The 53,451-nt window shown below is 65.0% G+C and carries 62 protein-coding genes, 1 pseudogene and 1 riboswitch (2 of these 64 running past the window's edge); of the genes and pseudogenes, 34 read left to right on the forward strand and 29 right to left on the reverse strand.

Annotated features, from left to right (window positions below):
- A protein-coding gene (locus GRI55_RS05090) for a glycoside hydrolase family 3 protein (protein ID WP_202392336.1) crosses the window boundary here: on the forward strand, nt 1-2,047 show its 3' portion. It extends 494 nt beyond the left edge of the window; only the last 2,047 of its 2,541 coding nucleotides appear in the window; its start codon lies off the left edge, out of view; the stop codon is at nt 2,045-2,047.
- A gap of 9 nt (nt 2,048-2,056) precedes the next feature.
- Here the strand turns inward: GRI55_RS05090 and GRI55_RS05095 are convergent, their stop codons facing one another.
- Nucleotides 2,057-3,253, reverse strand: a complete 1,197-nt coding sequence (locus tag GRI55_RS05095; protein WP_160766381.1) for an MFS transporter — start codon at nt 3,251-3,253, stop codon at nt 2,057-2,059.
- 57 nt (nt 3,254-3,310) lie between these two features.
- Nucleotides 3,311-4,585 carry a sugar MFS transporter gene (locus GRI55_RS05100; protein WP_370873284.1) on the reverse strand — a complete coding sequence of 425 codons (1,275 nt, stop codon included), beginning with the start codon at nt 4,583-4,585 and terminating at the stop codon, nt 3,311-3,313.
- Nucleotides 4,586-4,869: 284 nt separating this feature from the next.
- Between GRI55_RS05100 and GRI55_RS05105 the strand changes: the two genes are divergently transcribed.
- A complete protein-coding gene (locus GRI55_RS05105) occupies nt 4,870-6,648 on the forward strand; it encodes a DUF885 domain-containing protein (RefSeq protein WP_160766383.1) in 1,779 nt (592 codons plus the stop codon).
- 10 nt (nt 6,649-6,658) lie between these two features.
- Nucleotides 6,659-8,431, forward strand: a complete 1,773-nt coding sequence (locus GRI55_RS05110; RefSeq protein WP_160766384.1) for a DUF885 domain-containing protein — start codon at nt 6,659-6,661, stop codon at nt 8,429-8,431.
- Between the two features lie 70 nt (nt 8,432-8,501).
- On the opposite strand, the gene GRI55_RS05115 is transcribed toward GRI55_RS05110, so the two are convergent.
- Nucleotides 8,502-10,556 carry a S9 family peptidase gene (locus tag GRI55_RS05115; protein ID WP_160766385.1) on the reverse strand — a complete coding sequence of 685 codons (2,055 nt, stop codon included), beginning with the start codon at nt 10,554-10,556 and terminating at the stop codon, nt 8,502-8,504.
- 125 nt (nt 10,557-10,681) lie between these two features.
- A riboswitch (TPP riboswitch) is annotated at nt 10,682-10,787 on the forward strand.
- A gap of 46 nt (nt 10,788-10,833) precedes the next feature.
- On the opposite strand from GRI55_RS05115, the gene thiC reads away from it, so the two are divergent.
- Both thiC and GRI55_RS05125 read left to right on the forward strand, forming a co-directional pair.
- Nucleotides 10,834-12,741: a phosphomethylpyrimidine synthase ThiC gene (gene thiC, locus GRI55_RS05120; protein ID WP_160766386.1), complete on the forward strand. Its 1,908-nt coding sequence runs from the start codon at nt 10,834-10,836 to the stop codon at nt 12,739-12,741.
- Nucleotides 12,742-12,787: 46 nt separating this feature from the next.
- Nucleotides 12,788-13,123 (forward strand): hypothetical protein, encoded by a 336-nt coding sequence (locus GRI55_RS05125; protein ID WP_160766387.1) that lies wholly within the window; start codon nt 12,788-12,790, stop codon nt 13,121-13,123.
- A 266-nt stretch (nt 13,124-13,389) separates the two neighbouring features.
- Here the strand turns inward: GRI55_RS05125 and GRI55_RS05130 are convergent, their stop codons facing one another.
- On the reverse strand, nt 13,390-13,542 hold the full coding sequence (locus GRI55_RS05130; RefSeq protein ID WP_160766388.1) for a hypothetical protein: 153 nt from the start codon (nt 13,540-13,542) through the stop codon (nt 13,390-13,392).
- A gap of 84 nt (nt 13,543-13,626) precedes the next feature.
- Here GRI55_RS05130 and GRI55_RS05135 point away from each other — a divergent pair, with 84 nt between their 5' ends.
- Both GRI55_RS05135 and GRI55_RS14855 read left to right on the forward strand, forming a co-directional pair.
- Nucleotides 13,627-15,177 carry an anti-phage dCTP deaminase gene (locus GRI55_RS05135; protein WP_160766389.1) on the forward strand — a complete coding sequence of 517 codons (1,551 nt, stop codon included), beginning with the start codon at nt 13,627-13,629 and terminating at the stop codon, nt 15,175-15,177.
- Between the two features lie 264 nt (nt 15,178-15,441).
- Entirely contained in the window at nt 15,442-15,594 is a 153-nt protein-coding gene (locus GRI55_RS14855) for a hypothetical protein (protein WP_197458160.1), read from the forward strand.
- A 73-nt stretch (nt 15,595-15,667) separates the two neighbouring features.
- On the opposite strand, the gene GRI55_RS15150 is transcribed toward GRI55_RS14855, so the two are convergent.
- The 3 genes from GRI55_RS15150 to GRI55_RS05145 form a co-directional block, all read right to left on the reverse strand.
- The gene (locus GRI55_RS15150) at nt 15,668-15,796 is read right to left on the reverse strand and encodes a hypothetical protein (protein WP_265597033.1); all 129 of its coding nucleotides are present in this window, start codon (nt 15,794-15,796) and stop codon (nt 15,668-15,670) included.
- Between the two features lie 93 nt (nt 15,797-15,889).
- On the reverse strand, nt 15,890-16,366 hold the full coding sequence (locus GRI55_RS05140) for a YaiI/YqxD family protein (protein WP_160766390.1): 477 nt from the start codon (nt 16,364-16,366) through the stop codon (nt 15,890-15,892).
- A gap of 56 nt (nt 16,367-16,422) precedes the next feature.
- On the reverse strand, nt 16,423-16,989 hold the full coding sequence (locus GRI55_RS05145; RefSeq protein WP_160766391.1) for a PepSY domain-containing protein: 567 nt from the start codon (nt 16,987-16,989) through the stop codon (nt 16,423-16,425).
- 128 nt (nt 16,990-17,117) lie between these two features.
- Between GRI55_RS05145 and GRI55_RS05150 the strand changes: the two genes are divergently transcribed.
- Nucleotides 17,118-17,453, forward strand: a complete 336-nt coding sequence (locus tag GRI55_RS05150; RefSeq protein WP_160766392.1) for a LysR family transcriptional regulator — start codon at nt 17,118-17,120, stop codon at nt 17,451-17,453.
- A 299-nt stretch (nt 17,454-17,752) separates the two neighbouring features.
- Entirely contained in the window at nt 17,753-18,097 is a 345-nt protein-coding gene (locus tag GRI55_RS05155) for an HPF/RaiA family ribosome-associated protein (protein WP_160766393.1), read from the forward strand.
- Between the two features lie 20 nt (nt 18,098-18,117).
- Here GRI55_RS05155 and GRI55_RS05160 read toward each other — a convergent pair whose 3' ends face one another.
- Nucleotides 18,118-18,360, reverse strand: a complete 243-nt coding sequence (locus GRI55_RS05160; protein WP_050599610.1) for a DUF2061 domain-containing protein — start codon at nt 18,358-18,360, stop codon at nt 18,118-18,120.
- A gap of 246 nt (nt 18,361-18,606) precedes the next feature.
- On the opposite strand from GRI55_RS05160, the gene GRI55_RS05165 reads away from it, so the two are divergent.
- The 4 genes from GRI55_RS05165 to GRI55_RS05180 all read left to right on the forward strand — a co-directional run bounded on the left by GRI55_RS05165 (nt 18,607) and on the right by GRI55_RS05180 (nt 21,257).
- Nucleotides 18,607-19,185 carry a fasciclin domain-containing protein gene (locus GRI55_RS05165; protein ID WP_050599611.1) on the forward strand — a complete coding sequence of 193 codons (579 nt, stop codon included), beginning with the start codon at nt 18,607-18,609 and terminating at the stop codon, nt 19,183-19,185.
- A gap of 268 nt (nt 19,186-19,453) precedes the next feature.
- Nucleotides 19,454-20,371: an alpha/beta hydrolase fold domain-containing protein gene (locus tag GRI55_RS05170; RefSeq protein WP_160766394.1), complete on the forward strand. Its 918-nt coding sequence runs from the start codon at nt 19,454-19,456 to the stop codon at nt 20,369-20,371.
- Nucleotides 20,368-20,802, forward strand: coding sequence for a COG3650 family protein (locus GRI55_RS05175; RefSeq protein ID WP_160766395.1), 435 nt, complete (start codon nt 20,368-20,370; stop codon nt 20,800-20,802). The genes GRI55_RS05170 and GRI55_RS05175 overlap by 4 nt, the downstream gene beginning before the upstream one ends.
- A gap of 2 nt (nt 20,803-20,804) precedes the next feature.
- Complete coding sequence (locus GRI55_RS05180) at nt 20,805-21,257, forward strand: DUF3429 domain-containing protein (RefSeq protein WP_160766396.1); 453 nt, start codon at nt 20,805-20,807, stop codon at nt 21,255-21,257.
- Here the strand turns inward: GRI55_RS05180 and GRI55_RS05185 are convergent.
- Nucleotides 21,254-21,592 carry an Mpo1-like protein gene (locus GRI55_RS05185; protein ID WP_050599615.1) on the reverse strand — a complete coding sequence of 113 codons (339 nt, stop codon included), beginning with the start codon at nt 21,590-21,592 and terminating at the stop codon, nt 21,254-21,256. The two genes, GRI55_RS05180 and GRI55_RS05185, sit on opposite strands and share 4 nt — an antisense overlap.
- A gap of 331 nt (nt 21,593-21,923) precedes the next feature.
- Between GRI55_RS05185 and GRI55_RS05190 the strand changes: the two genes are divergently transcribed.
- Both GRI55_RS05190 and GRI55_RS05195 read left to right on the forward strand, forming a co-directional pair.
- The gene (locus GRI55_RS05190) at nt 21,924-22,508 is read left to right on the forward strand and encodes a YbhB/YbcL family Raf kinase inhibitor-like protein (RefSeq protein WP_050599616.1); all 585 of its coding nucleotides are present in this window, start codon (nt 21,924-21,926) and stop codon (nt 22,506-22,508) included.
- 25 nt (nt 22,509-22,533) lie between these two features.
- The gene (locus tag GRI55_RS05195) at nt 22,534-22,785 is read left to right on the forward strand and encodes an SWIB/MDM2 domain-containing protein (RefSeq protein ID WP_050599617.1); all 252 of its coding nucleotides are present in this window, start codon (nt 22,534-22,536) and stop codon (nt 22,783-22,785) included.
- 4 nt (nt 22,786-22,789) lie between these two features.
- Here GRI55_RS05195 and GRI55_RS05200 read toward each other — a convergent pair whose 3' ends face one another.
- On the reverse strand, nt 22,790-23,188 hold the full coding sequence (locus GRI55_RS05200) for a DoxX family protein (protein WP_160766397.1): 399 nt from the start codon (nt 23,186-23,188) through the stop codon (nt 22,790-22,792).
- A 152-nt stretch (nt 23,189-23,340) separates the two neighbouring features.
- On the opposite strand from GRI55_RS05200, the gene GRI55_RS05205 reads away from it, so the two are divergent.
- Nucleotides 23,341-24,615 carry a dipeptidase gene (locus tag GRI55_RS05205; RefSeq protein WP_160766398.1) on the forward strand — a complete coding sequence of 425 codons (1,275 nt, stop codon included), beginning with the start codon at nt 23,341-23,343 and terminating at the stop codon, nt 24,613-24,615.
- A 13-nt stretch (nt 24,616-24,628) separates the two neighbouring features.
- Here the strand turns inward: GRI55_RS05205 and GRI55_RS05210 are convergent, their stop codons facing one another.
- The 10 genes from GRI55_RS05210 to GRI55_RS05255 all read right to left on the reverse strand — a co-directional run bounded on the left by GRI55_RS05210 (nt 24,629) and on the right by GRI55_RS05255 (nt 32,686).
- Nucleotides 24,629-25,072, reverse strand: coding sequence for a DUF1810 domain-containing protein (locus GRI55_RS05210; RefSeq protein WP_160766399.1), 444 nt, complete (start codon nt 25,070-25,072; stop codon nt 24,629-24,631).
- Nucleotides 25,053-25,244, reverse strand: coding sequence for a DUF3008 family protein (locus GRI55_RS05215; protein ID WP_050599621.1), 192 nt, complete (start codon nt 25,242-25,244; stop codon nt 25,053-25,055). The genes GRI55_RS05210 and GRI55_RS05215 overlap by 20 nt, the downstream gene beginning before the upstream one ends.
- Nucleotides 25,244-25,471 (reverse strand): hypervirulence associated TUDOR domain-containing protein, encoded by a 228-nt coding sequence (locus tag GRI55_RS05220; RefSeq protein ID WP_050599622.1) that lies wholly within the window; start codon nt 25,469-25,471, stop codon nt 25,244-25,246. The genes GRI55_RS05215 and GRI55_RS05220 overlap by 1 nt, the downstream gene beginning before the upstream one ends.
- Before the next feature lie 22 nt (nt 25,472-25,493).
- Nucleotides 25,494-25,805 carry a hypothetical protein gene (locus GRI55_RS05225; protein WP_050599623.1) on the reverse strand — a complete coding sequence of 104 codons (312 nt, stop codon included), beginning with the start codon at nt 25,803-25,805 and terminating at the stop codon, nt 25,494-25,496.
- Between the two features lie 82 nt (nt 25,806-25,887).
- Nucleotides 25,888-26,712, reverse strand: coding sequence for a 2,3,4,5-tetrahydropyridine-2,6-dicarboxylate N-succinyltransferase (gene dapD / locus GRI55_RS05230; protein WP_160766400.1), 825 nt, complete (start codon nt 26,710-26,712; stop codon nt 25,888-25,890).
- Between the two features lie 49 nt (nt 26,713-26,761).
- Nucleotides 26,762-27,841: a phosphotransferase family protein gene (locus GRI55_RS05235; RefSeq protein WP_063506661.1), complete on the reverse strand. Its 1,080-nt coding sequence runs from the start codon at nt 27,839-27,841 to the stop codon at nt 26,762-26,764.
- Nucleotides 27,841-28,926, reverse strand: coding sequence for a Zn-dependent alcohol dehydrogenase (locus tag GRI55_RS05240; protein WP_050599626.1), 1,086 nt, complete (start codon nt 28,924-28,926; stop codon nt 27,841-27,843). The genes GRI55_RS05235 and GRI55_RS05240 overlap by 1 nt, the downstream gene beginning before the upstream one ends.
- Complete coding sequence (locus tag GRI55_RS05245) at nt 28,926-30,260, reverse strand: acyl-CoA dehydrogenase family protein (RefSeq protein WP_050599627.1); 1,335 nt, start codon at nt 30,258-30,260, stop codon at nt 28,926-28,928. Before GRI55_RS05245 ends, GRI55_RS05240 begins: the two co-directional genes overlap by 1 nt.
- Nucleotides 30,261-30,344: 84 nt before the next feature.
- On the reverse strand, nt 30,345-31,826 hold the full coding sequence (locus GRI55_RS05250; RefSeq protein ID WP_160766401.1) for an MFS transporter: 1,482 nt from the start codon (nt 31,824-31,826) through the stop codon (nt 30,345-30,347).
- The gene (locus tag GRI55_RS05255) at nt 31,826-32,686 is read right to left on the reverse strand and encodes an SDR family NAD(P)-dependent oxidoreductase (protein ID WP_160766402.1); all 861 of its coding nucleotides are present in this window, start codon (nt 32,684-32,686) and stop codon (nt 31,826-31,828) included. The genes GRI55_RS05250 and GRI55_RS05255 overlap by 1 nt, the downstream gene beginning before the upstream one ends.
- A gap of 178 nt (nt 32,687-32,864) precedes the next feature.
- Here GRI55_RS05255 and GRI55_RS05260 point away from each other — a divergent pair, with 178 nt between their 5' ends.
- The 3 genes from GRI55_RS05260 (at nt 32,865) to GRI55_RS05270 (ending at nt 36,109) form a co-directional block, all read left to right on the forward strand.
- A complete protein-coding gene (locus GRI55_RS05260) occupies nt 32,865-34,049 on the forward strand; it encodes an acyl-CoA dehydrogenase family protein (RefSeq protein WP_050599630.1) in 1,185 nt (394 codons plus the stop codon).
- 3 nt (nt 34,050-34,052) lie between these two features.
- Nucleotides 34,053-35,192 carry an acyl-CoA dehydrogenase family protein gene (locus GRI55_RS05265; RefSeq protein ID WP_160766403.1) on the forward strand — a complete coding sequence of 380 codons (1,140 nt, stop codon included), beginning with the start codon at nt 34,053-34,055 and terminating at the stop codon, nt 35,190-35,192.
- Nucleotides 35,193-35,311: 119 nt separating this feature from the next.
- Entirely contained in the window at nt 35,312-36,109 is a 798-nt protein-coding gene (locus tag GRI55_RS05270) for an SDR family NAD(P)-dependent oxidoreductase (RefSeq protein ID WP_050599632.1), read from the forward strand.
- Between the two features lie 40 nt (nt 36,110-36,149).
- On the opposite strand, the gene GRI55_RS05275 is transcribed toward GRI55_RS05270, so the two are convergent.
- The 4 genes from GRI55_RS05275 to GRI55_RS05290 are packed head-to-tail and all read right to left on the reverse strand — an operon-like array spanning nt 36,150 to nt 38,785.
- Nucleotides 36,150-37,133 (reverse strand): GGDEF domain-containing protein, encoded by a 984-nt coding sequence (locus tag GRI55_RS05275; protein WP_160766404.1) that lies wholly within the window; start codon nt 37,131-37,133, stop codon nt 36,150-36,152.
- 13 nt (nt 37,134-37,146) lie between these two features.
- Nucleotides 37,147-37,794, reverse strand: coding sequence for a guanylate kinase (gene gmk / locus GRI55_RS05280; RefSeq protein WP_050599634.1), 648 nt, complete (start codon nt 37,792-37,794; stop codon nt 37,147-37,149).
- A gap of 37 nt (nt 37,795-37,831) precedes the next feature.
- Entirely contained in the window at nt 37,832-38,245 is a 414-nt protein-coding gene (locus tag GRI55_RS05285; protein WP_050599635.1) for a hypothetical protein, read from the reverse strand.
- Between the two features lie 36 nt (nt 38,246-38,281).
- Nucleotides 38,282-38,785: an SspB family protein gene (locus GRI55_RS05290; RefSeq protein ID WP_050599636.1), complete on the reverse strand. Its 504-nt coding sequence runs from the start codon at nt 38,783-38,785 to the stop codon at nt 38,282-38,284.
- A 114-nt stretch (nt 38,786-38,899) separates the two neighbouring features.
- Between GRI55_RS05290 and hisB the strand changes: the two genes are divergently transcribed.
- The 8 genes from hisB (at nt 38,900) to GRI55_RS05330 (ending at nt 43,384) form a co-directional block, all read left to right on the forward strand.
- A complete protein-coding gene (hisB, locus tag GRI55_RS05295) occupies nt 38,900-39,493 on the forward strand; it encodes an imidazoleglycerol-phosphate dehydratase HisB (RefSeq protein ID WP_160766405.1) in 594 nt (197 codons plus the stop codon).
- On the forward strand, nt 39,486-40,112 hold the full coding sequence (gene hisH / locus GRI55_RS05300; protein ID WP_050599638.1) for an imidazole glycerol phosphate synthase subunit HisH: 627 nt from the start codon (nt 39,486-39,488) through the stop codon (nt 40,110-40,112). The genes hisB and hisH overlap by 8 nt, the downstream gene beginning before the upstream one ends.
- A gap of 40 nt (nt 40,113-40,152) precedes the next feature.
- Nucleotides 40,153-40,881 (forward strand): 1-(5-phosphoribosyl)-5-[(5-phosphoribosylamino)methylideneamino]imidazole-4-carboxamide isomerase, encoded by a 729-nt coding sequence (hisA, locus tag GRI55_RS05305; RefSeq protein ID WP_063506718.1) that lies wholly within the window; start codon nt 40,153-40,155, stop codon nt 40,879-40,881.
- Nucleotides 40,878-41,648 (forward strand): imidazole glycerol phosphate synthase subunit HisF, encoded by a 771-nt coding sequence (gene hisF / locus GRI55_RS05310; protein ID WP_050599640.1) that lies wholly within the window; start codon nt 40,878-40,880, stop codon nt 41,646-41,648. Before hisA ends, hisF begins: the two co-directional genes overlap by 4 nt.
- Nucleotides 41,649-41,733: 85 nt before the next feature.
- A complete protein-coding gene (locus GRI55_RS05315; RefSeq protein ID WP_050599641.1) occupies nt 41,734-42,048 on the forward strand; it encodes a phosphoribosyl-ATP diphosphatase in 315 nt (104 codons plus the stop codon).
- The gene (locus GRI55_RS05320) at nt 42,048-42,428 is read left to right on the forward strand and encodes a histidine triad nucleotide-binding protein (RefSeq protein ID WP_063511617.1); all 381 of its coding nucleotides are present in this window, start codon (nt 42,048-42,050) and stop codon (nt 42,426-42,428) included. Before GRI55_RS05315 ends, GRI55_RS05320 begins: the two co-directional genes overlap by 1 nt.
- A gap of 134 nt (nt 42,429-42,562) precedes the next feature.
- Nucleotides 42,563-42,688 carry a type B 50S ribosomal protein L36 gene (gene ykgO, locus GRI55_RS05325; RefSeq protein ID WP_050599643.1) on the forward strand — a complete coding sequence of 42 codons (126 nt, stop codon included), beginning with the start codon at nt 42,563-42,565 and terminating at the stop codon, nt 42,686-42,688.
- An 84-nt stretch (nt 42,689-42,772) separates the two neighbouring features.
- Nucleotides 42,773-43,384 (forward strand): HAD family hydrolase, encoded by a 612-nt coding sequence (locus GRI55_RS05330; RefSeq protein ID WP_160766406.1) that lies wholly within the window; start codon nt 42,773-42,775, stop codon nt 43,382-43,384.
- A 72-nt stretch (nt 43,385-43,456) separates the two neighbouring features.
- On the opposite strand, the gene GRI55_RS05335 is transcribed toward GRI55_RS05330, so the two are convergent.
- On the reverse strand, nt 43,457-43,786 hold the full coding sequence (locus tag GRI55_RS05335; protein WP_050599645.1) for a CC_3452 family protein: 330 nt from the start codon (nt 43,784-43,786) through the stop codon (nt 43,457-43,459).
- Nucleotides 43,787-43,972: 186 nt separating this feature from the next.
- Between GRI55_RS05335 and GRI55_RS05340 the strand changes: the two genes are divergently transcribed.
- Both GRI55_RS05340 and GRI55_RS05345 read left to right on the forward strand, forming a co-directional pair.
- Nucleotides 43,973-44,527, forward strand: coding sequence for a winged helix-turn-helix transcriptional regulator (locus tag GRI55_RS05340; protein WP_050599646.1), 555 nt, complete (start codon nt 43,973-43,975; stop codon nt 44,525-44,527).
- A gap of 41 nt (nt 44,528-44,568) precedes the next feature.
- Nucleotides 44,569-44,844 carry a hypothetical protein gene (locus tag GRI55_RS05345; protein WP_233996622.1) on the forward strand — a complete coding sequence of 92 codons (276 nt, stop codon included), beginning with the start codon at nt 44,569-44,571 and terminating at the stop codon, nt 44,842-44,844.
- Here the strand turns inward: GRI55_RS05345 and GRI55_RS05350 are convergent.
- Nucleotides 44,841-45,650 carry a hypothetical protein gene (locus GRI55_RS05350; RefSeq protein ID WP_160766407.1) on the reverse strand — a complete coding sequence of 270 codons (810 nt, stop codon included), beginning with the start codon at nt 45,648-45,650 and terminating at the stop codon, nt 44,841-44,843. The two genes, GRI55_RS05345 and GRI55_RS05350, sit on opposite strands and share 4 nt — an antisense overlap.
- A gap of 218 nt (nt 45,651-45,868) precedes the next feature.
- On the opposite strand from GRI55_RS05350, the gene GRI55_RS14860 reads away from it, so the two are divergent.
- Nucleotides 45,869-46,219: a hypothetical protein gene (locus GRI55_RS14860; RefSeq protein ID WP_197458276.1), complete on the forward strand. Its 351-nt coding sequence runs from the start codon at nt 45,869-45,871 to the stop codon at nt 46,217-46,219.
- 8 nt (nt 46,220-46,227) lie between these two features.
- Here GRI55_RS14860 and GRI55_RS05360 read toward each other — a convergent pair.
- The 3 genes and pseudogenes from GRI55_RS05360 to GRI55_RS05370 all read right to left on the reverse strand — a co-directional run.
- Nucleotides 46,228-46,827, reverse strand: a pseudogene (locus GRI55_RS05360) (ATP-binding protein); the annotation flags it as partial.
- A gap of 209 nt (nt 46,828-47,036) precedes the next feature.
- On the reverse strand, nt 47,037-47,891 hold the full coding sequence (locus tag GRI55_RS05365) for a hypothetical protein (protein WP_160766408.1): 855 nt from the start codon (nt 47,889-47,891) through the stop codon (nt 47,037-47,039).
- A 52-nt stretch (nt 47,892-47,943) separates the two neighbouring features.
- Nucleotides 47,944-49,191, reverse strand: a complete 1,248-nt coding sequence (locus tag GRI55_RS05370; protein WP_160766409.1) for an IS1595 family transposase — start codon at nt 49,189-49,191, stop codon at nt 47,944-47,946.
- A gap of 169 nt (nt 49,192-49,360) precedes the next feature.
- On the opposite strand from GRI55_RS05370, the gene GRI55_RS14865 reads away from it, so the two are divergent.
- The 4 genes in view from GRI55_RS14865 to GRI55_RS05390 are tightly spaced (at most 52 nt apart) and all read left to right on the forward strand, a layout consistent with a single transcriptional unit that may run on beyond the window.
- Nucleotides 49,361-49,660 carry a DUF6471 domain-containing protein gene (locus GRI55_RS14865; protein WP_202392338.1) on the forward strand — a complete coding sequence of 100 codons (300 nt, stop codon included), beginning with the start codon at nt 49,361-49,363 and terminating at the stop codon, nt 49,658-49,660.
- A gap of 52 nt (nt 49,661-49,712) precedes the next feature.
- On the forward strand, nt 49,713-52,781 hold the full coding sequence (locus tag GRI55_RS05380) for an ATP-binding protein (protein WP_160766410.1): 3,069 nt from the start codon (nt 49,713-49,715) through the stop codon (nt 52,779-52,781).
- Nucleotides 52,782-52,785: 4 nt separating this feature from the next.
- Nucleotides 52,786-53,265, forward strand: coding sequence for a DUF7680 family protein (locus tag GRI55_RS05385; protein ID WP_202392339.1), 480 nt, complete (start codon nt 52,786-52,788; stop codon nt 53,263-53,265).
- Nucleotides 53,266-53,284: 19 nt separating this feature from the next.
- A protein-coding gene (locus tag GRI55_RS05390) for a DUF1156 domain-containing protein (RefSeq protein ID WP_160766411.1) crosses the window boundary here: on the forward strand, nt 53,285-53,451 show its start. It continues 2,740 nt past the right edge of the window; 167 of the gene's 2,907 nt are visible here — the first part of the coding sequence; its start codon is at nt 53,285-53,287; its stop codon lies beyond the right edge, outside the window.

Genomic DNA, 53,451 nt, shown 5'->3' on the forward strand with positions numbered 1-53,451 from the left:
CGCCGCGCGCGATCCCGAACTTATCGAGCGAATCGGGAAGGTCACTGCAGTCGAGATCCGGGTGACCGGGCAGGAATGGACCTTCGCCCCCACCGTCGCCGTGCCGCAGGACTATCGCTGGGGCCGCGCCTATGAAGGCTATTCCTCCGATCCGGCGCTTGTCGCCGCCTATGTCGGCAGCATGATCCGCGGTCTGCAGGGGCCGCCCTCGACCACGCCGATCCTCGCCGGGCCGCATGTCGCGGCGAGCACCAAGCATTACCTCGCCGACGGTGCGACCACCGATGGCAAGGACCAGGGCGATGCGGCGATCTCCGAACTCGAGCTGCGGCTGGTTCACGGCGCGCCCTATATCCCCGCGATCGAGAGCGGCGTCGCCACGATCATGACCAGCTTTTCGAGCTGGAACGGCGTCAAGCTGTCGGCGCATCGCGGGCTGGTGACCGATGTGCTCAAGGGCCGGATGAATTACGGTGGTCTGGTGATCACCGACTGGAACGCGCATGGCCAGGTCGCCGGGTGCAGCAACGCCAGCTGCCCGCGGGCGGTCGATGCGGGGATCGACATGTTCATGGCGCCCGACAGCTGGCGCATGCTCTATGACAGCACGCTGGCGCAGGTGCGCGACGGCACGATCGCAATGGAACGGCTCGACGATGCGGTGGCACGCGTGCTGCGGCTGAAGGAACGGCTTGGCCTGTTCGACATGGGCAAGCCCTCGCAGCGCGCGCTGTCGGGCGAATACGAATTGCTCGGCGCGCCCGATCACCGCGCGGTCGCGCGCGAGGCGGTGCGCAAATCGATGGTGCTGCTCAAGAACGCCGGCGTGTTGCCGCTGCAGCCGGGCGGGCGGATCCTCGTCGCGGGCGATGCGGCGCACGACATCGCGCGCCAGTCGGGCGGGTGGACGCTGAGCTGGCAGGGCACCGGGCTCGACAACAGCCTGTTCCCCGGCGCGACATCGCTATGGGAAGGGATCGAGCAGGCGGCCACCGCCAGCGGTGGCAGCGCCGAACTCTCGCCCGAGGGCAGCTTCACCGAGCGCCCCGATGCCGCGATCGTCGTGTTCGGCGAAACCCCCTATGCCGAATTCCAGGGCGATATCGCCTCGCTGCAATTGCGCCCCGAACTGCGCCGGCCGATCGCCACCATGCAGCGCCTGAAGCAGCAGGGCATCCCGGTGGTGGCAGTGATGATCACCGGCCGCCCGCTCTATGTCAACGAAGCGCTCAATGCGGCGGATGCCTTCGTCGCCGCGTGGCTGCCGGGGTCCGAGGGCGGCGGCGTGGCCGACATGCTGTTTGCCGCAGCGGATGGCGCGCCGGCGCATGAATTCCAGGGCCTGCTGCCGACCGCTTGGCCTGCCACTGCGCAGCATGGCGGCGAGACGCTGTACCCCTTCGGCTACGGGCTGCGATATTCCCACGGTCCGCGCGCGTGGACCGCGCTGCCCGAAGACAGCGGCGTGAGCGATGATGGCAGCGACGGCGGCGTGTTCTTCGACCGCGGCGTACCCGCCTCGTCATGGTCGCTGACCGTGTCGCGCGCCGATGGCACCGATGCGCTGCGCGTGACCACCGTCCCGGCCGAGGCGCTCGGCGGCCGCGTGCGGATCGCGGCCACCGATCACGGCGTGCAGGAAGGCGCGCGCAGCTTGGCCATCGCTGCGCATGCGCAAGGCGCGGTGATCGAGCTGTCGACCTTCGACCCGATCGACCTGAGCCGCGAAACCAATGGCGACATGCTGCTGCTAGCCACGGTGCGGCGCGATGCGCCCATCGCGCGCCCGCTGTACATGTCCGTCCGCTGCGATGGGGAGCCGTGCGGCGCGGCGGTGCCGATCGCCGAATTCGGCGAACTGGCCGAAGGCGAGTGGCAGATCCTCGGCGTTCCGCTCAAATGTTTCCGCGCCGCGGGTGCCGACATGATGCGGATTTCGTCCCCGTTCCGCCTGATGGCCGATGGCGACGCGGGGCTGAGCATCGCGCGGGTTGCGCTGGGCAGCCTGTCCGACGCCGATGCAATCGCCGATTGCCCGACCGGGTAGGCCGGCTGCTCAGCCTGCGGGAACCGGGCTTTCGCGGACGGCGAGGATCGCCAGCCCGCCCGCAGCGGTGAGCGCGGCGAAGGCGACCAGCACGGCGGTGAAATCACCGGGAGTAGCGAGCTGCCAGACGAGCAGCGTGCCGATCATCGCGGGCAGAGTGTTGGCAAGGTTGACCAGGCCGAGGTCGCGCCCGCGCCGGTCGGGTCGGGGCAGCAATTGCATCGCGAAGGTCGTGTTGAGGCTGAGGAACACCGCGGTCCCTGCCGAGAACAGGCAGAAGGCCGCCGCGCCCTGCCACGCGTTCGCGGCCCCCGCCATCCCGGCAAGTCCGGCCGCGCCCACCAGCGCTGCGACGCACTGGAACGGACGGCGCCTGCCCAGCCGGTCGGACCAGCGCCCTGCCAGCAGCGCTGCGGGCAGCGGGATCAGATAGGACAGCATCAGCACGCTGCCGACCCAGGCGGCAGTGCCGCGTCCGCCGGGCCGCAGGGTCTGGAAATAATACAGCAGGTACAGCCCCAGCGTCGCGCAGGCGAGCTGGACCAGCAGCCGCGCGAGCGAGGCGATCACGATATCGCGCTTATCCCGGCGCTGCGCGGCGGGCGGTGCGGGATCGCCGGTGCGGGCGCGCATCGCCAGCAGCGGCAGTGCCAGCGCGGCCGCGGCCAGCGGCACCAGCACGAAGCGCGCGCTCTCCGGCAGGCCCGACGCGGCCAGCAGCAGGACCGAGAACCCCGCGGCGACCGGATTGCCCAGCGCCAGCAAGCCGCCGGCCAGCCCCTTGCGCGCGGCGGGGACTTCCTCGGCGATGATCGCGAACAGCGGCGCGAGCACCGCGTTGATCGCCGCTTGCGCCAGCGCCACCGCGGCCACCAGCTCGACCGGATTGCGCGCCAGTACCAGCGCGGGATAGGATGCCGCGAGCGCAATTAGGCCCGCCACCACCCACGGGCGGCGCCCGCCGCCGCGGGCCACCGACAGATCGCTCAGCCAGCCGAACAGGATATTGCTCACGCTCGCCGTCACGCCGCCGACCAGCACCGCTGCGGTGAGCAGGTCGATCTTGGCGAGATGCGCCAGCGCCTCGACCCGCATCGGCAGCAGCAGCGTGACCAGCGGTAGATAGGCGACCACGCCGCCTGCATGCGCAAGGCCGACCGCCAGCAGCAGCGGCGTCGAGTGCGGGCGGGGCGCGGCGCGGTCCATCGGATAGCAGCCTTGCCCCGCGCCGGAGCGCAAGGCAATCGGCCGGGCGCGGACGGTTCAGTCGCTCGCGGGGCGCCGCGCGTAGATGCCGAACACCGCGATCACCGCGTAGCAGGCGGCGGGCAGCGCCAGCGACAGCGCGAGGCTGCCGCTGAGATCGGCCAGCGCGCCGGTGGCCAGCGGGATCACCGCGCCGCCGAAGATCGCCACATTGATGATCCCCGATCCATCCGCCGCGCGGCTGCCCAGCCGTTCGCAGGCGAGCGAAAAGATCGTCGGGAACATGATCGAGTTCATCAGCCCGATCGCCAGCAGGCTGTATGCAGCCAGCGTGCCGCTGCTGTTGGTCGACAGCGCGATCAGCGCGATCGCGCCGACCGCCACTGCGGCGAGGATCTTGCCCGGGCTCACCAGCCGCAGCAGCGCCGAACCGATGAAGCGCCCGATCATCGCGCCGCCCCAGTAGAGGCTGACCATCCAGCCGATCACGCTTTCGGGGCGGCCGAGCACGTCGTCGAGCGTGAGGTAGTTGATGACGATCGAACCGATCGCGACCTCGGCGCCGACATAGAGGAAAATGCACAGCGCGCCGAAGCCGAAGCGGGGCCGGGCCAGCAGGTCGAAACCCACGAGCCCGCTCGCGGCCTCGTGCTTTTCGCCCTGCAACCGGTTGCGGAACAGCCAGACCGCGCCCGCGACTACGGTGATCGCTGCCGCGAGGCCGAGATAGGTCTTCACGATCATCGCCGATTCCGCAGTGCGATAGGCGGCCAGCGCGGCGCCTTCGAAATCCTCCGCCGAGACATCCGCCAGCGTGCCCAGGATCAGCCCGGCGCCGACCAGCGGGAAGACGAAGGTGCCGAAGGAATTGAACGCCTGCGCGAAAGTCAGCCGGCTGTGCGCGGTCTCCTGCGGGCCCAGCAGGCTGATCAGCGGATTGGCCACCACCTGCACGATCACCACCCCGCTGGCGAGGATGAACAAGGCCAGCAGGAACAGCGGATAGGTCGCCGTGGTGCTGGCGGGGATGAACAGCAGGCAGCCGGCGGTCATCGTCATCAGCCCGGCCACCGCGCCGCGCATGTAGCCGATCCGCTTGACCAGTTTTGCCCCCGGGATGCCGATGACGAGATAGGCGGCGAAAAAGCAGAACTGCACCAGCATCGCCTGCGTGTAATTGAGCGTGAACAGTTCCTTCAGCTTGGGGATCAGCACGTCGTTGAGACTGGTGATCCCGCCGAAGATGAAGAACAGCGCGAAGACGAAGGGGGGCAGGCTGGGGGCGTGGACATGGCCTTCGCCTTCGGCCGGTGCCGGATCGCTCGACGAGATTTCCGTCGCCGCGTCTGCCGCGGGGGTCGTTGCCGTTACCACTTGTCGTTCTCCCCAATCGGCCCGGCCATCATTGCATGCGGCGGGCTTCCCCGGTGCGGAGTAGGTCGAACGCTGCATTCTGTCAACGTTGTCAGGAGCTCTCGCGCGGCTCTTTCGCCGCGCTGCCTCGCGTATCCGCCCTGCCATTCGCGGGGGTGGGAGAACGCTTGGTCGATGGGGCTTTGCGGCGGGTCGCCGCACGGCTAGCGTCGCCGCACGATCTCTGGGGAGAATTCCACGTCATGACCACCACTTTCACGCGCGTCGCATCGGCGATCGCCATTGCCTGCGCCACGCTTTCCGCACCCGCCGCGCTGGCGCAGGAACCCGCGGCCGAAGCAAGCGATGCGGCAGCCGCTGCCGCGCTGCACGCGCTGTTCGAACGCAGCGAAGCCGCCATGCTCGACCGCAATCCGGTGACCGCCTTCTTCCGCGGTGATTTCTCCGATGCCGACAGGATGGGCGATTATTCACCCGCCAGCTATGCCGCGGACCGCGCGGCGGCGCAGGCCAATCTGGCCGAACTGGCGACGATCGACCGCGCCGCGCTGGGGGAAACCGACCGCATCGCCTACGACGTGTTCGAATACACGCAGCAGCGCACGCTGGCGCAGACCGCGCCCGACGTGCTGCCCACCGTGCTCGCGCTGCCGATCGACCATTTCCGCGGGCTGCATGTCTTCTACCCGCGCTTTTCCGCGCCCGGCGCGCTGATGCCCTATGATACGGTGCAGGATTACGAGAACAATTTCAGCCGCCACCGCGCGATGGCGGAGATCATCGACCAGGCGATCGCGCGCTTCCGTACCGGCGCGGCGCAGGGCATCACGCTGCCGCGCATGTCGGTCGAATTGATGATCGAACAGCTCGACCTGCAAACCGGCGCGCCGATCGAGCAGAGCCCCTATTGGGCGCCGGTCGCCAATTTCCCCGACAGCATCGACGAAGCCGAGCGCGCGCGGCTGACGCAGCAGCACCGCGAAGTGCTGACCGGCACGCTGATGCCCGCGCTGCAGAAGCTGCGCGATTACCTGGCGAGCGAATATCTGGCACAGTCGCGCACCAGCATCGCCGCAACCGACAATCCCGGCGGCGAGGCCTATTACGCCTACCGCATCGAGGACAACACCACGCTGCCGTTGACCGCGCAGCAGATCCACGACACCGGACTGGCCGAGGTTGCGCGGATCAACGCCGCGATCGACGCCGCCGAAGCGGAAGCCGGTGGCCGCACCGGCGCCACCTACACCAGCAAGGCCGACCTGCAGGCCGCGTGGTACGAAGTGGCCGAGCAGGTCGATCCGCTGATGGACGAGGTGTTCCTGCGCCAGCCCGAAACCGAACTGCGGATCGAGCCGTACGAACCCTACCGCGAGAAATTCAGCCTCGCCGCCAGCTACATGGCGGGCAAGGCCGACGGGTCGCGTCCGGGCACCTTCTATTTCAGCGGCTACAACGTCGCCGAACGCGAGCTGGGCACCTCGATCTCGCTCTACATGCACGAAGGCAATCCGGGGCATCACTTCCAGTCGATGTTCGCGATCGAGAACGAGGACCTGCCCGAATTCATGCGCTACGGCGGGTTCACCGCCTTCAGCGAAGGCTGGGGTCTGTATGCCGAGAGCCTCGGCTACGAACTCGGTCTCTATGACGATCCGGTCGAACGGCTAAAAGCGCTCGAGGGCGGTGAAATGCTGCGCGCGGTGCGGCTGGTGGTCGACACCGGCATGCATGCGCTGGGCTGGTCCAGAGAGCAGGCGATCGAATATATGGTCGCCAATGGCGCAGCGCGCGATTTCGCGGAAAGCGAGAGCGCGCGGTATATCGTGATGCCCGCGCAGGCGCTGGCCTACAAGACCGGCGAATTGAAGATCAAGCAGCTGCGCGCGCGCGCCGAGGCCGCGCTGGGCGAGGATTTCGACGTCCGCGCCTTCCACGAACAGGTGCTCAACACGGGCGATATCCCGCTGCCGGTGCTCGAAGCCAAGATCGACGCCTGGGTCGCGGGCGGGGGGCAGTAAGGGCATGGCCATGAAACACAGGGTCCTGCAGGTCGCCTCGGCGCTGGCGATGGCCGGCACCGCGCTGGCGGCCCCCGCGGCGCAAGCCTGCGACCGGGTCGCGGCCGCGCAGAGCGACAGCCAGCGTCTGCGCGCGCTGATGGCCGAAAGCGACGCCGCCTTCCTCGACCGCAACCCGCGCGCGGCGTTCTATCGCGGCGACTTTTCCGATGCGGGCAGCCTCGGCGACTTCTCGCCCGCGGCCTATGAGACCGAACGCGCGGCGGCGATGTGCGACATCGCCGCGCTCGCGACGATCGACCGCGCGGCGCTCACCGCGAGCGAGCGGATCGCCTACGATACCTTCCGCTATTCGCAGGAACGCACGCTGGCCGCGACCGAGCCCGAGGTGCTCAAGACCATCCTCGCGCTGCCGATCGACCACTTCCAGGGTATCCAGGGCTCCTATCCGGGCCTGTCGGCACCCGATGGCGTGATGCCGTTCGCGGCGGTTGAAGACTATGCCGACAATGTCGCACGGCATGCCGCCTATGCGCAGATGGTCGACGATGTCATCGCGCGCTTCGACATGGGGCTGGAGCAGGGCATCACCCTGCCGCGGCTGACGGTGGAGCTGATGATCGACCAGCTCGACACGCAGCTGGGCGCGCCGGAGGGCAGCAATCCCTATTACGCACCGCTGCGCCAGCTGCCCGAAAGCTTCACCGAAGCGGAGAAGGGGCAGGCGCGCGCCGCGCTGATATCGGCGGTCGAAGGCACGCTCTATCCGGCAATGCGCAAGCTGCGCGCCTATCTGGCCGACAGCTACCTGCCGCAGGCACGCACCAGCATCGGCGCCACCGCAACACCCGGCGGCGATGCCTATTACGCCTACCGGATCGCCGAGATGACCACGCTGCCGCTGACCGCGGAAGAGGTTCACCGGCTGGGCCTGTCCGAGGTGGCGCGGATCAACGAGGCGCGCCAGCAGGCGATCGCCGAGCGCGGCGACCGCCGCCCGCCGGTCTACAAGACCAAGGAATCGTTGCAGGAAGCATGGTACGAAGTCGGCCGGAAGGTCGATTCCGCGATCGGCCCGCTGTTCCTGCGCCAGCCCGAAACCGAGCTGCGGATCGAGCCGTACGAGCCCTATCGTGAGCAGTTCTTCCTCGCCGCGTCCTACCAGCCGGGCAAGGCCGACGGCTCGCGCCCCGGCACCTTCTATTTCAGCGGCTGGAACGCGGCCGAGCGCGAACTGAGCCCGTCCATCCGGCTCTACATGCACGAAGGCAATCCCGGCCATCACTTCCAGGTGATGTTCGCGGTCGAGGACGAAAGCCTGCCCGACCTGCTGCGGCACGGCTGGTTCACTGCCTATGGCGAGGGCTGGGCGCTTTATGCCGAAAGCCTCGGCTACGAGCTCGGCTTGTATGACGACCCGGTCGACCGGTTGCAGGCGCTTGAGGATGGCGAATTGAAGCGCGCAGTGCGGCTGGTGGTCGATACCGGCATCCACGCGCTCGGCTGGACCCGCGAGCAGGCGGTCGAATACATGGTCGAGAATGGCAATCCGCGCGACTATTCGGAAAACGAGGTCGCGCGCTATATCGCCATGCCCGGGCAGGCGCTGGGCTACAAGATCGGCGAATTGAAGATCAAGGAACTGCGCGCGCGCGCCGAAACCGCGCTGGGCGAGGATTTCGACATCCGCCATTTCCACGAACAGGTGCTCGACAGCGGCAATATCCCGCTCACCGTGCTCGAAGCCAAGATCGACGACTGGATCGCCGCCGGCGGCAAATAGTCCGGTGCAAAAAGCAGGGGCCGCGCGGTGGTATGCCGCGCGGCCCCTTTTTCATGCCCGTTCGGGGCGCTCAGTCGTCGCTGGAGACCCCGGTGGTGCCTGCCGGAAGCACGGGGCGCTCGGCCGGCAGCGGCGCATCGCGGTCACCCGTCTTCAGATAGGTGTCGAACCATCGCATCATGCGCAAATTGTAATCGTAGCGCGCGGCGGCCTTCTGGTTGCCGTGACCTTCGCCGGGATAGAACACCAGCCGCACGGGCACGTCGGGCTTGCGGATCTTCATCGCGCGGTACAGCTCGAGGCTCTGGCCCGGGTCGACGCGCGTGTCTTCCTCGCCATGCATGATCAGCAGCGGAGTGCTGGCCTTGTCGACATGGAAGATCGGCGAGACTTCGAGCATCGCCATCCAGTCGTCCCACGGCCACTTGCCGCTGTGCACATTGTACATCTCGTAAGGGATGTCGCCCGTGCCGAATTTGCTGATCTGGTTGGAAATGCCGACGAACATTACGCCCGCGGCGAATTCCTCGCTCCAGCGGGTGGAGGACCATGCCGTGGCATAGCCGCCATAGGAGCCGCCGGTCACGCCGGTACGGTCGGCATCGGCGATCCCTTCGGCGACCAGCGCGCGCTTGGCGTCGACCAGGTCGGTAAACTCGGGATCGGTGTAATTGCCCGTGTGCTGCTTGGAAAACGCGGTGCCATAGCCGGTCGAGCCGCGATAGTTGGGCAGGAACACCGCATAGCCCTGGCCCGCGGCGACATGGCCGGGCTTGGAATAGGCGGTCTGCCAGCCATTGCTGTCATGCGCTTCGGGCCCGCCATGGACGTTGAGGATCAGCGGGGCACCGCCGGCCGGTACGCCGCCGACCGGTTCGATCAGCACGCCTTCGACTTCCTGCCCGTCGCGCGCGGTATAGCGGAAGGTGCGCTGCTCGCCGAAGTCGATTTCCGACAGCCAGGGATTGTGCTGCGTCCAGCGGGTGAAGCTGTCGCCATCGAGGCGGAACAGTTCGGTCGGGTGCTGCGGCGCGCTGGCCTCGACCGCGATCACCGAACCGGCGGTTTCGACATTGCTGATGATCAGCGCGCCGGGATCGATTTCGCGCTCAAGCGAACCGTCGGCATTGTGGATGCGCAGCACGCTCTGCGCGCCGACATGAACCGCGGCGACCAGGCGCCCGTCGTCCATGTATTCGACATCGACCACGGCCTCGGGCGCGCCGGCATTGTGCGGGGTGACCACGCCGCTGGCCACGTCGACGAAGTGGATCGTGGTCGCAGCCGGATCGTTCATGTCGACCGCGGCGATCAGCGCCAGCCGGCTTGCATCGGGCGATATCTCGACATCGTCGATCTTGCCCGGGGTCTCGATCACCATGCGGACGGTGCCGCTTTCCATGTCGAGGATGTTGACCTTCTTGTTGACGTATTCGTCGTCGATCAGCGTCGTCGGCGCGGTTTCGATCACGCCGGTGCGCGCGTCATCCGCGATCTGGAACGAGGTGACATAGCCGGGCAGCGAGACTTCCTGCGGCTCGGCGTCGGGCTCCATCCCGATCCGCGCGCGGAACAGGCGGTTGAACTGCGGCTCTTCCTCGTAGACCACCGAAGTGAAACCGGCCTTGCTTTGCGCCGTGCGATCCTTGTCTTCCTCGGCGGCGACCAGCAGGTGCATGTGGCTGCCATCGGGCGACCAGGCATAGGAGCGCACCGCCGCGCCTTCGACATGCGCCAGCTTGCGCTGCGCGCCGCCATCGACGGGGATGCCCCAGACGGCCTTCTTGTCGTCGCCGTCGGCCCACATGAAGCTGACCATGCGGCCATCGGGCGAAAACTGGATGCCCGAGACATTCATGTCGGCGGGCAGGAATTCGCGGGCATTGCCCGGGCCATAGGCTATCGACAGCTGCTGCGTGGTGGTGCCGTTATCCTCGCCCGCGGTCACGTCGGGCAGCCGCGCGGTCGTATAGGCGACGCGCGCACCGTCGGGCGATACGGCGATGGTGCCGACGCTTTCGATCTTGGCGACGTCTTCAGGGGTCATCGGCCGGGCCTGCGCCTGCGCGGTAAGCGAAGCGGTGGCCAGCAGGGCGGCGGCAGTAAGCGGCGCGCGAAGGGTCATGTAATCGTGTCCTCTCAACGGAATGATGCGCCCGCTATAGCGCTGCGGGCGCATCGGGCAAAGTGCGGGTGCGCCCCAATTTGCCGCCGCCGGGCTGGACCCCGCCGCGCGGAACGGGTAGACGCGGTGCATCCCCGGGGAGCCATGAGGCTGAGAGGGCGGTTGAAGTCCGCCGACCCGTCGAACCTGAACCGACTAGCATCGGCGGAGGGAGTGGACCGGGCTGCATTATGGCTGGGCCCGAAGTCCGCGCTCCGCTTTCGAGGAGAGACTTCGCATGGCCGACATCAACAGCAAATTCGACATCGGGGTGACAACCGGCCCGATCCGCGGCAGCCGCAAGGTCCAGATCGGCGCGAAAAGCGGCAGCGGCGTGCGTGTCGCCATGCGCGAGATCGACCTCGAGGGCGGCGAGCCCAGCGTCCGCGTCTACGACACCTCCGGCCCCTATACCGACCCCGATGCCACGATCGACATCCGCGCCGGCCTCGAACAGAAACGCCGCGAATGGATCATGGCGCGCGGCGATGTCGAGGAATACACCGCGCGCGAGGTGAAGCCCGAGGATAACGGCCAGCTCGGCCCCGACCGGTCTGGCGGCGTCCCCGCCTTCCCCAATGTCGCGAAAAAGGTGCTGCGCGCCAAGCCCGGCATGAACGTCAGCCAGATGCACTACGCGAGGCAGGGCATCATCACGCCCGAGATGGAATATGTCGCCGAGCGCGAGAACCTGGGCCGCGAACAGGTGCGCCGCGAGCTCGACGGCAATTCATGGGGCGCCGAGATCCCCGAATATGTCACCCCCGAATTCGTGCGTGACGAGATCGCCCGCGGCCGCGCGATCATCCCCAACAACATCAACCACCCCGAAACCGAACCGATGGCGATCGGGCGCAACTTCCTCGTCAAGATCAATGCCAATATCGGCAACTCCGCCGTGGCATCGGATGTGGCCAGCGAGGTCGACAAGATGGTCTGGTCGATCCGCTGGGGCGCCGACACGGTCATGGACCTCTCCACGGGCCGCAACATCCACGACACGCGCGAATGGATCATCCGCAATTCGCCCGTCCCCATCGGCACCGTGCCGATCTACCAGGCGCTGGAAAAAGTCGGCGGCATTGCCGAGGACCTCACCTGGGAAATCTTCCGCGACACGCTGATCGAACAGGCCGAACAGGGCGTCGACTATTTCACCATCCACGCGGGCGTGCGGCTGCCCTATGTGCCGATGACCGCCAAGCGCGTCACCGGCATCGTCAGCCGCGGCGGCTCGATCATGGCGAAATGGTGCCTCGCGCATCACAAGGAGAGCTTCCTCTACGAGCGCTTCGACGAGATCACCGAGATCATGAAGGCCTATGACATCGCCTACAGCCTCGGCGACGGTCTGCGCCCCGGCAGCATCGCCGACGCCAATGACGAGGCGCAATTCGCCGAGCTCTACACGCTGGGCGAACTGACCAAGCGCGCCTGGGAACAGGACGTCCAGGTGATGATCGAGGGCCCCGGCCACGTGCCGATGCACAAGATCAAGGAGAACATGGACAAGCAGCTCGAGGCCTGCGGCGAAGCGCCCTTCTACACGCTCGGGCCGCTCGTTACCGATATCGCGCCCGGCTACGACCACATCACCAGCGGCATCGGCGCGGCGCAGATCGGCTGGTACGGCACCGCCATGCTCTGCTACGTCACGCCCAAGGAACACCTCGGCCTGCCCGACCGCGACGATGTGAAGGTGGGCGTGGTGACCTACAAGCTCGCCGCGCACGCCGCCGACCTTGCCAAGGGCCACCCCGCCGCCAAGGTCCGCGACGACGCGCTCTCCAAGGCGCGCTTCGACTTCCGCTGGCGCGACCAGTTCAACCTCAGCCTCGATCCCGACACCGCCGAGCAATACCACGACCAGACGCTCCCCGCGGAAGGCGCCAAGACCGCGCACTTCTGCTCGATGTGCGGCCCCAAGTTCTGCAGCATGAAGATCACGCAGGAAGTGCGGGAGTTTGCCGCGAAGCAGAACTCGGACAGCTACCTCGCGAGCGAGAACATCAAGCGCGAGACCTCAGCGGAAGAGGCCGAGGAAGCGCGCGCGGGGATGGAGAAGATGAGCGAGGTCTATCGCGAGAAGGGCGAGCAGCTCTACCTTCCCGAAGACGAAGTGGACGGGGTGGGCCCGGCGCAATAGGCTGCCGCACGAGCCGCCCCGCGGGGGCCACACAGAGGGGAGCGCCATGGCCGAAGTCGATACCGATGCGATATTGGACGACCGGCGCGAACGCCGCCGCCTGCCGCTGGTCGGGCTGCTCCTCTCGGCGCTCTATGTCGGCGGCGTGGCGCTCTACCTGTTCGTGCAGGGCCAGAACCCCGCCGAGCTCCGGCTCAACGAGCTGGGCGATTTCCTCGGCGGCGTGTCGAGCCCGCTCGCCTTCCTGTGGCTGGTGCTCGGCTTCTTCCAGCAAAGCCGCGAGATCCGCCTGAGCGGCAAGGCGCTCCAGCTGCAAGCCAGCGAAATGCGCCGCAGCGTCGACGAACACCGACGGCTTGCGGGCGGGGAACGCGCGGAGTGACGGTGGCGCGGGAAGTGTGCGAACGCGGGGCGAGGCCGAGTTCGGGTACCTACCTCGCGAGCGAGAACATCAAGCGCGAGACGAGCACCGCAAAGGTCGATGAAGCGCACCCCGACATGATAAAAATGAGCGACGCTTACATGGAAAGGGGCGAGCTGTTGTATTTGCGGGAGGGGTGAGATCGACTTTTGCCCGTACGAGCGCTTCCACTAGGGCGAACAAAAAAGGGCGGGTATCAACCCGCCCTTTTCCACAATCGCAAAAATTTAAGCTCGTTTTCGCTCGTGCTCATCAGTTGTACGAGCTGAAGTCCAACGCTGCTTAGGGTGAAATTCAACACCAAGAATCTGCGCCATGCGGGTGGTGGATTCGCTAACCTTTTTGTTGGCTTGTGTCGAAACAGTGGCGGTTTTTTCCACGGCGGTCTCCCCTGGGTTTACTTGCATTCCGATTAAAGCTTACGTGAGTCCAAAGCGCAATGACGCATCGCTAGTGGGGTTATCATGACGGGTGAGTTGAGGCTTTTGAGTCACCCTGAACTGGTTATCGGTTTAGCTGGTCCGATTGGTATCGATATTGAAGCGATGGCTGCCGAAGTGGACCGTGCGTTAGGTCAGGTCAATTACGTTTCACGAACCGTGAGGATCACGGAACTCATGCTTCGGTACAATGCACCCGGAGTTGAAGCGGCGGGTAGCGACTACTTCTCGAACATGAATTTCAAAATGGACCACGCTAATAAGCTTTGTGAGCTTGCTGGTACGCCTGACGCCCTAATGTGGCTTGCAATCGAAGGGATACGAGAAAGGCGACGAGAGCTTGTCGCCGAATTTGGAGTGGATTCAGAAATTCCTTCTGACGCAGGTTATATAATCCGGCAGCTGAAGCGGCCTGAAGAGGTTCAGTTTCTAAGGCGAATTTATGGCAAGAACTTTGTTCTGATTTCAGGGTACGGAAGCCAAGAGCATCGGTTGCAACGGGTTTCCGAAAAGGGGCGAGCTAGCCTGCCAATCGCGACTGAAGACCCGACCATTGCTGAGCGTTCACTAGCACTTCTCCTTCGTGACCAGAACGAAGGACGAGAAAAATACGTTCAGCATCTAAGGGATACCTTTCATTTGGCCGATGTCTTTGTAGATGGGATCAATCGCGATCAAATGAGACAAGGATTAGAGCGGTTTTTCCAAGCATTCTTCGGACGGGTCGATATTGGGCCAACTAAGGCAGAATACGGGATGTACGCAGCGAAAGCCGCCTCTCTTCGCTCCACTGATTTATCGCGTCAGGTTGGGTCGGCCATCTTTAGCGACGATGGAGAAATCATTTCTCAGGGTTGTAATGAGGTTCCAAGAGCGTTTGGTGGCACCTATTGGCATGGCGAGGAACCTGATTTTCGGGATGTACGTATCGGATATGATGCCAACGACATTCTAAAGAAAGATGTGATCAGGGACCTGTTGGAGAAATTAGACGGGGCAGAGCTATTAGTTAAACGGACGTCTGGAGACAATTTTTCAGACGAATTCGTTGACCAGCTCTTGGGCCGATCTGGAAAAGAGGAGCCTCATTTTGCCTGCTTGAAAGACTCGCAAATTAGTTCGCTAACCGAATACGGACGTGTTGTTCACGCAGAAATGGTTTCAATTTGCGACGCGGCTCGGTTGGGAAAGGCGGTCAAAGGGACCACCTTATATGTGACGACGTTTCCGTGTCATAACTGCACAAAACACGTTATCGGATCGGGCATCAAAAGAGTAATCTTCCTTGAGCCCTATCCAAAGAGCCGGGCCAAGCAGTTGCACTCAAATGAAATCGAAATCGAAAAAAGCAGTTCGGCGAAGGTCTCTTTCCTACCGTTCTTAGGCATTTCACCTTTTCGATATAGAGATATATTTGAAAAAGGCTCTCGTAAGCTATCTGGGCAAGCAAAGACGTGGTATGCCTTTGATGACCGACCCCGCCCCCTCGTGCCAGAATCCTTGCCGAACTATATCGGTCTCGAGGACATCGAACTTGATAAATCGTCTGGCGAATTTGAGGCCGCTCAATCGTAGCTACCGTCACCGTCCGAACCGTCGTCTCCGAGACTCACTAAGTCCGCCACGTAGATCAGCGGTGAAACCTCTACCTCTTCTAACCTCTACATCGCGCGGGTAGCTATGAGACTGCCGATGTCGCGGCGTCGAAGCGCTGGTGCCGCTAGGAAGGACTGCTTCCACACCGGCTTTTGATTTTCCTATTCCGCCGAATCTGCCAGCGACAGTGCGTACCCCGATCACCGCTGGCATATCGCCCCCAGACCGCCCATATGCGCGGGCATGGCCGATCTCTATCTCAAGAACCTCGAATCCGAACGCCGCCAGCTGTGGGCGACCTGCCGTCTCAAGGGGCTGGCCAAGGGCACGCCCGAGCGGCAGCGGATCGTCGCGATCGACGAGGCGATTGCCGCGCACAAGGCGAAGAAGGCCTAGCGCGCGCCGCTTTGCGGCAGCGCCGCGGCGGACCGGCGGGGGACAGGCTGCGCCCGCCGCCCGCCCGCATCCGCTAGCTGTTCTTCATGTTCTCCAGGCCCTTGATCGCGCCGGGCTTTTGCGACGGCTGCGAGGCGTTGGTCTTGACCTTTTCCTTCTTGGGCTTGCGGGCTTCGCGGTTCGATTTCTGTCCCTTGGACATGCGTGGTTCCAATCGGGGCGGAATGCCCCGGCCATGCTCCTACGCCTGCGCGCCGGACAAAGCGCGTTTATTCGCGCGGGCGGCCGCCGCGCGCTAGCGGCGCAGTTCGACCATCACCCGGTCGAGCGCCTGGAGGAAGTTGGAACGGTCGGCCTTGCTGAAGGGCGGGGGGCCGCCGTGGGCCCCGTCCATCCCGGCGCGCAGGTCTTCCATGATCGCGCGGGTGGCCACCGCGCTGCCGATGCTGGCGGCGTCGAAGGCGCGCCCGTCGTGCTTGAGCACGCGCGCGCCCGCCTTCAGGCAGCGCTCGGCGAGCAGGATGTCGGCGGTGATCACCACGCTGCGGGCGTCCGCATGTTCGGCGATCCAGTCGTCGGCGGCGTCGAACCCGTCGGACACGACCACGCGCTTGACCCGCGCGCTCACCGGTACGCGGAAGGGGCTGTTGCTGACCACGCGCACCTGCGCGCCGAAACGTTCGGCGACGCGGTAGATCTCCTCCTTCACCGGACAGGCGTCGGCATCGACGAGGATCGTGACGGGGGCGGCTGTGGGGCTGGGGCTGGGCATCGCGCCTGCCTAGCCATCGGTGCGCGCGTGAACCAGCCCCGCGATCGGCGGGTGGGTCAATAGGCCCAGCGCTCGGTGAGCATCTCCGCCTTGCCATCGGCCAGCTTGACCTCGGCGGCGGGTTCGCCCGGCTGGCCTTCGCGAAACAGCTCGTAGATCACCGCGCCGTCTTCCTGCACGCTCTCGATCACGCGCACGGGAGTGAACATGTCGGGCGCGGCTTCGGCCGCTGCGCGCGCGGGCGCGGGGACATCGGCCCAGGCGAGATCGCGCTGGATCTCGACCACGCGGAACACGCCGTCCTCGACCAGCATGTCGAGTTCGACCTCGCTGCCATCGGCGCGCGTGCCTTCGACGTCGTAGAATACCATGCCGTCGCGCTCCTTGCGCTCGGCCCCGGCAAAACGCATGCCCGGCACCGCCTCGAGCGCGGCGGCGCGGGCGCCCTCGGGGATATCGCCCGCGGCCAGTTCGGTAATCACCGCTTCAGGCCCATCGGCGAGGATCGCGCTGTCGCTGCCCGCGGCCTCCTCCGCTCCATCGGCGGGCGCGGGCGAGCAGGCGGCAAGGCTCGCGGCGAAGGCCAGCGCGGCGGTAGTCGGATACCAAAGAGCGATACGCATGATCCTGTCCCCAAACAGCGCCCCAAGCGGGCTATGACACCGGTTTACCTTTCGCGCGGCCGATTGGCAATTGCCCGCGCCCACGCGCCGCTTTCCTACAGCGGCGCGGCTATGGCCTAATGCGCGGCATGCAGCAGCCTCCACCACCGCAATCGCCCCACAGCGCTTCCGCGCGCCCCGACAACAGCCGCTGGACTGGCGACAAGGCGGCCGAGTTCATCAAGGTGCTGGCGAGCTGCGGGATGGTCGCCCGCGCGGCGCGCAGCGTCGGGATGAGCCGGCAGGCGGCCTACCGGCTGCGCGCGCGGGCGCCGCAATTCGCCTTCCTGTGGGACGAGGCGCTCAAGGTCGGGGCTGCGCGCAAGGCCGCCGCGCGGCGCGGGCGCGGGCCAGTGCATCCGCTGCTCTCGCGTGCGCCCTATCCGCCCGAAGACATGCGCGACGGACCGGGGCGCGACGGGTGAGGCGCGCGGTGCGGCAGGGTGACGCTGCTGGCGCTGCCAGGGTGACACCGGCGCGGAGGGCAGTGACACTTGCAACGGGCAGGGTGACGGTCCGCGCCGCAGGGTCACGCTGCGGCGCGCCATGGTTACGGATCGGGCGTTTTTGCGCTGGAGCGTGGTCCACCCGGTCCATGTCGCCGCGCAGGCCGGGCCGTATCGGGCGTGCGGCGGGGCCCTGCCGGTGGCTGCGCAATTCGCTGGACAAGCGCGCGCGGCACCCCATCTCGGAAGGAGAGAACCACACAAAGAGGAGCATGCCAATGCGGGTCCAGTTCAACTCCGACAGCAGCGTGATGGGCACCGAGAACGTCGCCGAACGCATCGAGGCCGCCGTGCGCGAAAAGCTGGCGCGGTTCGAGGAGCGGCTGACGCGGATCGAGATCCACGTGCGCGACGACAACGGTGCCAAGGGCGGGGCGGACGACAAGGCCTGCACGATCGAGGCGCGCCCGCGCGGCGGCCGGGCGATCGGCGTGACGGAGCATGCTGCCAAGGTCGACGATGCCGCGCGCAAGGCGGCGAACACGCTGGCGCAGCGGCTCGAACGGCATTTCGGCAAGGAAGCGCGGCACAGCCACGATCCGCGCCCCGACAAGGTAATGTGATGACCGCGCGCCGCTGCGGTTCAGCCGGGGAGCGAGCGTTCCTCGGTGCCGTGGCGGTGCACCAGCACGTCGAGCAGCGCGGGGCGATCGCGGCTTTCCCACGCGCGTTCATGGAAGAAGAACACCACCGCGTTCACCAGCGGCTCAACCAGCGCGATCCCGCCCGCGATCATCCACGAGCCGGTGAACAGATAGGCGACCGTGAACCCCACGATCAGGTGGAGCGCAAGGAAGCTGAAGGTCTTGGAGAGATCGCGTTTCATGCACTGACAGATACGCCTGTCCGCTGATCGAGTGAAGCGATGAAAAGCGGATAGTGTGATCGGTTTATGAGTGCATCGAAACGGGTCGCCTTCCGGAACCGTTCTGTTCGTCGCACCGCAGCGTCGCCCTGCCATGTTTTGGCCCGATTTCGAAACATCCGATCGGGCGCGGCGTTCGTATCTTGAAGCAGCAGTCGGAACCGCCGGCTGCCCAAGGCTTACGACTACCGACAAGGAAATGATCCTATGAACAAGCTCACCATCGCGCTCGCCTCCGCTGCATCGCTGGCCATCGTCGCCTGCGCCGAAGAGCCGGCCGAAAACGTCGCTTATGAAGACGCCGCCACTGCCGACCAGATGGCCAATGCCGAAGCCGAGACCGGCACGGTGGTCGAAGTCGCCCAGGGCGACGAAACCTTCTCGACGCTGGTCAGCGCCGTGACCGCAGCCGATCTGGGCGCCACGCTGTCGGGCGACGGTCCGTTCACCGTCTTCGCGCCGACCAACGATGCCTTCGCCAAGATCCCCGAAGCCACGCTGACCGAGCTGACGACCAACGACACCGAAACGCTGGGCAACATCCTCACCTACCACGTGGTTGCCGGCAATGTTGATGCCGCCACGCTGCTGCAGGCGATCGAAGGCGCCGGCGCGGACGGCTACAGTATCGAAACCGTCAATGGCGGCACGCTCACCGCGACCGTCGTCGACGGCAATGTCGTCCTGACCGACGCAGCGGGCGGCACCGCCACCGTGACCGCGACCGACGTCGCCGCGTCGAACGGTGTGATCCACGTCATCGATACCGTGCTGATGCCGCAGTAAGCGCATCCGCCCGACACTTGCGAAAGGCGGTCCCTCACGGGGCCGCCTTTTTCGTTTCACTTTCCTACACTCCCTTGCCGGGCCATGACTGCCAGATCGCCCCCGCCCCGATCGGTTTCTTGCCGCAAACATCTCGGCGCTTGTATCCATCGCCCGCCGCGCTAGCGTCTCCGCTAGGGTCGCCGGTGCGGCAGCTGCGCATGAACGCACATTGCGGTGGACCTCGGGCATGCACGCGGTCGCGGCCCGGGATTGAGGGGAAAATACTATGACCAGCATTCGCGCGCGTCTCGTCAATCTGGCCTTGCCGCTGCTTGGCGTAAAACGCTTCTTCGCGCAACGCGAGAAGCTGCCCGAACGGATCGCCAAGCTGCGGCAGGCCAAACCGGTCCGACCGCGCGCAAAATGGCACAAGCGCTTTGCCATCAGCGAATTCGCCACCCGCGGATATCCGGTGGTCACGATCACGCCCATCGGCGGCGCGCAGCCCGGCGCGCCGCACCTGCTCTACCTGCATGGCGGGGGCTATGTGATGGATATCGCCGCGGTGCACTGGGACGCGGTGATGGACCTGTGCGAGCGGCTGGGAGCATCTGCGACAGTGCCGATCTATCCGCTCGCTCCCGAACACACCGCCACCGAAGTGCTGGACAAGATGGAGGTACTGTACCGCGATCTGACGGAGCAATACGGCGCCGCGAACATCACAGTCATGGGCGACAGCGCGGGCGGCGGCATGGCGCTCGCGCTCGCGCAATTGCTCAAGGCGGCGGGCGAGCCCCTGCCCGGCAGCCTGGTGCTCTATTCGCCATGGCTCGACGCGAGTGCGACTGCCGAGGGGCAGCGCGCGATCGAAGAGCGCGACCGGATGCTGGCGGTTGCCGGGCTCGAGGCCTGCGGCGACATGTACCGCGGCGACCTGGCAATCGACGATCCCCGGGTCAGCCCGCTGTTCGGCGAATTCGAGGGGCTGCCTCCGATGGCGATCTTCTCGGGCACTTCGGACATCCTGCTGGTCGACGGCCGGCGCCTCGCGCAGAAGCTGGAACAACCGGGGATGCCCGACCATATCTATCGCGAATACGAAGACATGTTCCACGTGTGGATGCTGCTGCCGATCCCCGAAGCCCGCCGCGCGCGGGACGAAACGGTGGCTTTCATCCAGGCCCATAGGACAATTGCATGACGCTCCGCCCCTGCCTCGCCGGTCTTGCCTTCCTCCTGTTGCCCGCCTGCGGCGGCGCCGACAACGGTGCGCCGAGTGCGCTTGCAACCGGCGTCTTCGACGGCATTGCCGAAGGAGAGACGGTGCATTTCACCGGGACCGAACCCTTCTGGGGCGGCATGGCCGGCGGCGGCATCGCGAGCTATGCCACGCCGGAAGAGCCTGATGGACGCGAATTTCCCGTGACCCGCTTTGCCGGGAATAACGGGCTGGCGATCAGTGGTGACCTCGGCACCGCGGCGTTCGATCTCACGGTCACGCCGGGTGCGTGTTCGGACGGGATGAGCGACCGCACCTATCCCTTCACTGCCACGCTGCTGATCGGAAACGAACAGCGCCAGGGCTGCGCCTGGACCGACAGCGAGCCGTTCACCGGTCCCGAGAGGCCGTAGGGATGGCCTCTGTGCCTTCGCTGCCGCGCTGGCTGGGCCTTGCCGGACTGCTGCCGCAATTCGCCTGCGTCGGTGTGCTCTATGCCGGGCCGGCGGACTGGCGCTCACCGGCGCTGGCGATCGCCTTCGCCGATGCCGCGCTGATCCTCTCGTTTCTGGGCGGCATGTGGTGGGGGATTGCCGCCGCGGCGCCCGCGGCGCAGCGCCGCCGAACGCTTGGCTGGTTGTGGATTGCGGCGGTCACGCCCAGCCTGGTGGCGCTTGCGGCATTCCTGCCATGGGCGCTGGGCTGGCGCTGGCCGGAGCCGTCGCTGGTGATGCTTGGCGCAGCGCTACTCGCCAGTCTCGGTGTCGACATCCGGCTCGGTGCGCTGGCCCCGCGCTGGTGGATGCGATTACGCCTCCCGCTTTCGCTGGGGCTAGGATTGGCGACGCTGGCTGCCGCCTTTGCCTAGCGCGGCGCGACGCCCGCAGCTTCGAGTTCGGGCCGCAGCCGGCGGGTCAGCCACAGCCACCACATGCGAAAGTCCGCGCGCAGGCTCCACAGCGGATAGGTGAAGGTTGCCGGGCGGTTCTTCTCGTGCCCGAAATGCGCGATCCAGGCGAAGAAATAGCCCGGCAGCGGCAGGGCCAGCAGGAGCAGCAGCTCGCGCGTGGCCAGCGCGGTGACGCCCAGCAGCACGACCAGCGTGGTTCCGATGTAATGCAGCAGACGGGTCCCGCGGCGCGAATGCTCGCGCAGGTAGAACGGCCAGAATTCAGCGAAAGTGGCATAGCGGCGTTCGGTCATGGCCGCGCCGCTCCGCGGTTCTCGACGTGGCGGTGGCACCTCGGCGCACTGGCCATGCCATCCGGCGTGAACGGGTCGATAGGCGCAGCGATTGGGTGAGTGCAGGCCATGCGCGGCGCTCCGTCAAGAAATCCAGGCCCGCCCCGGGACCGGAAGCGTATCAATGGCGCGCATTCCGCAGCGGGGCAAGGGCCGGCAGCGCCCGTGTTCCGCGCCCGGCTATCTAGGCGAAAACGGTGCAAACTTCGGCGACCGGGATGGTGCAGCGCCCGCAGCTATGCCTTAAAGACAGGCCGAATACGCCCCACGGGCGCAAATCAGAGGAGTTTTCATGGCTAGCGGCGCTGCGCCCTGGGTTCAAAATGCGGTCGGCGGGTCACCCGTCGGGCAGACGCTCACGCTGGAGAAGGTCGCCGACGAGCGCGTGCTCGGGCGCGGCGGCTTCGCGCTGACCAGTGCGGCTTTCAGGCATGACGGCGAGCTCGACCCTTCGTTCACCGCGGTCGAGGAAGACGCGGTGGCCCCGCCGCTCGAATGGACCGCACCGCCCCCCGGCGCACAGGAACTGGTACTGGTCGTGGAAGATGCCGATCGCGGTCATGTCCACTGGACCGTATGGGGTCTTGCCGCCCAGAAGGGCAAGCTGATGGAAGGCGAGACGCCGCCGCGCACCGGCAAGAACGCCCAAGGCAATTCGGAATGGTTGCTGCCCGATCCGCCGGTCGGCGAGGAGCACCGCTATGTGTTCCAGCTGTTCGCGACCGATCTCCCGCTGACGCTGATGCCGGGAGCGACGCATGACGATCTCGTCCGCAATCTGGACGGACACGTGACCGCCGCCGCGGTCCTCACAGCCCGGTTCGAAGGCCATGTGGTCGAGGAACTGGATGTGGATGACCTCGACGACGTAGAATGAAGCATAGCCAAGGAAAGGAATAGTCATGGCTGGCAAGAACAACGCACTGCAGAAGCCGGTGAACCTGTCGCCGCAACTCGAGAACGTGGTCGGCAAGGGCCCGATGACGCGGGCGCAGGTCACCTCCAAGGTGTGGGATCACATCAAGGCGAACGACCTGCAGGATTCCAAGGATCGCCGCATGATCAACCCCGACGACAAGCTCGGCGCGGTGATCGGCAAGGAACAGATCTCCATGTTCAAGATGACGGGCGCCGTCTCGAAGCACATGAGCTAAGCGGTCACCGGCGGCGCAGCGGCCAGTCCGTTGTGCCGCCGGCCCACAGCGCCAGCCACACCAGCAGCGGCTGCGCGAACATCCTCGGCACGTGATAGCCGAGGCCGAGCCCGCCATCGCCGCGCGCCATATCGAGCGCGAAATGGTGGATATTGGCGGGGAACACGCAGACCGCATAGGCGGCCAGGCCGATCGCCCCCGCACGGCGCAGGCGCGGGGTCGCCCATTGCACCAGCGCCGCTGCCCCCAGCAGTTCGGCCACCCCGGTCCACAGCACCACCGCTTCGGGCGCGGGCACCCAAGACGGCATGATCGACAGGAACGGCTCCGGGCGCACGAGGTGCAGATACCCGGCCGCAGCGTAAAACGCCGCCAGCACCCAGCGCAGCACGCCGCGGATCATGCGCGCACCTTGCGCATTTCCGGAATGGCCGGCCGATCGAACCGCGCCGGCCTGGGCGCGTTGCTGGCGGTCGTCATGGTCGTGAATGGCCCCTTCCCATGGGGCTGCTCTTTGCTAGGACGGGCGGCAATACATCAAGGGGTTTTTCGTTCATGCGCCATTTCCTGCTCGCCGCTGCCGCTGTTGCTCTCGTAACTTCGGGACCCGTCCTCGCGCAGAGCCCGGCCGAACGGACCGCTGCTGCCGCGCTGGAGGCGGCGCCGGTATGGGACGGCCACAACGACGTGCCGATCCAGCTGCGCTCGCGCTTCGGCAATGTCATCGGGGACTTCGATTTCAGCGACACGCTCGATACGCAGACCAGCGAACGCAGCGCCATGCATTCGGACCTTGCCCGGTTGCGGCAGGGCATGGTGGGCGCGCAGTGGTGGTCGGTCTATGTCAGCCCCGGCCTGCCCGAAGCCGAGGCAGTGCAGGCCACTGTCGAACAGATCGACGTCACCAAGCGCCTGATCGCCCGCTATCCCGACGCACTGCAGCTCGCACTTACCGCCGACGATGTCGAACAGGCGATGGGCGCCGGGCGGATCGCCTCGCTCATGGGTATGGAAGGCGGCCATTCGATCGGCTCGAGCCTCGCTGTTCTGCGGCAGATGTACGCCATGGGCGCGCGCTACATGACGTTGACCCATGGCAAGACGCTGAGCTGGGCCGACAGCGCCACTGATGCGCCGCAGCATGGCGGGCTCAACGCCTTCGGCATGGATGTGGTGCGCGAAATGAACCGCATCGGAATGCTGGTCGACCTCAGCCACGTCAGCGAGGAAGCGATGATGGACGCGCTCGATGTCGCGCAGGCGCCGGTCATCTTCAGCCATTCGGGCGCCCGGGCGATCACCGGTCACCTGCGCAATGTGCCCGACAGCGTGCTGGCCCGCCTTCCCGAGAACGGCGGGATCGTGATGGCGGTGGCGCTGCCGTGGTTCATCACCGAGGACCTGCGCCAGCATTCGGCCTTGCGTGCAGCGGAAGAAGCGCGGCTTGAGGCGCTCTATCCCGGACTGCCCGACACGGTCGAGGCGCAGCTGGCGAAATGGGATGCCGAGAACCGCGAGCCGGTGTCGACGATTTCCGATCTGGCCGATCATATCGACCATATTCGCGACGTGGCGGGGATCGACCATATCGGGATCGGCGGCGACTACGACGGCATGCCAACCGGCCCGATCGGGATGGAGGACGTGACCGGCTATCCCGCACTGTTCGCCGAACTGGCGCAGCGCGGCTATTCGCAGGAAGATCTGGAGAAGATCGCTTCGCGTAACATGATGCGCGTCATGCGCGAGGCCGAAGCCTATGCTGCCAGCGTGACGGACATGGCGCCGCTCGAATACCGCGCCGGAGAACCGCGCGACGCGGCCGACTGACAGGCTGGCATAACTAGAGCCTGGCGAGCGTCAGCTCGTCACGCTTGCCATCGAAGAACCGGTCTAGCGCAGCACGGAAGACGTGCGCGTCCTCGCCCGATCCGGCGGCTTCGAACAATGTCATCGAGCTGCGGAGCTTGAGCGTATCAACCGGGCCAAGGATCTCCGCGGCGGACATGGCCGCTGCGTGGCCGAGCATGGCCTGGCTTGCCTCCAGCAGCCGGTGGCCGAGCACAGGGTGCGCAAAATAGGCAGCGGCTTCGTCGGCGTTTGCCAGCGCGAAGGCGCGTGCCATCTCGCTTGAGCCGAGACCGACAATCTGCGGGAAGACGAACCACATCCAGTGACCCGTCTTCGTGCCGCGGCGCAGTTCATCGAGCGCGCGTTCCCAAACGCCGCCGTCTTGAGCGTTCAGGAAATGGCCGAACCGGTCACGGTCAATCGTCGTCGTCGACATGCTCGGGCAAGCCGTCGAGATCGGTGGATGCGTAATCCTCGAGCTCGTCCTCGCTCATCGAATCGTACATCTGTTTCGACGCGCCCTGCAGTTCGGACACCTTGGTGTCGCCCCGCTTGGCAGAAAGCGCCGCTCCGGCGGCACGTTGTTGGGCTTTGGATTGTGCAGGCATCAGTCTTGCGCCGACAGTTCGGAACCGCGTTTCAGCACTTCGTCGCCGTCGTCCTGTTTGATGAGATAGGCGGGGTTGTCCTCGTCGCCGTCCTTGGTGACTTCGGTTCCTTGCAGGGTACGGGTGACCTCGCGTTCGAAACGCTCCTTCACCTGACCCTTGCCCTTGCCGTTACCCCAGTTCCATTCGACATACTGGTCGGTCTGGTAGCTGTTCGGATTGCTCATGCGAACTCTCCCTGGCGTGCGATCAATTCTCGACGACTTCGAGCCCGTCTTCGGTGGTGACCTGGTCGCCGGGGGTAGCCACCTGATCGTCGCCAAGATCGGTCACGATGCTGTCGGTGTCGTCACCTTCACCTTCCATCGACGAGATCTGGCCGCTGACGGTGCCCTCTTCCTCGACATCGCCGGTCGACAGGGCAGGCACGATCCACGTGACCGACAGCAACAAGATTGCCAGCAGCAATCCGCCCGCCAGTACCCAGCGCACCACGCCCTCTTTCGAACCGCCACTTGCTTCGGTGTCGGTGACGTGAACTTCTTCGCCTTGCTTGTGCATCGAGCTTTACTCCCTGAAAAATTACGCGATCCCGCGTGTATCTGGGAGATTTACGCTTTGTCGGGGCGAATGTTCCGGCGGCTCAGTCGCGCAGCAGTTCGTTGATTCCGGTTTTTTCGCGGGTCTGCGCGTCCACCGTCTTGACGATGACGGCGCAGGCGAGGCCGGGGCCGGCGTCCTTGTCGGGCATGGTACCGGGTACGACGACCGAATAGGGCGGGATGTGGCCGCGGATGACCTCTCCGGTGTCGCGGTAGACGATCTTGGTCGACTGGGTGATGAAGACCCCCATCGCCACGACGCTGCCTTCGCCGACGATCACGCCTTCGACGATTTCGCTGCGCGCGCCGATGAAGCAATTGTCGCCGATGATCGTCGGGTTGGCCTGCATCGGTTCGAGCACGCCGCCAATGCCTGCGCCGGCGGAGATATGGCAGTTCTCACCGATCTGCGCGCAGCTGCCGATGCTGGCCCAGGTATCGACCATCGTGCCTTTGCCGACATAGGCGCCGATGTTGACGAAACTCGGCATCAGCACGCAGCCGGGCGCGATATAAGCGCCTTCGCGGGCGACCGCGCCGGGCACCACGCGAAAGCCTGCTGCGCGGAAAGCCGCATCGTCCCAGCCGGCAAACTTGCTCGGCACCTTGTCGAACGCCGGATGGCCGGCGCTGCCGCCATCCATCACGCGGTTGTCGTTGAGCCGGAAGCTCAGCAGCACCGCCTTCTTGAGCCACTGGTTGACCGTCCAGCCGCCCTTGCCGTCGGGCTCGGCCACGCGGCCCTCACCGCTGTCGAGCATGCCCAGCGCCGCTTCGACCGCCTCGCGCACATCCGCGCTCTGCGGCGTGACATTGGCGCGGTCTTCCCACGCGGCGGTGATGCGGCTTTCGAGGTCGGCGCTCATGCTGGTCTCCGTTTGATGTTACGGAGCGCTCGTTAGCAGTCCCGCTGCGCTAGTCCATCCCCGCTTCCTTGGCGAAGTGATAGGCGCGCTCTACCAGCGGGGCGACGCGTTCGGACATCGACTTGGCATGCGCGCTCGAAGCTGTGCCATCGATAACGCGCTTCTTGATGCCCTGCATGATGCCCGCCAGGCGGAAGAGGTTGTAGGCGAAGTACCAGTCCATCGGCGGCACCGGATAGCCGGTACGCGCGACATAGCGTTCGACCGCCTCGTCCTGCGTCGGGATGCCCAGCTCTGCGAGATCGAGGCCGAGCAGGCCCGCGCGGCCATCGTGCGGGTTGTGCCAGTTGAGCATGAGATAGCTGAAGTCGGCGATCGGATCGCCCAGCGTCGACAGCTCCCAGTCGAGCACCGCGATCACGCGGTTCTCGGTCTTGTGGAAGATCATGTTGTCGAGCCGGTAATCGCCATGGACCACGCTGGATTCGTGCTGCGGCGGGATCGTCTGGGGCAGCCATTCGATCAGCCGTTCCATCTGCGGCATGTGCTCGGTCTCGGACAGCTTGTACTGTTTCGACCAGCGGCTGATCTGCCGCGCGCAGTAATCGGTCGGCTTGCCGTAATCGCCCAGTCCGATCGCCTCGGGATCCTTCAGGTGCAGATCGGCAAAGGTGTCAATCATCGCATTGTAGATCGCGCGGCGTTCCTCGGGCGTGTTGTTGGGCAGCGAGCCGTTCCACAAGGACCGCCCGTCGGCGAGACCCATGACGAAGAACTTGCTACCGATGACCCCGGGATCCTCGCACAGGCCATAGGTCTTGGGCACGGGGAAGCCGGTCGGGCCGAGCGCGTGCATCGCCTTGTATTCGCGGTCGACCGCATGTGCGCTGGGCAGCAGCTTGCCGAAAGGCTGGCGGCGCAGCACGTAGCTGCGGTCCGGCGTGTCGATGCGATAGGTCGGGTTCGACTGCCCACCCTTGAACTTGGTGTAGCTGATAGGCCCGGAAAAGCCGTCGACATTGGCTTCGAACCAGGCCGTGAGTGCAGCAAGGTCGAGCTGGTCGGCCTCGGGCACTGCGACCGTGCCGACCATCTCCTTGTCGAAATCGATGGGTTGGTCTTCCGCCATCAGTCGAACACCACCACGCTGCGGGCCGAAGTGCCCTGTTTCATCTTCTCGAAGCCTTCGTTGATCTTTTCCAGCGGGATGCGTTCGGCAATGATCGTGTCGAGATCGAGCAGGCCGCGCATGTAGAAATCGACCAGCCGCGGCAGGTCGACGGGGAAGTGGTTCATCCCCATGATCGCGCCCTGCAGCTTCTTGCCCGACAGCAGATCCATCGCGCCCAGCCCGACCTTGCAGTCGAGCGGCATCATGCCGAGGATCGTCGCGGTGCCGCCGCGGCGCAGCACCTTGACCGCGAGGTCGGCGGATGCCTGACGTCCGACCGCCTCGATCGCGTGATGTACGCCGCCGCCGGTGATCTTCATCACCTGTTCGACCGCATCGTCGGCCATGGCGTCGACCGTATGCGTTGCGCCCAGCACTTCGGCCAGCTGGCGCTTTTCCGCCAGCGGATCGATCGCGATGACCTTGCCCGCACCGGCGATCTTGGCGGCATTGATCGTCGCCAGCCCCACGCCGCCGCAGCCGATGACCGCGACGGTTTCGCCGGGCACGACCGAGCAGGCGTTGAAGATCGCGCCTGCCCCGGTGGTCACTGCGCAGCCGATAATGGCCGCGCGGTCGAGCGGCATGTCCTTGTCGATCGCGACGCAGGCATGTTCGTGGATCAGCATCTGCTCGGCAAACGCCGACAGGTTGAGCATTTGCGCAACGGGCTCGCCGCCATTGCGTGTGATGCGCGGCGCGGCGGTCTGCGCCCGGCGGGTATCGCCGCCGAGGCACAGGGCCATCCGCCCGGTCACGCAGAACTCGCAATGGCCGCAGAAGGCGGACAGGCAGGAGACCACGTGGTCGCCCGGCTTGACCGTTTTCACCTCGCTGCCGACCGCGCGCACCACGCCCGCCGCCTCGTGGCCCGGAATGGCCGGCAGCGGGTGCGGATAGGCGCCGTCGATGAAATGCAGGTCCGAATGACACAGGCCGCAGGCCTTGGTATCGATCAGCACTTCGTGCGGGGCGGGATCGGCCAGCTCGACCTCACCGATGGTGAGGCCGCCGACCTGCTCGAGGATTGCCGCCTTGGCCATCAGCGCGTCGCTCCCATGTCGCCCGAGCTGAGATTGGCATTGCCCGGGCTCGGGGCCTTGCCATCGCGCAGTGCGTTGGCGCTGGGGCCTTCCTCGGGCAGGTGCTTGGCAAACTCCATCCGCGCGATCGAGCGGGCGTGGACTTCGTCGGGGCCATCGGCCAGCCGCAGCGTACGCTGGTGGGCATAGGCATTGGCGAGACCGTAATCGTCGCTCACGCCGCCGCCGCCATGCGCCTGGATCGCATTGTCGATGATGCGCAGCGCCATGTTGGGTGCCTGCACCTTGATCATGGCGATTTCCTGCTTGGCAGCCTTGTTGCCGACCGTATCCATCATGTCCGCGGCCTTGAGGCACAGCAGGCGGGTCATGTCGATATCGATCCGCGCCTGCGCCACGCGCTCTTCCCAGACCGAGTGCTTGTAGATCGGCTTGCCGAAAGCTTCGCGTTCCTGCAGCCGCTTGCACATCTTGTGCAGCGCTTCCTCGGCCACGCCGATGGTGCGCATGCAGTGGTGGATACGGCCCGGCCCGAGGCGGCCCTGCGCGATCTCGAAGCCGCGGCCTTCGCCCAGCAGCATGTTGTCGACGGGCACGCGCACGTCCTTGAGTTCGACTTCCATGTGGCCGTGCGGCGCATCGTCATAGCCGAACACCGGCAGGTGGCGCAGGATGTTCACGCCCGGCGCGTCCATCGGCATCAGGATCATCGACTGCGCGGCATGGCGACCAGCCGAGAAATCGGTCTTGCCCATGACGATCGCGACCTTGCAACGCGGATCGCCGACGCCCGACGACCACCATTTGCGGCCGTTGATGACATATTCGTCGCCGTCGCGTTCGATTCGGCATTCGATATTCGTGGCGTCCGAACTGGCGGTATAGGGTTCGGTCATCAGGAAGGCCGAACGGATCTCGCCGTTCATCAGCGGGGTCAGCCACTTGTCCTTCTGCGCGCGCGTCCCGTAGCGATGAAACACTTCCATATTGCCGGTGTCGGGCGCGGAGCAGTTGAACACCTCCGAGGCGAAGCCGATGCGGCCCATTTCCTCGGCGCAGAGCGCGTATTCGAGATTGGTCAGGCCGGGGCCTTCGAATTCGAAGCTTTCCTCGACATGGTGATGGCCGTCATTGCGCGGCGGCATGAAGAGGTTCCAGATCCCTTCCTTCTTGGCCTTCGCCTTGAGTTCCTCGACCACGGGAATGACCTTCCAGCGTTCGCCTTCGGCGTCCTGCTGCTTGTAGGTCGGCACGGCGGGACGGATATGATCGTCGATGAAATTCTTCACCCGGTCGCGCCAGTATGCTTGCCGTTCTGTCGGTTGGAAATCCATCGTGTCTGTCCTCTTCTCTCTCAATTCGGTTGCGCCGTGAAACTGGCATAAGGATCGCTCCAAGCCAAGTCCCCCGCCGCAGCTCTAGGGTGTTATCGTGTGGGCATCGGGGTCTGCGCGGACTGCCTGGTCGAGCGGGTCTGCGGTGGCGGGGGCAGGCGGGGCCGGGCGGCCGCGCCGGGCGGCGACGCGCGCTTCATGCTGCTCGCGCGAGATCGGGAAGCGGGCCAGCCAGAAGGCAGCGATAGAGGCGAGTACCGTGGCCGCCAGCATGAACAGCCACACGAGCTGGCGAACCGTTTCGGGCGCAACCTCGGTCTGCGGCGTGCCGGGCGCGAGATCGATCGATTGCACGATCAGGCTGGTGAGCAGGATGCCGCCGCCGGTGGCGCATTTCTGCACCAGCCAGTTGCCCGCGTAGAACGTACCTTCGGCGCGCTGCCCGGTGCGCTCCTCGAAGGCCTCGACGATTTCGGCAACCATCGACGTGGCCGAAATGATCGCCACCACGCTGGCGGTGTTGGCGCAGACGAGAAAGCCATAGAGCAGCGCGGTCGAGGCGGTGGTGCCCACGGTGGGCCAGGCCCCCGCGAGATAGAACACATAGGGGCTGCAATAGAACGCCAGTCCGACCAATGCGCCCAGCGCTGCCGATTTGGGCTTACCCCACCGGCGGTGGAGCGGCCCGACAATCACGAACATCAGCACGACCGACAGGAACAGCACCGCGGGATAGAGCTGGAAGGCGAGTTCGGAGAACTGCCAGACGTAGAGATTCACATATTGCGTGATCGAGAACGTCATGCCCTGCAGCACATAGGCCGCCAGCCCGCCCAGCGCGAAAATGACGAAGGCCTTCTCGCGGAAGGCATCGAAGATTTCCGCAAAAGCGCCGGTGATCGAAAAGGGCGGGGGCCGCCGTTCGGGCAGCTGCGCGACGATGCGGTGCTGCGCCGCGGCCGAACCGATCACCGACAGCGCGATCAGCGCCGCGCCGAACAGGCCGTAGCTGGCATAGCCTTCGGGCTGCAGCTGCGATTGCGGGGTGGGCAGGAACACGGTGAAGGTCAGCACCATCATCAGCAGTCCGCCGAGCCAGCCCGACAGGAAGCGGTAGCGGAACAGCGTGGTGCGATCGTCGTAATCGTCGGTGATCTCGGGCACTAGGCTGACCGAGGGGACTTCGCAGGCCGACAGCAGCAGCCGCACGCCCACCGCCAGCGCGACGATATCCCAGAAACCGGGGGTGCCCGTGAAGGGCGGGGACCACAGCATGGTCCACACCAGCGCCAGCGGCCACGGTGCCAGATACAGCCACGGCAGCCGCCGGCCCCATTTCGTATAGGTGCGGTCGGACAGATGCCCGATCAGCGGATCGACGAGTGCGTCGATCACCAGCGCGGCGGCCAGCGCCGCGCCCACGGTGCTGGCATCGACCCCCAGCACCAGATTGTAGAACGGCAGCAGGAAGAAACTGAAACCGCTGTCCTTGACCCCGAAGGCGACGGCACCGAAGCCGTGGACCAGCTTGAGGCGCTGCGGAAGGGGGCCCGTGACGAAAGGCATCAGGCGTTTTGCTGTGCCGCCTTGACCTGTTCTTCGAGCGCCATCAGCGCTTCGAATGCACCGGCTTCCTCCGGATCCCAGCTATGCCGCGGCCCCAGCGTGATACCGCCATCGACCACCATCGAGGCGCCGGTCATGAAGCCGGCCTGCTCGCTGGCGAGAAAGGCGACCGCCTGGGCGATATCGTCGGACTGGCCGCCGCGCGCCACCGGCTGCGCGTTCGACGACATCTGCGCGATCATCGCCTTGGCCTGTTCCTTCGCGGCATCGGGAATGTCCATCGTCGCAGTGAAGATGTTGGTGTTGATGAAGCCCGGCTGCACCGCATTCACGCGGATGCCGTATTGCGCCAGGTCGGTCGCGGCGCATTTGGTGAGGTGCAGCACGCCGGCCTTGGCGACGGCATAGGTCGTTGGGGAATAGCCCGGACCGACTGCCGCGACGCTGGAGACGTTAACGATGCTGGCTCCCTTGCGCCCTTTCATATGCGGGACGGCGTAGCGGATCCCCATCGCGACCGACCGCAGCAGCAGGTCCATCGTCCGGTCCCAGGCTTCGGGTTCGATCTCGGCGATGCTTTCGCGGGCGCCGCCCGCCCCGGCATTGTTGAACAGCGTATCGATGCCGCCGGTGTCTTGCGCCGCATGGTCCATCAGCGCCTTGATCGCCGCGGGATCGCAGACGTCGCACTCGACGAAACGGACGTCGCCCGGCGTTTCGCGGGCCAGTTTCTCGCCGCCCGCAACATCGATGTCGCTGGCGAAGACGGTCGCGCCCTCGCCGGCGAACAGGGCGGTGGCGGCGGCGCCGATACCCGATGCGGCACCGGTGACGATGACCGTCTTGTCCAAGAATCGCATCCCTACTCTCTCCCCGAATTTCTTGCCTGCCAGCTTAGGGCAGCATGGCAAGGCGTCAACGAATTCCGGCTGACGTTACGGCAATAGGGCAGGTTTCGACTGCCCTTGCGCAGTCGGGCCGAATCACCCTAACGTAAGCGTCAACATACCGCTGCTTTAAAAAGAGAGGATTCGGCCAATGTCCGACAGCGACCTGCAAGCCTTCCGCGCGGAAACGCGCGCATGGCTCGAAGCCAATTGCCCGCCCGAAATGCGCCAGCCCGTCAAGGACGAGGACGACATCTACTGGGGCGGCCGCAACGCCACCTTCAAGAACGATGCGCAAAAGGCCTGGTTCGATGCCTGCGTCGAGAAGGGCTACACGGTTCCCGCATGGCCCAAGGAATATGGCGGGGCGGGGCTGACGCCGGCGCAGGCCAAGGTGCTGCGCGAGGAAATGGCTGCAATCAAGGCGCGTCCGCCGCTGTCCAGCTTCGGCATCTGGATGCTCGGCCCGGCACTGCTGCATTTCGGCACCGAAGGCCAGAAACAGCGCTTCCTCAATGAAATCGCCCGCGGCGAAATCCGCTGGTGCCAGGGCTATTCGGAACCCGGCTCGGGATCGGACCTGGTCTCGCTGCAGACCTATGGCGAGGACAAGGGCGATCACTGGGTGGTCAACGGCCAGAAGGTGTGGACTTCCTATGCCGACAAGGCCGACTGGATCTTCTGCCTCGTTCGCACCGACAAGGACAACAAGTACCAGGGCATCACCTTCATGCTCTACGACATGGCCAGCGAAGGCGTGGCGACCAAGCCGATCCTGCTGATCAGCGGCAACAGCCCGTTCTGCGAAACCTTCTTCGACGATGTGAAGGTGCCCAAGAGCTATGGTGAAGACGTGCCCGCCCAGGTCGGCGAGGTGAACCGCGGCTGGGACGTGGCGAAATACCTGCTCGGCCACGAACGCGAGATGATCTCGGGTGCCGATGGCGGCAACACCGGGACGATCGGCGCGGCGCTGACGCGCTCCAACGGCGAAATCGATCCCGTGCTGCGCGCCGAGCTGGCACAGTTCGACGTCGATGCGCTGGCCTATGGCGCGATGGGCGAGAAGTTCCTCGACGAGGTCAAGGTCGGCAAGGCGCACCCCGCACAGCCGAACATGATGAAATACGCCGGCACCGAGCTCAACAAGCGGCGCCACGAACTGATGATGGCAGCGGGCGGATCGACCGCGCTCGAATGGACCAGCGAGGAAACCGACGGCGGCAAGCCGGCGCGCAACTGGCTGCGGACCAAGGCCAACAGCATCGAGGGCGGCACGTCCGAAGTCATGCTGAACGTCATTTCCAAACGAATCCTCGAGCTTCCGGGAGCCTGATCGATGCCTCTTTACTATGATGATGACCAGGCGATGCTGGCCGATACCGCTGGCCAGTTCATGGCCGAGGAAGGCTCGATCAAGAACCAGCTGCGCCATTGGCGCGACCGCGACTGCAAGGATGGTTTCGGCCATGCGCTGTGGCAGCAATTCGCCGAAATGGGCTTCGCGGGAATGCTCGTGGACGAAGACGATGGCGGGCTCGGCATGGGCCAGGTCGAAGCCAATATCGTGCTCGAGCAGATCGGCCGCAACCTGACGCCGTCGCCATTCATGTCCTCCTCCGTGCTGGCCGCCACCGCGCTCAAGCATGGCAGCAACGACGTGAAGGGCCGCTGGCTGCCCGGGCTGGTTTCGGGCGAGAAAGTCTATGGCGTAGCGATCGACGAAGGCGCCAAGCACCGCCCCGAACGGATCGGCTGCCGCGCGGAAAAGTCGGGCAACGGGTTCAAGCTGTCGGGCCGCAAGGACTTCGTTCTCTACGGTGCCAGCAGCGAGATGATCGTCGTTGCTGCGCGCACCTCGGGCAGTGATAGCGACACGGACGGCGTCACGCTCTTTGCCGTGCCGCAGGACGCCGCCGGCATGAGCCACGACAGCGTACGCCTGGTCGACAGTTCGATGGCCAGCCATGTCACTTTCGACAATGTCGAACTCGACGGCGATGCCGTGATCGGCGAAGTCGACGGCGGCCGCGCCGTGCTCGATGCCATGCTGGTGGCGGGCCGCGTCGGCTCGGCTGCCGAAGGTGTCGGCGTGGCCGGGGGGGCGATGGACATGACCGTCGATTACCTCAAGCAGCGCAAGCAGTTCGGCAAGGTCATCGGCGAATTTCAGGCGCTGCAGCACCGCGCCGCGCACCTCTATTCCGAAGTCGAGATCGCCCGGGCAGTCACTGTCAAGGCGGCGCAACTGGTCGACGGTGGCAGCGAGCGCGCCGATCTGATGGCCTCGGTCGCCAAGGCCAAGGTCGCCAAGGTCGCGGGGCTCGCAGTGCGCGAGGGCGTCCAGATGCATGGCGGTATCGGCATGACCGACGAATACGATATCGGCCTGTACATGAAGCGGGACCGCGCGCTGCAGGAATTCCTCGGCGACCAGTATTACCACGCCGGGCGCGTCGCGGAGCTCAGCGGCTACTAGAACCAGAACCAGCACCAAACCCGGTCATTGGGTGGGGAGCGAAGCAATCCAGGGAGCGGCACGATCGATTGCCGCGTCGCCTTCGGCTCCTCGCAATGACTGAAGTGGGAGAGAATTAAATGAACCTAGAAGACCTGTTCAGCCTCAAGGGGCGCGTCGCCCTGGTCACCGGCGGCAGCCGCGGAATTGGCAAGATGATCGTCGAGGGCTTCCTCGCCGCGGGCATCGACCGCGTCTATATCAGCGCGCGCAAGATCAATGAAATCGAGGAAACCTGCGCCGAGCTGGGCGACAAGGTGATCGGCATTCAGGGAGACCTGTCCACCATTGAGGGGATCGAGGCGCTGGTCGAGGAATTGTCGGGCCGCGAAAGCCAGCTCGACATTCTCGTCAACAATGCCGGCGCGGCCTGGGGTGTCGACTATCTCGAATTCCCCGAAGCCGGCTGGGACAAGGTCATGGACCTCAACGTCAAGACGCCGTTCTTCCTGACGCAGAAGCTGCACAAGCTGCTGACGGCCGGGGCCAGCGCGGACAAGCCGGGCAAGGTGATCAACATCACCTCGATCGACGGCCAGCGGGTCAATCCGTGGGAAACCTACAGCTACCAGGCGTCGAAGGCCGCGCTGATCCATTTGACGCGGCGCATGGCGGCGCGGCTGGTCAAGGATCACGTCTATGTCACCAGCCTGGCGCCTGGCGCTTTCCCGTCGAACATGAACCGCGCGGCGCGCGATCACGAGGATGCGAGCGCAGCGGGCATTCCCTCGAAGCGCGTGGGCGACAAGTTCGACATGGGCGGCACCGCCGTCTATCTCGCCAGCCGTGCGGGCGATTACACGATCGGCGAAACGCTGACCGTCGATGGCGGGATCGTCAACGCGCTGCTGCCGAGCCACTTCGCCGAACCGAGCTGACCGGTGCTGCCGCCTCCGGCCCGGTGCCGGGGGCGGCGGATCAGGCGCTGAGGATGCAGTTGCGGCCCGCGGCCTTGGCGCGATAGAGCGCCTTGTCCGCCTGTCGCAACGCCGCGGCGTTGGCATCGCCCGCGCCGAGTGCCAGCGCGACCCCGCCCGAGAAGGAGATCAGCCCCATCGGTTCGTCGGTCTCGCGCAGTTTGAATTCGGTATCGGCCAGCGTGGCCCGCGCCTGATTGAGGCGTTTCACCACCGCCGCCAGGTCGCTCGAGGGCATCACCACGATGAATTCCTCGCCGCCCCAGCGGCCCACGAATTGCGGCGCGCAGGCATCTTCGAGCGTCGAGGCGACCAGCTTGATCACGCGGTCGCCGACGCCGTGGCCGTAGCGGTCGTTGACCGACTTGAAATTGTCGATGTCGACCAGCGCGATGACCCGCGCATCGCCTTTTTCCGCCAGTTCGGCCAGATGCGCGTCGATCGCGCGGCGGTTGGCAAGGCCGGTCAGCTCGTCGCGCTGCGCATCGTTGCGCGCCGCCTCCAGCTCTTCGCGCAGCGCCCTGACCTCGTCCATCGCCGCGGTCAGCTGCGATTGCGCGTGGAGCGAATGTTCGATCATCCGCGCGACGATCGAGGACGTGTCGCCCGTACCCGCGGGATCGGCCTGCGCTTCCTCGCTCAGTTCGCGGGCGAAGGTGCCGGTCGCATCCGCCGCCGAGGAAGCCAGTTCACTGAGCTTGAGCGACTGGTGCCGCAGATGCGCGCTCAGTTCGCCGTTCTTGCTGTCATAGGCCCCGAAAAACGTCGTCGTGCTGTGCGCTTCGAGGATGTCGTCGGCTTCATCCTGCTTGATGCGGTAGCCATCGGAGATGATCTGCGCGACCGCGCGGCCGATCGGCGATCCGGGATCGTTCAGCGCAATATAGGCGAGCGTGTAGTTCTGCGGCGTCGCGGCGAGGCGGTGGCTGGCCAGGAAGGCCAGCGTCTTCGCCCCGTCATCCAGCTTGGTGGTGGACATCGCCATCAGTCCCGCTGCCTCAGGCCATGAGTTCGCGCACGAAGGGGATCAGCCCCGTCTGCCGCTGGCGCTTGGTCCGCTCCGCATCGAGGATTTCGCGCACCTTGGCGAAGCAGCTGTCGACGTCTTCATTAATGACGACATAGTCATAGGCGTCCCAGTGGCTGATTTCGGCGCGCGCACGCTCCATCCGTGCAGCGATTACCTCGTCGCTGTCGGTGCCGCGCCCGCGCAGGCGCCGTTCGAGCTCGGCGATGGTGGGGGGCAGGATGAACACGCGCACCACGTCCTGCTGGTCCTTCTGGAACAGCTGCTGCGTGCCCTGCCAGTCGATATCGAACAGGAAGTCCTGTCCTTCCTTCAGCGCGTTGCGGATGCGCCCCTTGGGGGTGCCGTAACGGTGGCCGAAGACCGGGGCCCATTCGTAGAAATCGTCTTCCTCGACCATCCGGTCGAATTCGGCATCGCTGACGAAATAATAGTGCACGCCGTCGATTTCACCCGCGCGGGGCGGCCGCGTGGTGACGCTGACCGAGAGCTTTATCTCGTCATCGGCGTCGAGCAGCATGCGCGATATGGTCGTCTTGCCCGCCCCGCTGGGCGAGGACAGGATGAACATCAGCCCGCGGCGGGCGAGCCTGTTTGTGGGTGTCTGGGATTCGGCCATGCACGCCTATGAAACAGCGGGGTCGGACAAATCAAGGTCAGTCGTCGCGATGCGCCTGCTCGATCAGTTCGCGGTCGCCTTCGCGGCGCTGCGCACTGCGGCTACGCCGACGATCGTACAGCGTCTTGGCCAGTGCCCCGCCGCCGACGATAAGCGCGCCGGGCAGGTTGCGGGTCGCCAGCTTGGCCAGGCCGAAGCTGACCAGTGTCTGGCCCAGCGTCTTGTTCCGAACGATCTCGCGCGCGGTTTCCTTGCCGTAGCGGCCGCGCAGCAGGCCCTTTTCCACCGCCCGCCGGGCGATGTAGGATCCCGCGCGGATCGCGACATCGGCGACCATCAGATTGGTGGCGGGATTGTGTGTCGGGCCGGGCATGCCTTCGGTCTTGCCCGGCGTCTTGGCGCGCGCCTTGTCGACTGCCTTCGCGCCGTAGGTTGAAACATGTTTGACCATTGGTGCCCCCGGTCGGCTGCGGTTCGGTTGGAACCCTTACTTCTTGCGGCCGAAATCGACCGTGACGACATTCGAGCCGTCTTCAGTAGCATCAACGGGTTCGCCATCTGCCAGTTCCATCCCGTCGTTTTCGGGATGTTCGGGTTCCGCCGGTGCCATGTCGGCGACGGTGGCCTGGAACTGCAGCCCGAAATCGACCGCCGGATCGACGAATTGCGTGATCGCGGCATAGGGGATGTCGAGTTCGGCAGGGACCTGGTTGAACGACAGCCCGACGGCAAAGCCATCGTCGCGCACGTTCAGGTTCCAGAACTTGTTCTGCAGCACGATCGTCATTTCGTCGGGAAAGCGTTCGCGCAGGCTTGCCGGAACCGAGACCCCGGGAGCGTGGGTCTTGAAGGTGATGTAGAAATGATGGGCACCGGGCAGTTCGCTGCCGCCCTGTTCGATTTCGCCCAGGACCCGGCCCACCACGGCACGCAAGGCTTCCTGCACGATGGAATCGTAAGGGATCAGGCTGTCGGGCGTATCGTCGCTCATGGGTCGCTAGGTGGCGCTGCGCGGCGCAGGGGTCAAGCGGTTTAAGCGGGTCTTTACCCTGCGCGTAGGTGCATTTTCTTGCGCCTTGGCGCGCGCCGCTCTAGCGCGGCTGGCATGCGTACAGGCCGGATCGAACGAAACACAGCGGAAACCAGGATTCTCGTCGAGGTGGGCCTCGACGGGAGCGGCAGCTATGATGTCAGCACCGGGATCGGCTTTCTCGACCACATGGTCGAACAATTCGCCAAGCATTCGCTGATCGACGTGACGATGAAGGTCGATGGCGACCTGCATATCGACCAGCACCACACCACCGAGGACAGCGCGCTGGCGTTGGGGCAGGCGCTGGCCGCCGCGCTCGGCGACAAGGGCGGGATCGCGCGTTACGGCAGCGCCTATTCGCCGATGGACGAGACGCTGGCGCGGGTCGCGCTGGACATTTCGGGACGGCCCTATCTGGTGTGGAAGGCCGGGTTCAGCCAGGAAAAGCTGGGCGAATGGGACACCGAGCTGATCGAGCACTGGTTCCATTCGGTCGCGCAGACCTGCGGGCTGACGCTGCATGTCGAGCTGCTCCACGGCAGCAACAACCACCATATCTGCGAAGCGATCTACAAGGGCTTTGCCCACGCGATGCGCGCGGCGGTCGAAGTGGATCCGCGCAAGGGCGGGGCGATCCCCAGCACGAAGGGGCAGCTTGGTGGGTGAAGTGGTGGCCCTGGTCGATTACGGGGCCGGTAATCTGCATTCGGTCGAAAACGCGCTGCGCAAGGTCGGGGCCGATGTCACGGTAACCGCCGATCCCGACGTGTTGCGCGCGGCCGACCGGATCGTGCTGCCGGGCGTGGGGTCGTTCCGCGCCTGCGCCGAAGGGCTGCGCGCCGAAGCCGGCGTGATCGAGGCGATGCGCGAACGCGTGTTCGTGGGCGGGGCGCCGTTCCTCGGTATCTGCGTGGGCATGCAATTGCTGGCCACGCGCGGGCTCGAACACGGCGAAACGCCGGGGCTGGGCTGGATCGACGGCACGGTGCGGCTGATCGAACCGATCGACGACAGCGTGAAGGTCCCCCACATGGGCTGGAACGACGTCGCGCCGCTGCCGCATGCGCACGACCATGAAGTGCTGGTCGGCGGCGAGGCCTATTTCCTGCACTCCTACCATTTCAAGCTGCGCCATCACGAAGACGTTCTGGCGATGACCGATCACGGCGGTGGACTGGTCGCGGCGGTCGGCCGGGACAATTTCCTCGGCGTGCAATTCCACCCCGAAAAAAGCCAGGCCTACGGGCTCGACCTGCTGTCGCGTTTCCTCGAATGGAAACCGTAACCGCGCTGGCCCGGCCACGCGATTTAATGGAACCGAAAGTATGATCGTCTTTCCCGCTATCGACCTCAAGGGCGGCGACGTGGTGCGCCTGGCCGAAGGCGATATGGACCGCGCCACCGTCTATGGCGACGATCCGGCCGCGCAGGCGCGGCTGTTCGCAGACGCCGGTGCCGAGCACCTGCATGTCGTCGATCTCGACGGCTCCTTCGCCGGGAGCGCGCAGAACCGCGAGGCCGCCGAGGCGATCGTCCGGGCATTTCCCGGGAAGGTCCAGCTGGGCGGCGGGATCCGTACCCCCGCCGATGTCGCCGGATGGATCGAGACGGGGGTCGCGCGGATCGTGATCGGCACTGCCGCGCTCAAGGACCCGCAATTCGTCAAGGACATGGCGCGCGAATATGCGGGCGCGATCGTGGTCGCGGTCGATGCGCGCGACGGCATGGTCGCCACCGACGGCTGGGCCGAAGTGTCCGATGTCTCGATCGTCGACATGGCGCGGCGGTTCGAGGATGCGGGCGTCGCCAGCCTGCTGTTCACCGACATCGGCCGCGACGGCATGCTCAAGGGCGTCAATATCGATGCCACCGTGGGGCTCGCCCGGCAGGTCGACATCCCGGTCATTGCCAGCGGCGGGGTCAAGGGACTGATCGATATCGACACGCTTGCGCGGTTCGCCGGCGACGGGATCGAAGGCGTGATTACGGGCCGGGCGCTGTATGACGGGCGGCTCGACCTGGCGGCCGCGCTGCGTGTGGCGAAGCAGGCATGACGGTCCGCGTCCGGGTCATCCCCTGCCTCGACGTGCGCGACGGGCGTGTGGTCAAGGGCGTGAACTTCGTCGACCTGAAGGATGCGGGCGACCCGGTCGAGCAGGCGCAGGCCTATGACGCGGCGGGCGCGGACGAGCTCTGCTTCCTCGACATTTCGGCCAGCCACGAAGGGCGCGGCACGCTGCTCGACATGGTCCGGCGGACCGCGGAAGTGTGCTTCATGCCGTTGACCGTCGGCGGCGGGGTGCGCAGCGTCGAGGATGCCCGCGCTCTGCTGCTCGCCGGGGCGGACAAGGTGGCGGTCAATTCGGCGGCGGTGACGCGGCCCGAACTGGTGCGCGAGATCGCGGAAAAATTCGGCAGCCAGTGCGTCGTAGCCAGCGTCGATGCCCGCGCTTCGACCAGCGGCGAGGTGCGCGGCTGGGAAATCTACACCCATGGCGGGCGCAAGCCGACCGGGATCGACGCGGTCGAGCATGCGGTGCGCCTCGCCGAACTGGGAGCGGGCGAATTGCTGGTCACCTCCATGGACGGGGACGGGACCAAGGCCGGCTACGATGTCGATCTGACGCGGGTGATCGCCGATGCGGTCACGGTGCCGGTGATCGCCAGCGGCGGGGTTGGCACGCTCGATCACCTCGTCGAAGGCGTGACGCGCGGCCATGCCAGCGCGGTGCTGGCGGCATCGATCTTCCACTTCGGCGAGCACACGGTTGCCGAAGCGCATGCCGCACTGCGCGCCGCGGGGCTGCCTGCGCGCGGCTGACCGCGCACCGCGCCCGCGACTGCGGGCCGCGCGGCGGTGCAACTGCGATTGACGCTGGCCGCAGGCGCCGTGCATAGCGCAGCGCATGGATACGCTTTCCCGCCTCGAACAGACCATCGCGCAGCGCCGCGCCGCCGACCCTGCCGAAAGCTATGTCGCCAGCCTCCACGCCAAAGGCCTGCCGCAGATCGCGCGCAAGCTGGGCGAGGAAGGCGTCGAAGCCGCGGTGGCGGTGCTGTCGGGCAGTGCGGAAGAGCTGACCGGCGAAGCCGCCGATATCCTGTTCCACCTGCTCGTCGCGCTCGACGCGCGCGGTATCGGGTTCGACCGGGTCCTCGAAGAACTCGACCGCCGCGACGGCATTTCGGGCATTGCCGAAAAAGCCAGCCGGAGCGCCTGATGCCTATCGATCCCACGCTTGCCTATGACGACGACAATATCTTCGCCAAGATCCTGCGCGGCGAGATTCCCTCGACCAGGGTCTATGAAGACGAATGGGCCTATGCGTTCGAGGATATCAATCCGCAGGCCGAGGTGCACACACTGGTGATCCCTAAGGGGCGCTATGTCAGCTGGGACGATTTCAGCGCCAGGGCGGAGGCGAAGGAAATCGCCGGTTTCGTCCGCGCGGTGGGCAAGGTCGCGCGCGACAAGGGGCTGGTCGAGACCGGGTACCGCATGATGGCCAATATCGGCGCGCATGGCGGGCAGGAGGTCGCGCATCTGCACGTCCATCTGTTCGGCGGCGAACCGCTCGGGCCGATGATCGCCCGGCGCTGAACGCACGGGGCCCGATCTTTCGCTGCCGGCCCAACTCTTTCCTTGACCGAATCCCCCCTGCCGGTTAACCGGCCGCTTGATTTCGGCGCGTCGGGGCACCATCTCCGGCGCGCATTTATTTCACGAGAGACATTATGAAGATCCGCAACAGCCTCAAGTCGCTCAAGGGCCGCCATCGCGATTGCCGCGTGATCCGCCGTCGTGGGCGCACCTATGTCATCAACAAGACCAACCGCCGCTTCAAGGCCCGCCAGGGCTAATCGGCGCGTCGTCCCGCAAGGGGCGGCAGTATTGCAGGCCGGCCCGGCTCCCCAGCGGAGTTCGGGCCGTTCGCATTGGGGGGTATGACCATGCAGGCCGAAGCAGTCGTCTTCGATGTCGGAAGGGTGCTGTACCAGTGGCACCTGCGGCATCTGTTCGGGAAGCTGGTGACCGATCCCGCGCGGCTCGACATGCTGCTGGGCGAAGTGGTCACCGAGGAATGGCACTTCGAACATGACCGCGGGCGCACGCTCGGCGAAATGGTGCCCGAACGGATCGCGCTCTATCCTGATTTCGAACCCGAGATCCGCGCTTATGCGGCGCGTTTCAACGAAACCATTCCGGGGCCCGTCCCGGGAACCCATGCGCTGGTCGAACGGCTCGATGCGCGCGGGGTGCCGCTTTATGCGATCACCAATTTCGGCGCCGAGTTCTGGGCCGGCTTCCGCCCGACCGCACCGATCTTCGACCGCTTTCGCGCGATCGTCGTCTCGGGCGAGGAAAAGCTGGCAAAGCCCGATCCGGCAATCTTCGATCTCGCGGCGCGCCGGTTCGGCCGCGCGCCGGAAGCTATGCTGTTCATCGACGACAACCGCGCCAATGTGGATGCCGCCGCGGCCCATGGCTGGCAGGTGCACCACTTCACCCGGGCGAATCTGCTCGAAGCGGACCTGGCCGAACGCGGACTGATATAAAAAAGGCCCCGGCGAACGGATCGCCAGGGCCTTGAGTCAGCCACCCGATGGAGAGGGGTGGGGGAACTTAAATCAGCGGTTGCACTGCGCGAGCTTGTCGGCGTCGAGTGCCTTTTCATCCGCGACGAAGGCCGTGATTTCGCCGTGTTCGCGCTGCAGTTCGCGGCACATGCGCAGCGGGCGCGAGCTGCCCTTGCGAGCGACGCAGGTCGTGCCCTGGCAGGCCCAGGCGACGCCGGCGGCGACGGTGGTGGTGCGTTCTGCCACGGGTTCGGCCAGCTCGACCGAGTAGAAGAAGCCGTTGGTGCGCGCTTCTGCCGGGGCGCCGGCAAGCGTCAGCGATGCCACTGCGGCGGTGGCCACGAGGCCGAGCGAAGCGAAGCGGGGGAGGAAGGACGTCATGGGGGGATTCCTCGTTAGTTGCTTTTATTGCAACAGTGTTTGAGTTTCTTGCAATTAGGTTTCAATTAGCAACCCATTGCCTGCCAGCCCCTCTAGCGTTATGGGTTTCGGACTGCAACCGGCATTTCCAAAAATTTGGCAAAAGCCGAATTTCGGGTAGATAGGTTGCTAGAAGAGGACTGAATTATGGGTGATATCCGCGAACCGCTGCGTGAACTGACCGAATGCGGGCTGCCGCAGGCCCTCGAGGTCATGGGCGAGCGGTGGTCGTTCATGATTCTGCGCGCCAGCTTCAACGGGCTGCACCATTTCGAGGAATTCCTCACCGAGCTCGGGATCGCGCGCAACATCCTCTCCAACCGGCTGGCCAAGCTGGTCGAAAACGGCATCCTCAAGCGCGACCCCTGCGCCGAAGACAAGCGCAAGATCGAATACCGGCTGACCGACAAGGGCCTCGATCTGCTGCCCGCCATGGTCGCATTGCGCCAGTGGGGGCAGAAATACGGCGCCGAAGTGGTCGAGAACCCGGTGCTGGTCGACGAACGCGATCGCCTGCCGATCGGGCCGATCTCGATCCTCAGCCACGATGGACGTATCCTCGGCCCGGCCGATCTCCACCTGGTCGAACGTGACCGGCTCGGCATCCGGGCCGATGGCAGCAAGGCGGCAGCGGGCACCCCGCTGGCCTATGGCGAAGTCGTCGACATCGACAGCCTGCGCAAGGCCAAGAGCGCAGCCTGACCGAACCGGTCCAGCGCACGCGCGATAACCGCTACATCATCGTGCGCGGCAGGCTGTGGCGCGCGAGCAATCCGCAGCTGAAAGAAACCGAACGCCAGATGCTGGTCGACCAGTTGATGGAGGCCCGGCGGGAGGTCGGTCAGGCGCGCCGCACCGGCGACGAGACCGCCGAACGCGCGGCCCGCGCCAAGGTCCATGCCGCAAAGGTGGCGCTGGGTGAACGCGGCCCGGTGTGGTGGGATGACGGCGCACCCGACTACAACCGCCATCTGGTCAAGAACACGCCCTACCGCGATCCGGCGCTTATCGCGGACTAGCCTTCGAAACGGTCTGCGCGCGGACGCAGTTGGTAATCGATCCGGATGCGCACCCATTCGCCCACCATCGGCCGGCCGCCGCGCTGGGGCGGGCGCACCTTGAATTGCCACGCTGCCGCCTGGACCGCCTTGCCCAGCCCCGAACCGCGTGGCGATTCGCCCACCACGACGCAGTCCTCGACGCGGAAATCGGGGGCGGTGCGGCAATCGATAAGCCCCCAGCCGGGACCCTGCGCGGTCGAGAGATAGCCCGCCAGTTCGTCGTCATAGGGGCGGCGATACCAGCGCGCGGCGTAGAGCGGTTCGCCATTGGGGCCGCTGCCCGCGATCTGCGGCGTGTCGCCGGGCGCAGGAGTGAAGGCGGGGCCGTAGGCCTGCGGCGCCTCGGCTGCCGGGGACTGGCTGGTTCGCGGCACGCTTTCGAGCGAGAAATCGTTGCGCAGGATCGGTGTCGGCGCGGCGGTCTGGGGCGCGGGCGGTGACGGCGCAGACTGCCGTTCGCGCGGGGCCGCCGCCGCCGCCGGGCGCCGCGGGCGGGCTGGCTCGGGCGAGGGCACTTCGTCGGGTTCGTCCTGCGCCTCGGGCGAAGTGAAAGCGACCAGCGTGTCGCGCATCTCCGCGATCTCGCGCTTTGCCGAACCGAGCGACAGCAGCAACAGCACCAGCAGAACTTCGATCGCCAGCGTCAGCGCGAGCGCGGGCAGCCTTCGCCGCATGTCTGGGCTGAGCCGCGCATAGCGCCGCCGCAGCGCGGCAAACGCGCCCGGTGCAGCGGGCGGGGAAGTCGGTGCGGGCACTTGGGTCACATGCAGTATCCCGACGGGGACTCGTCCGGTCCGGTTGCGCTATCCTGCCCCACGTGGGCGACATGGACCGATGCAGCCGCGCCTTCAAGGGCGATCGGCCGCGAGTGACCGGCGGGCGAAGACCTGACCCCGTGACGTCATCGTTAAAACGATCTCAATACGTCGCTGCGATAAGGCGGGGCATTCACGAATCCCGTTAGCAGAGCCGGACCTGCCTTGTGATCGAAATCGAAGTCCAGAATGAAACGCATCAAAGCGTCCACCGCATCAAGGCGATGGCCGTGCCCCGCATCGGCGAAGGCATCCGGCTGCTCGAACCCAGCGGCCAATGGGCTTCCTACGACATCATCGACGTATGGTATCAGCAGGCCGAATTCGGCGAGGTCTGGGTGCCCTATATCCATGTCCGGATCACGCCCGACGAATTGCGTGGCGTCGCCATGGGCGAGGCGAACCCGCTGGTCGACAAGGGCCAGCAGGTCCCCATCGAGGATTTTCTCAAGAAATTCGAAGGCGAATTCGAGCACGAGCCGGTGAAGCTCAATCTCGATCTGGGCGAAGACGTCTGAGCGGGCGGTCAGGCGCGCGGCGGCTGCCGGCGATAGCTGAGCGCTTCGGCGACATGGATCCGCCCGACCCGTTCGCTGGCCGATAGATCGGCGATAGTCCGGGCAACCCGCAGCATCCTGGTGTAACTGCGCGCGGAGAGCCGCATGGCGGTGGCCGCCTGCATCAGCAGCGCGCGTCCCGCCTCATCGGGTCCGGCAAATTCTTCCAGCGCATCGCCATCGAGTTCCGCATTGGTCCGCGCACCGCTGGCTTCCGCCCGGGCGGTCTGGCGATCGCGCGCGGCGGCCACGCGCGCCGCGACGTCGGCGCTCGATTCGGCAGGCGGCGGGAGCGCGAGGTCGGCGGCGCTGACCGGATCGACTTCGACATGCAGGTCGATCCGGTCGAGCATCGGGCCGGAGACCTTGCCCTGGTAGTCCGCGGCGCAGCGCGGCGCGCGGCTGCAGGCGAGCGCCGGATCGCCAAGATGGCCGCAGCGGCACGGGTTCATCGCCGCAACCAGCTGGACGTTGGCCGGAAAGCTGACATGCGCATTGGCGCGGGCGACATCGACCTTGCCCGTCTCGAGCGGCTGGCGCAGCGAATCGAGCACCGCGCGCTGGAATTCCAGCATTTTAGCGCAGAGGGGACCAATAAGTGGTCCTTCCCATGAGGAGGGGTTTTCTAGGGGTAGGCGAGCCTACCCCTAGAAAATTTCGGACATCCGCCATCATCCCTCAGCGAAACTTACGCGATTTTTGACGGCGCGCGACAACCGCGAGCCTACAGCCCGACCCGTGTTGCCGTCTTCGAAGGAGACGGAATATGGGAAAATTTTTAATCGCTCTGGCCTGGATGTTCTTCATCCAAGATCCAATCACCACCACGGCGAACCAGGTTGGCGCTAGCGGGCTGCCTTTCTTTAGCGAGATCCAAACAGGAGCCTTCAATCTCGATGGTGTCCCTACTGACCTTATGCAGGAAGGTGGTATGGGCTCCAGGCCCGAGCCTGTTTTGGACAAGTCGGGCGCGCTTCCCATCAACTCTCACCCGGATGTTGCTGGCAGGGCCAGTTCCCACATTGCGAACGGTGATGGTGGCCCAGCCGGCATTCTTGACGCTCGCAGAGAAACTGAGAGCCGGCATGAAGCCGTAGGACATCATCCTGACAGCCCGTCCAGCGGACAGGCTCGCGGTGCCAGCGAACACGACCCCTACGGACCCGAGAAATACACCGAAGGCAGTCAGGAATCCGACGAGCGCATTCAAACGATAGGTCTCGGCAGCGATCATGTTGCCGAAGCGGACCGCCGCGGCGTTGGACCATTGCGCACAGAGGTCGGATTCCTCGATAGTATACCCTACTTCGTAGCAATCGCGGCCATGTTGATTGGCACGTTCGAGGCTATTTTCGCCTTCGCTCTGCAGCAACCGATCTTCACGCGCAGGTGGTATTACGACGCCGTCCTTGGACAAGTCATAGCGGTCGCCGGGCTTATATCCCTCGTCAACATTTTCTACGCTGAGGACCCATGGAGACCGGAGCATCCAGCTGAAGTTGCTCTCAGCCAAACGAAGGCCCATGCCGGCTAACACCAGAAACAGTGCCGCGCATATCACGAAGACCGTCAGTGCGATGGCATTTTCGCGGAGGGTCGGAATAAGGTCTGGAGGAAGGAATCTCTTAAGCACGTGGTCGCCATGCCAGCAGAGAGTGAGATTCGCGTTAACCCAAGCTCTGTCGCTACGGGATGAAAGAAGGAAGTCCTTGAGGCTGCTGAAGCTCTGACCAGGGTTTCGGTCGCAAATCATGCTTCTTCGGGGCGAACGGCTTCCGCGCCTTCCATTGTTTTCCGCCAGGCTGCCTGCGCTGAGCAGGCAGAGCGTCGCGGCCGAAGAGCGCGATAATGTCCTTCTGGCTCATGCCTTCCGCCTCATCATCGGCAAGGTTCCCGTCCTCGACCAGCAGCGTTGCTTCAAGGTCGGGTTCTTCCGAAGTGATTTCCAGATGACGTTGCCAGTATCCCTTCATCGTGCGGGAAACGGGATTGCCGAGCAGACCGATCAAGATCGACTGGAACCGCTCCCTCTGGGTATCCCTGCGCTTGTCCTCCCGCCATACGGCGTCACAGGCGTAACCCCATAGGTAGTCGCCGGCGATATGATGGTGCGTTCCCATCTCCATACGGTCCACGCGCGAGAAGTAGCTCTCCGCCTGGTTCGTGCAGATGCCCTTGTCGTAATAGCGCTGAGAATGGTTGACCTGGTCGATGTCGAAGGCCGCAGCCAGCGCGTCCCAGTGACTGCCGTCGTCCGCATAGACCTTGGCGAACCGGTCGACGCTGTCCACGATGAAGGGCCGTGAGTCGGCCTCGTGCGGCACCACGGTGCATACGCTCAGCCCAACCCGGTCCTTCGTGCTGCGTTCGCGGGCCACGACCACCGACATCTCCTTGCCGGTGATGTTTCCGAGCTTGCGCCGGTCGATGCGCTCCGACTTCTCGTTCACCTGGTGATAGTAGCCGCCATAGGTCGAGCCGTCGATCTCGACTATGCCCGAAAGCTGCCGGCCCAGCTGGTTCTTGATCTGCGCCTCGCGCATCTTGTGGGCAAGGACCCATGCGCTCTTGATAGTCATCTCGCCGTCAGCTGCCAGCTGGATCGACGAGATGCCCTTGGCGCCCGAGATGAACAACCTGATGGCCATCAGGATCGTCACGAAATCCTTCTTTCGGCTGTGGAGCAGGGTCCCGCTCGTGACGGAGAACTTCTTCCTGCACGGATTGCTCTTGCAACGAAACTGGCGCTTGTCCCCAGGTCGCGAATGGTCGCCCAGCGTCCATGCCTCTGTATCGCATTCAGGGCACTTGGGCACCCCGTCTTTCCATCGGGCCTGCAGGAAGATTTCGTAGGCTTCCGCGTCACTCAGGCACGCGATCTTCCTGACCGGAAGGTCGCGGTAGCGTGCCGAGAGAAGGAAGTGTTGAGCCAAATATCACCGTATGAGGATGTTCGCATCATCATATATGGTGTTGTCATTCCGTTGTCGAGTCTAAACGTCATCAAATTCGATGTTCTGGAAAATGGAAAATGATGACGTCCACTTGGCATTCGTGCCCATCCAATCCTACAAGGCAGTTTGAGTGGAAAGGATCGACGCGATGCCCATCGAAGAGAAAGCCTGGGAAGAGATGGTCAAGAACATACTGCGCGCCGAGATGATGCGCCGAGGGGTATCCTATGCTGGTCTCGCTGATCGGCTTGGCGAATACGGCATCGAGGACAACGAGCTCAACCTGCGTAACAAGGTGAGCCGTGGCCGGTTCACCGCCGTGTTCTTCATGCAATGCATGCAGGCCCTCGGCGTCGAATTCCTTCAGATTCCCCATGCGGTCGAGGAAGCTGCCAAAAAGGGCGCCGCGCAGAAGCTGGCGCGCAAGCCATCACAATCGAACGAGTGATCTCCCTCGCCGTCTCCACCACGAAATTTGTTTTCATCCGACAGGGCAAACTATGACCACCAGCATTTTCACCGCCTGCCAGCCGCGCCAAGACATACTCGACGGGACGATCTCGGAGGCCGATTTCGCCGCAAGGCTCGGCTCGGTCATCTCGGGCGTAGGCTCGCCTGATTATGTCGATCCTGCAAGGTTCTTCTCCAACACCCATCCAACCGCTGGACTGCGCACCCTCATAGGAGAGGTCATGCGACGTCTGTCAGGCAAGGGAGATGGTTCGGCGACCTTCCGTCTCGATACCTCATTCGGCGGCGGCAAGACACACGGCCTTATTGCGCTGGTGCATGCCGCAAGGTGGGGCAGCGCGCATGGCAACGAACTGCGTTCATTCGTCGGTGACGACGCCTTAGACGCAGTCGACGCGTCGGTCGCCGCATTCGATGGTGAGGCAGCCGATCCTACCAATGGACGGCTCATGGGCGACGGCATCCGTGCCTTTACTCCGTGGGGCGAGATTGCGTATCAGCTGGGCGGACCGGAAGGTTACGAAACGGTGCGCAAGTCTGATGAGGCTCGACGCGCGCCTGGCTCGAGCACGCTCGGTGAGGTCTTGGGCGACGGCCCGTGTCTTATCCTGCTCGACGAGCTTGGCGAGTATCTGCGCAAGTGTCCTGACGCGCTGGGGCGCGACCAGCTGGCAGCTTTCCTCAAAGCTCTCTTCACAGCAGTTGAGGGTCGCGGAAACGCTGCGGTAGTGTTCACGCTGGCCGTTCGGCACGATGGTAAGGCTACCGACGCCTTCGCCCGCGAGAACGAAGAGATCGCCCGAATTATCGGCGAACTCGAAAGCGTGTCTGGACGCAAGGCCACTATCCTGAACCCCACCAGCGACGATGAGACGGCCGCAGTCCTGCGCACCCGTCTTTTCGAGCGGGTCGAGGTTCCCGGCGTTACGGTCGACGCCTATGCCACGCTCTGGAACGACAACCGCGACAGGATCGATGCCGGACATCAGGGAGCCGACGCTCGCGACGCAATCGAGACATCCTATCCCTTTCACCCCGACCTGCTCGACACCCTGACGGGCAAGACATCGACATTGGCCGACTTCCAGCGTGTGCGCGGCATGCTGCGTATTCTCGCCAAGACGGTCGCCAAGGTATGGGCGGACCGACCCGATGACGATGGCCTAATCCACACTCATCACATCGACCTCGGAGACGAGGGGATTCGCCGCGAGTTCACGACCAGGCTGAACCAGTTACAATACGACTCCGCCATTCTCAACGATATTGACGGAAAGTCCGGCCGTCCCGCGCTCGCGGCGACGATCGACGAAGAGAAGTTCTCCGGCCTCTTGCCCTACACTAGCTACATTGCGCGCACGGTGTTCGTGCACACGCTGGCGTTCAACAACGATCTGCGTGGTCTGACGCCCGCACATCTGCGATATTCGATACTCTCGCCGCAAGCCGACCTCAGCTTCGTCGCCGCTGCGGAGACTGCGTTTATCCAAGGATCGGCTTATCTCGATGACCGACCCACCGCACCGCTCCGCTTCAATGCCGAGGCCAACCTTACCCAGATCATCGCGCGCGAGGAGCGAGGTGTTGAGGCAGACGCGTTGCGAACCGAACTCGACAGCCGGATCAAGGACATCTTCACGACGAACAGCGGATCCTTCGAAACGATCTCGTTCCCCGCAGGTGCGTTCGACGTTCCCGACGATGTGGGTGACGGCAAGCCGCGACTCGTCCTCGTCCACCACCAAGCACTCGACATCGGAAACAATGTCGAAGAGGTGCCGGATCTGATCGCCGCCATCTACCAGCGCAAGGGTCAGGACGGCGTCGGGCTCCGCCAGCTGCGCAACAATCTAGTCTTCCTCGCTGCGGACGAACGCAACATTAAGCGTATGACTGATGCGATCTCCAGACATCTGGCCCTGCAGGAATTGCGACGTCCGGACCGTATCGGCGAACTCGCCGAGCACCAGCAGTCCCAGGTCGTGGAACTCGCCAGGAGGTCGGAGGCCGACATCGCAGTCGCCATCCAGCAGTGCTACCGTCACCTTTTCTATCCGTCGCGCACGGCGCTGGGCGGTGGTCCCGTCACGCTGGATCTCGCTACGATCGACCAGACCTCAGCCTCGGAACGTCCGGGTTCCGGACAGACCCAGATCGTCCGTCAGCTGTCAGACATCGGCAAGCTGAAAAAGCCTGAGGACCAGTCTGACCAGCCCTCCTACATCCGCGACCGCACTCCTTTGAAGCGCAGCGGTCAGATCACTTCCGCGGATCTGAGGGCCGAATTCCGACGTGATCCCGCACTCCCGATGCACGTGGGTGACGATCCCTTCCGCAAGCTCGTCCTCAAGGGTATCGCAGACGGGGTGTTCGTCTACCGGCGCGAAACCATGGTCGCTGGTCAAGGAGACCCCGCGCCCTCGATCGTCATCGATGACGCATCAATGGTTTTCACTTCGGAATACGCCCGCGACCACGGCATCTTTCCCCGGCCGACCCCGACTTCCAGTGGTGGTGATGATAATACTTCGTCGGGAGGCTCCAAGCCGGACGAGCATGGTGAAGGCACGATGGAGATCGCGGGAGAGGAAAAGAAACAGACGGCTGGCACCGGGACCGCGACCTCGACCGGCGGCGGGAGTTCTAGCTCCGCATCAGATGGAGAGACGTTCATGGGCGAGGGCGTGCTCAAGGACGCCCTGACCACGGTCTTTCAGAAGGCGCGGTCCGCCAAGGTCGGGACCGTGTCACGCCTTTCGATCACTCCCTTCGAGATTTCACATTTCTATATGCTTCTCGCGGTCGTCGAGAGCATCCCCGGCGCCACTCGCAGAGCGACAGCTAGCATCGAGTTCGAGACTGCCGACGCTTCAATCATCACGATGACGATCGAGGGGACCGTCGGTGACGCGAAGCTGACCAGGGAATACGTCGAACCACAGCTGCGCGCTGCGACCGAGCGAAACGTCTCAACAGCCATCGAACTGACGTTCGCAGACGGGCTCACGCTGGACGGCGACGAACCCGAGAAAATCATAGAGCGACTGACAAAGTTTGGCACCGCCGCCGCCTTCGTCGAAGTCACAGCGGAAGGATGAGACCATGGCGACCAGAGCTATCAAGGCAGAGCGCATGACGCTGCCGAACATCGAGCCGGCCTACGAGGTCCGCGCCAAGCGCCTCAAGGGTAATGAGCTCCAGATCGAGATCTGGCAGCTGCCGTCCCCGGCCAGCCCGCACATCATCGTCCCTCAGCGCGTCGCAGGTCTCGCGGGGCGCAACCTCGAGATCAACCAGGTCCGCATCCTCAAGAAAATGAAGGAAGCCGGGATCCGCCTCGACATCATGCCAGTCGACGGAATGCGCGCACCGATCCGCGAAGAGCAAGCCCTTCGTCTCGCCCTGCTGTTCCGGGTGCTCGCCCCAATGCGCTCACGTGCACGAATGGTGGACATCGCTGAAGGTATCGAGGGCATGGCCCGCGAAGAAGCCGCCTACTGGCTTGGCATGGCCGTCCACCGCAAGAACCCTCGCCGTGTGCTCAACGCGCTACGCGTCCTCCTCACTGCGCCCAAGCGCTGATCGAACCGAAAGACATCCTATGACCACCACACGCCTGATCGAACGCTGGCTGCCTATCGCCGAGGTCGGCATCGAGAGCGTGCGCGAGCGCATACTGCCAACTGCAATGCCCGCTGTGAACTATCTTCACGTATGGTGGGCACGGCGGCCGCTGACAGCATCTCGTGCTGCTGTGCTTGCATCAGT

The organism is Qipengyuania citrea (assembly GCF_009828015.1).
In the GTDB taxonomy this organism is placed as follows: Bacteria; Pseudomonadota; Alphaproteobacteria; order Sphingomonadales; family Sphingomonadaceae; genus Qipengyuania; species Qipengyuania citrea.

Excerpts from the sequence above, each read along its gene's own strand:
- GRI55_RS05270 (WP_050599632.1), top strand. The coding sequence starts at position 35,312 with ATGAACCTAGAAGACCTGTTCAGCCTCAAGGGGCGCGTCGCCCTGGTC.
- GRI55_RS05340 (WP_050599646.1), top strand. The coding sequence starts at position 43,973 with ATGGGTGATATCCGCGAACCGCTGCGTGAACTGACCGAATGCGGGCTG.
- GRI55_RS05220 (WP_050599622.1), bottom strand. The coding sequence starts at position 25,471 with ATGAGCAATCCGAACAGCTACCAGACCGACCAGTATGTCGAATGGAAC.
- ykgO (WP_050599643.1), top strand. The coding sequence starts at position 42,563 with ATGAAGATCCGCAACAGCCTCAAGTCGCTCAAGGGCCGCCATCGCGAT.
- GRI55_RS05330 (WP_160766406.1), top strand. The coding sequence starts at position 42,773 with ATGACCATGCAGGCCGAAGCAGTCGTCTTCGATGTCGGAAGGGTGCTG.
- gmk (WP_050599634.1), bottom strand. The coding sequence starts at position 37,794 with ATGGCCGAATCCCAGACACCCACAAACAGGCTCGCCCGCCGCGGGCTG.
- GRI55_RS05255 (WP_160766402.1), bottom strand. The coding sequence starts at position 32,686 with ATGCGATTCTTGGACAAGACGGTCATCGTCACCGGTGCCGCATCGGGT.
- GRI55_RS05095 (WP_160766381.1), bottom strand. The coding sequence starts at position 3,253 with ATGGACCGCGCCGCGCCCCGCCCGCACTCGACGCCGCTGCTGCTGGCG.
- GRI55_RS14865 (WP_202392338.1), top strand. The coding sequence starts at position 49,361 with ATGCCCATCGAAGAGAAAGCCTGGGAAGAGATGGTCAAGAACATACTG.
- thiC (WP_160766386.1), top strand. The coding sequence starts at position 10,834 with ATGGCCGACATCAACAGCAAATTCGACATCGGGGTGACAACCGGCCCG.
- GRI55_RS05265 (WP_160766403.1), top strand. The coding sequence starts at position 34,053 with ATGCCTCTTTACTATGATGATGACCAGGCGATGCTGGCCGATACCGCT.
- GRI55_RS05200 (WP_160766397.1), bottom strand. The coding sequence starts at position 23,188 with ATGATCCGCGGCGTGCTGCGCTGGGTGCTGGCGGCGTTTTACGCTGCG.
- GRI55_RS05215 (WP_050599621.1), bottom strand. The coding sequence starts at position 25,244 with ATGCCTGCACAATCCAAAGCCCAACAACGTGCCGCCGGAGCGGCGCTT.
- GRI55_RS05335 (WP_050599645.1), bottom strand. The coding sequence starts at position 43,786 with ATGACGTCCTTCCTCCCCCGCTTCGCTTCGCTCGGCCTCGTGGCCACC.
- GRI55_RS05190 (WP_050599616.1), top strand. The coding sequence starts at position 21,924 with ATGGCTAGCGGCGCTGCGCCCTGGGTTCAAAATGCGGTCGGCGGGTCA.
- hisA (WP_063506718.1), top strand. The coding sequence starts at position 40,153 with ATGATCGTCTTTCCCGCTATCGACCTCAAGGGCGGCGACGTGGTGCGC.
- GRI55_RS14855 (WP_197458160.1), top strand. The coding sequence starts at position 15,442 with ATGGCCGATCTCTATCTCAAGAACCTCGAATCCGAACGCCGCCAGCTG.
- GRI55_RS15150 (WP_265597033.1), bottom strand. The coding sequence starts at position 15,796 with ATGTCCAAGGGACAGAAATCGAACCGCGAAGCCCGCAAGCCCAAGAAG.
- GRI55_RS05260 (WP_050599630.1), top strand. The coding sequence starts at position 32,865 with ATGTCCGACAGCGACCTGCAAGCCTTCCGCGCGGAAACGCGCGCATGG.
- GRI55_RS05285 (WP_050599635.1), bottom strand. The coding sequence starts at position 38,245 with ATGGTCAAACATGTTTCAACCTACGGCGCGAAGGCAGTCGACAAGGCG.
- GRI55_RS05275 (WP_160766404.1), bottom strand. The coding sequence starts at position 37,133 with ATGGCGATGTCCACCACCAAGCTGGATGACGGGGCGAAGACGCTGGCC.
- GRI55_RS05115 (WP_160766385.1), bottom strand. The coding sequence starts at position 10,556 with ATGACCCTTCGCGCGCCGCTTACTGCCGCCGCCCTGCTGGCCACCGCT.
- GRI55_RS05140 (WP_160766390.1), bottom strand. The coding sequence starts at position 16,366 with ATGCCCAGCCCCAGCCCCACAGCCGCCCCCGTCACGATCCTCGTCGAT.
- GRI55_RS05315 (WP_050599641.1), top strand. The coding sequence starts at position 41,734 with ATGGATACGCTTTCCCGCCTCGAACAGACCATCGCGCAGCGCCGCGCC.
- GRI55_RS05205 (WP_160766398.1), top strand. The coding sequence starts at position 23,341 with ATGCGCCATTTCCTGCTCGCCGCTGCCGCTGTTGCTCTCGTAACTTCG.
- GRI55_RS05235 (WP_063506661.1), bottom strand. The coding sequence starts at position 27,841 with ATGGCGGAAGACCAACCCATCGATTTCGACAAGGAGATGGTCGGCACG.
- GRI55_RS05155 (WP_160766393.1), top strand. The coding sequence starts at position 17,753 with ATGCGGGTCCAGTTCAACTCCGACAGCAGCGTGATGGGCACCGAGAAC.
- GRI55_RS05380 (WP_160766410.1), top strand. The coding sequence starts at position 49,713 with ATGACCACCAGCATTTTCACCGCCTGCCAGCCGCGCCAAGACATACTC.
- GRI55_RS05175 (WP_160766395.1), top strand. The coding sequence starts at position 20,368 with ATGACGCTCCGCCCCTGCCTCGCCGGTCTTGCCTTCCTCCTGTTGCCC.
- GRI55_RS05125 (WP_160766387.1), top strand. The coding sequence starts at position 12,788 with ATGGCCGAAGTCGATACCGATGCGATATTGGACGACCGGCGCGAACGC.
- GRI55_RS05240 (WP_050599626.1), bottom strand. The coding sequence starts at position 28,926 with ATGGCCAAGGCGGCAATCCTCGAGCAGGTCGGCGGCCTCACCATCGGT.
- GRI55_RS05160 (WP_050599610.1), bottom strand. The coding sequence starts at position 18,360 with ATGAAACGCGATCTCTCCAAGACCTTCAGCTTCCTTGCGCTCCACCTG.
- GRI55_RS05245 (WP_050599627.1), bottom strand. The coding sequence starts at position 30,260 with ATGGATTTCCAACCGACAGAACGGCAAGCATACTGGCGCGACCGGGTG.
- GRI55_RS05320 (WP_063511617.1), top strand. The coding sequence starts at position 42,048 with ATGCCTATCGATCCCACGCTTGCCTATGACGACGACAATATCTTCGCC.
- GRI55_RS05180 (WP_160766396.1), top strand. The coding sequence starts at position 20,805 with ATGGCCTCTGTGCCTTCGCTGCCGCGCTGGCTGGGCCTTGCCGGACTG.
- GRI55_RS05170 (WP_160766394.1), top strand. The coding sequence starts at position 19,454 with ATGACCAGCATTCGCGCGCGTCTCGTCAATCTGGCCTTGCCGCTGCTT.
- hisB (WP_160766405.1), top strand. The coding sequence starts at position 38,900 with ATGCGTACAGGCCGGATCGAACGAAACACAGCGGAAACCAGGATTCTC.
- GRI55_RS05195 (WP_050599617.1), top strand. The coding sequence starts at position 22,534 with ATGGCTGGCAAGAACAACGCACTGCAGAAGCCGGTGAACCTGTCGCCG.
- dapD (WP_160766400.1), bottom strand. The coding sequence starts at position 26,712 with ATGAGCGCCGACCTCGAAAGCCGCATCACCGCCGCGTGGGAAGACCGC.
- GRI55_RS05290 (WP_050599636.1), bottom strand. The coding sequence starts at position 38,785 with ATGAGCGACGATACGCCCGACAGCCTGATCCCTTACGATTCCATCGTG.
- hisF (WP_050599640.1), top strand. The coding sequence starts at position 40,878 with ATGACGGTCCGCGTCCGGGTCATCCCCTGCCTCGACGTGCGCGACGGG.
- GRI55_RS05210 (WP_160766399.1), bottom strand. The coding sequence starts at position 25,072 with ATGTCGACGACGACGATTGACCGTGACCGGTTCGGCCATTTCCTGAAC.
- GRI55_RS05185 (WP_050599615.1), bottom strand. The coding sequence starts at position 21,592 with ATGACCGAACGCCGCTATGCCACTTTCGCTGAATTCTGGCCGTTCTAC.
- GRI55_RS05165 (WP_050599611.1), top strand. The coding sequence starts at position 18,607 with ATGAACAAGCTCACCATCGCGCTCGCCTCCGCTGCATCGCTGGCCATC.
- GRI55_RS05385 (WP_202392339.1), top strand. The coding sequence starts at position 52,786 with ATGGCGACCAGAGCTATCAAGGCAGAGCGCATGACGCTGCCGAACATC.
- GRI55_RS05105 (WP_160766383.1), top strand. The coding sequence starts at position 4,870 with ATGACCACCACTTTCACGCGCGTCGCATCGGCGATCGCCATTGCCTGC.
- GRI55_RS05145 (WP_160766391.1), bottom strand. The coding sequence starts at position 16,989 with ATGCGTATCGCTCTTTGGTATCCGACTACCGCCGCGCTGGCCTTCGCC.
- GRI55_RS05150 (WP_160766392.1), top strand. The coding sequence starts at position 17,118 with ATGCAGCAGCCTCCACCACCGCAATCGCCCCACAGCGCTTCCGCGCGC.
- GRI55_RS05250 (WP_160766401.1), bottom strand. The coding sequence starts at position 31,826 with ATGCCTTTCGTCACGGGCCCCCTTCCGCAGCGCCTCAAGCTGGTCCAC.
- GRI55_RS05225 (WP_050599623.1), bottom strand. The coding sequence starts at position 25,805 with ATGCACAAGCAAGGCGAAGAAGTTCACGTCACCGACACCGAAGCAAGT.
- GRI55_RS05110 (WP_160766384.1), top strand. The coding sequence starts at position 6,659 with ATGAAACACAGGGTCCTGCAGGTCGCCTCGGCGCTGGCGATGGCCGGC.
- GRI55_RS05135 (WP_160766389.1), top strand. The coding sequence starts at position 13,627 with ATGACGGGTGAGTTGAGGCTTTTGAGTCACCCTGAACTGGTTATCGGT.